Origin of the sequence: Streptosporangium subroseum (assembly GCF_900188345.1) — a bacterium.
GTDB classification, from domain to species: Bacteria; Actinomycetota; Actinomycetes; order Streptosporangiales; family Streptosporangiaceae; genus Streptosporangium; species Streptosporangium subroseum.
The window spans coordinates 284,449-342,119 of the sequence record NZ_FZOD01000003.1 but is presented as its reverse complement, the minus strand read 5'-3'; the positions used below and the strand labels follow the sequence as shown (position 1 = coordinate 342,119).

47 protein-coding genes and 1 pseudogene (2 of these 48 only partly in view) are annotated in these 57,671 nt (G+C 67.8%); 21 read left to right on the top strand and 27 right to left on the bottom strand.

What is annotated here, in order from left to right; translation table 11 throughout:
* From CHC08_RS05195 to CHC08_RS05165, 7 genes are all read right to left on the bottom strand, one after another.
* On the bottom strand, window positions 1-2,228 hold the 5' portion of the coding sequence (locus tag CHC08_RS05195) for an AAA domain-containing protein (RefSeq protein ID WP_089205984.1). The gene continues 2,506 nt to the left of window position 1, outside the view; the window shows 2,228 of its 4,734 coding nt (coding positions 1-2,228); the start codon lies at window positions 2,226-2,228; its stop codon lies off the left edge, out of view.
* Window positions 2,225-2,371, bottom strand: a complete 147-nt coding sequence (locus CHC08_RS49315; protein WP_179281891.1) for a hypothetical protein — start codon at window positions 2,369-2,371, stop codon at window positions 2,225-2,227. The genes CHC08_RS05195 and CHC08_RS49315 overlap by 4 nt, the downstream gene beginning before the upstream one ends.
* Window positions 2,372-2,437: 66 nt before the next feature.
* A complete protein-coding gene (locus tag CHC08_RS05185; protein ID WP_089205982.1) occupies window positions 2,438-2,764 on the bottom strand; it encodes a hypothetical protein in 327 nt (108 codons plus the stop codon).
* A gap of 9 nt (window positions 2,765-2,773) precedes the next feature.
* Complete coding sequence (locus tag CHC08_RS05180; protein WP_089205981.1) at window positions 2,774-3,238, bottom strand: hypothetical protein; 465 nt, start codon at window positions 3,236-3,238, stop codon at window positions 2,774-2,776.
* Window positions 3,239-3,380: 142 nt separating this feature from the next.
* Window positions 3,381-3,992, bottom strand: coding sequence for a hypothetical protein (locus CHC08_RS05175; RefSeq protein WP_089205980.1), 612 nt, complete (start codon window positions 3,990-3,992; stop codon window positions 3,381-3,383).
* Window positions 3,993-4,097: 105 nt separating this feature from the next.
* Window positions 4,098-4,460, bottom strand: a complete 363-nt coding sequence (locus CHC08_RS05170) for a hypothetical protein (RefSeq protein WP_089205979.1) — start codon at window positions 4,458-4,460, stop codon at window positions 4,098-4,100.
* 16 nt (window positions 4,461-4,476) lie between these two features.
* Window positions 4,477-5,130, bottom strand: coding sequence for a DUF4352 domain-containing protein (locus CHC08_RS05165; RefSeq protein WP_089205978.1), 654 nt, complete (start codon window positions 5,128-5,130; stop codon window positions 4,477-4,479).
* A 211-nt stretch (window positions 5,131-5,341) separates the two neighbouring features.
* Here CHC08_RS05165 and CHC08_RS05160 point away from each other — a divergent pair, with 211 nt between their 5' ends.
* From CHC08_RS05160 to CHC08_RS05135, 6 genes are all read left to right on the top strand, one after another.
* Window positions 5,342-7,249 carry a serine/threonine protein kinase gene (locus tag CHC08_RS05160; protein ID WP_143653114.1) on the top strand — a complete coding sequence of 636 codons (1,908 nt, stop codon included), beginning with the start codon at window positions 5,342-5,344 and terminating at the stop codon, window positions 7,247-7,249.
* 167 nt (window positions 7,250-7,416) lie between these two features.
* Window positions 7,417-8,433: a serine/threonine-protein kinase gene (locus CHC08_RS05155; protein ID WP_245878136.1), complete on the top strand. Its 1,017-nt coding sequence runs from the start codon at window positions 7,417-7,419 to the stop codon at window positions 8,431-8,433.
* Window positions 8,434-8,584: 151 nt separating this feature from the next.
* Window positions 8,585-11,302 carry a DEAD/DEAH box helicase gene (locus CHC08_RS05150; protein ID WP_245878133.1) on the top strand — a complete coding sequence of 906 codons (2,718 nt, stop codon included), beginning with the start codon at window positions 8,585-8,587 and terminating at the stop codon, window positions 11,300-11,302.
* A complete protein-coding gene (locus CHC08_RS05145; protein WP_089205974.1) occupies window positions 11,302-16,476 on the top strand; it encodes a restriction endonuclease in 5,175 nt (1,724 codons plus the stop codon). The genes CHC08_RS05150 and CHC08_RS05145 overlap by 1 nt, the downstream gene beginning before the upstream one ends.
* Before the next feature lie 52 nt (window positions 16,477-16,528).
* The gene (locus tag CHC08_RS05140; protein ID WP_089205973.1) at window positions 16,529-17,707 is read left to right on the top strand and encodes an ATP-binding protein; all 1,179 of its coding nucleotides are present in this window, start codon (window positions 16,529-16,531) and stop codon (window positions 17,705-17,707) included.
* On the top strand, window positions 17,704-18,774 hold the full coding sequence (locus tag CHC08_RS05135; RefSeq protein WP_089205972.1) for a ParA family protein: 1,071 nt from the start codon (window positions 17,704-17,706) through the stop codon (window positions 18,772-18,774). The genes CHC08_RS05140 and CHC08_RS05135 overlap by 4 nt, the downstream gene beginning before the upstream one ends.
* Window positions 18,775-18,791: 17 nt before the next feature.
* Here CHC08_RS05135 and CHC08_RS49310 read toward each other — a convergent pair whose 3' ends face one another.
* Window positions 18,792-18,929, bottom strand: coding sequence for a hypothetical protein (locus CHC08_RS49310; protein ID WP_179281889.1), 138 nt, complete (start codon window positions 18,927-18,929; stop codon window positions 18,792-18,794).
* Window positions 18,930-18,973: 44 nt separating this feature from the next.
* On the opposite strand from CHC08_RS49310, the gene CHC08_RS05130 reads away from it, so the two are divergent.
* From CHC08_RS05130 to CHC08_RS05110, 5 genes are all read left to right on the top strand, one after another.
* A complete protein-coding gene (locus CHC08_RS05130) occupies window positions 18,974-25,522 on the top strand; it encodes a DEAD/DEAH box helicase (protein ID WP_089205971.1) in 6,549 nt (2,182 codons plus the stop codon).
* 69 nt (window positions 25,523-25,591) lie between these two features.
* Window positions 25,592-27,847, top strand: a complete 2,256-nt coding sequence (locus CHC08_RS05125) for a UvrD-helicase domain-containing protein (protein ID WP_089206016.1) — start codon at window positions 25,592-25,594, stop codon at window positions 27,845-27,847.
* On the top strand, window positions 27,844-28,749 hold the full coding sequence (locus tag CHC08_RS05120; protein WP_089205970.1) for a serine/threonine-protein kinase: 906 nt from the start codon (window positions 27,844-27,846) through the stop codon (window positions 28,747-28,749). Before CHC08_RS05125 ends, CHC08_RS05120 begins: the two co-directional genes overlap by 4 nt.
* Window positions 28,750-28,764: 15 nt before the next feature.
* Entirely contained in the window at window positions 28,765-30,717 is a 1,953-nt protein-coding gene (locus tag CHC08_RS05115; RefSeq protein WP_089205969.1) for an N-6 DNA methylase, read from the top strand.
* Between the two features lie 261 nt (window positions 30,718-30,978).
* Window positions 30,979-31,713 carry an SDR family NAD(P)-dependent oxidoreductase gene (locus tag CHC08_RS05110; RefSeq protein ID WP_089206015.1) on the top strand — a complete coding sequence of 245 codons (735 nt, stop codon included), beginning with the start codon at window positions 30,979-30,981 and terminating at the stop codon, window positions 31,711-31,713.
* Between the two features lie 148 nt (window positions 31,714-31,861).
* Here CHC08_RS05110 and hpnH read toward each other — a convergent pair whose 3' ends face one another.
* The 8 genes from hpnH to CHC08_RS05065 form a co-directional block, all read right to left on the bottom strand.
* Complete coding sequence (gene hpnH, locus CHC08_RS05105; RefSeq protein ID WP_089205968.1) at window positions 31,862-32,866, bottom strand: adenosyl-hopene transferase HpnH; 1,005 nt, start codon at window positions 32,864-32,866, stop codon at window positions 31,862-31,864.
* Window positions 32,863-33,528: a phosphorylase family protein gene (locus CHC08_RS05100; protein ID WP_143653113.1), complete on the bottom strand. Its 666-nt coding sequence runs from the start codon at window positions 33,526-33,528 to the stop codon at window positions 32,863-32,865. The genes hpnH and CHC08_RS05100 overlap by 4 nt, the downstream gene beginning before the upstream one ends.
* Before the next feature lie 221 nt (window positions 33,529-33,749).
* Entirely contained in the window at window positions 33,750-35,615 is a 1,866-nt protein-coding gene (gene shc / locus CHC08_RS05095) for a squalene--hopene cyclase (protein ID WP_089205966.1), read from the bottom strand.
* 1 nt (window position 35,616) lies between these two features.
* Window positions 35,617-36,630 (bottom strand): polyprenyl synthetase family protein, encoded by a 1,014-nt coding sequence (locus CHC08_RS05090; RefSeq protein WP_089205965.1) that lies wholly within the window; start codon window positions 36,628-36,630, stop codon window positions 35,617-35,619.
* Window positions 36,627-37,955 (bottom strand): hydroxysqualene dehydroxylase HpnE, encoded by a 1,329-nt coding sequence (hpnE, locus tag CHC08_RS05085; protein ID WP_089205964.1) that lies wholly within the window; start codon window positions 37,953-37,955, stop codon window positions 36,627-36,629. The genes CHC08_RS05090 and hpnE overlap by 4 nt, the downstream gene beginning before the upstream one ends.
* The gene (locus tag CHC08_RS51240) at window positions 37,952-39,079 is read right to left on the bottom strand and encodes a squalene/phytoene synthase family protein (protein ID WP_245878132.1); all 1,128 of its coding nucleotides are present in this window, start codon (window positions 39,077-39,079) and stop codon (window positions 37,952-37,954) included. The genes hpnE and CHC08_RS51240 overlap by 4 nt, the downstream gene beginning before the upstream one ends.
* Window positions 39,066-40,109, bottom strand: a complete 1,044-nt coding sequence (gene hpnC / locus CHC08_RS05070; RefSeq protein ID WP_089205963.1) for a squalene synthase HpnC — start codon at window positions 40,107-40,109, stop codon at window positions 39,066-39,068. The genes CHC08_RS51240 and hpnC overlap by 14 nt, the downstream gene beginning before the upstream one ends.
* A gap of 238 nt (window positions 40,110-40,347) precedes the next feature.
* The gene (locus CHC08_RS05065; RefSeq protein WP_089205962.1) at window positions 40,348-41,097 is read right to left on the bottom strand and encodes a polysaccharide deacetylase family protein; all 750 of its coding nucleotides are present in this window, start codon (window positions 41,095-41,097) and stop codon (window positions 40,348-40,350) included.
* Window positions 41,098-41,329: 232 nt separating this feature from the next.
* On the opposite strand from CHC08_RS05065, the gene CHC08_RS05060 reads away from it, so the two are divergent.
* On the top strand, window positions 41,330-42,628 hold the full coding sequence (locus CHC08_RS05060; RefSeq protein WP_245878131.1) for an MGDG synthase family glycosyltransferase: 1,299 nt from the start codon (window positions 41,330-41,332) through the stop codon (window positions 42,626-42,628).
* Window positions 42,629-42,793: 165 nt separating this feature from the next.
* On the opposite strand, the gene CHC08_RS05055 is transcribed toward CHC08_RS05060, so the two are convergent.
* Entirely contained in the window at window positions 42,794-43,657 is an 864-nt protein-coding gene (locus CHC08_RS05055; protein WP_089205961.1) for a DMT family transporter, read from the bottom strand.
* 348 nt (window positions 43,658-44,005) lie between these two features.
* On the opposite strand from CHC08_RS05055, the gene CHC08_RS05050 reads away from it, so the two are divergent.
* A complete protein-coding gene (locus CHC08_RS05050) occupies window positions 44,006-44,380 on the top strand; it encodes a VOC family protein (RefSeq protein ID WP_089205960.1) in 375 nt (124 codons plus the stop codon).
* A 21-nt stretch (window positions 44,381-44,401) separates the two neighbouring features.
* Here CHC08_RS05050 and CHC08_RS05045 read toward each other — a convergent pair whose 3' ends face one another.
* The 3 genes from CHC08_RS05045 to CHC08_RS52875 form a co-directional block, all read right to left on the bottom strand.
* Window positions 44,402-44,950 (bottom strand): hypothetical protein, encoded by a 549-nt coding sequence (locus CHC08_RS05045; protein WP_089205959.1) that lies wholly within the window; start codon window positions 44,948-44,950, stop codon window positions 44,402-44,404.
* Between the two features lie 229 nt (window positions 44,951-45,179).
* Complete coding sequence (locus CHC08_RS05040) at window positions 45,180-45,395, bottom strand: hypothetical protein (RefSeq protein WP_245878130.1); 216 nt, start codon at window positions 45,393-45,395, stop codon at window positions 45,180-45,182.
* Complete coding sequence (locus CHC08_RS52875) at window positions 45,392-45,589, bottom strand: rhodanese-like domain-containing protein (protein WP_089205957.1); 198 nt, start codon at window positions 45,587-45,589, stop codon at window positions 45,392-45,394. The genes CHC08_RS05040 and CHC08_RS52875 overlap by 4 nt, the downstream gene beginning before the upstream one ends.
* Window positions 45,590-45,715: 126 nt before the next feature.
* On the opposite strand from CHC08_RS52875, the gene CHC08_RS05030 reads away from it, so the two are divergent.
* Complete coding sequence (locus CHC08_RS05030; protein WP_089205956.1) at window positions 45,716-46,207, top strand: MarR family winged helix-turn-helix transcriptional regulator; 492 nt, start codon at window positions 45,716-45,718, stop codon at window positions 46,205-46,207.
* A gap of 253 nt (window positions 46,208-46,460) precedes the next feature.
* On the top strand, window positions 46,461-47,423 hold the full coding sequence (locus tag CHC08_RS05025) for a hypothetical protein (RefSeq protein ID WP_218825129.1): 963 nt from the start codon (window positions 46,461-46,463) through the stop codon (window positions 47,421-47,423).
* 228 nt (window positions 47,424-47,651) lie between these two features.
* Here the strand turns inward: CHC08_RS05025 and CHC08_RS05020 are convergent, their stop codons facing one another.
* Entirely contained in the window at window positions 47,652-49,094 is a 1,443-nt protein-coding gene (locus tag CHC08_RS05020) for an N-acetylmuramoyl-L-alanine amidase (RefSeq protein WP_089205955.1), read from the bottom strand.
* A 73-nt stretch (window positions 49,095-49,167) separates the two neighbouring features.
* Window positions 49,168-50,124 (bottom strand): M23 family metallopeptidase, encoded by a 957-nt coding sequence (locus CHC08_RS05015; RefSeq protein WP_089205954.1) that lies wholly within the window; start codon window positions 50,122-50,124, stop codon window positions 49,168-49,170.
* Window positions 50,125-50,517: 393 nt separating this feature from the next.
* Between CHC08_RS05015 and CHC08_RS05010 the strand changes: the two genes are divergently transcribed.
* Window positions 50,518-51,486: a zinc-binding dehydrogenase gene (locus CHC08_RS05010; RefSeq protein WP_089205953.1), complete on the top strand. Its 969-nt coding sequence runs from the start codon at window positions 50,518-50,520 to the stop codon at window positions 51,484-51,486.
* 106 nt (window positions 51,487-51,592) lie between these two features.
* The gene (locus CHC08_RS05005; RefSeq protein WP_089205952.1) at window positions 51,593-52,513 is read left to right on the top strand and encodes an NADP-dependent oxidoreductase; all 921 of its coding nucleotides are present in this window, start codon (window positions 51,593-51,595) and stop codon (window positions 52,511-52,513) included.
* A gap of 323 nt (window positions 52,514-52,836) precedes the next feature.
* Here the strand turns inward: CHC08_RS05005 and CHC08_RS05000 are convergent, their stop codons facing one another.
* The 4 genes and pseudogenes from CHC08_RS05000 to CHC08_RS04990 all read right to left on the bottom strand — a co-directional run.
* The gene (locus tag CHC08_RS05000) at window positions 52,837-53,637 is read right to left on the bottom strand and encodes an SDR family NAD(P)-dependent oxidoreductase (RefSeq protein ID WP_089205951.1); all 801 of its coding nucleotides are present in this window, start codon (window positions 53,635-53,637) and stop codon (window positions 52,837-52,839) included.
* Window positions 53,634-53,774, bottom strand: coding sequence for a hypothetical protein (locus tag CHC08_RS49305; protein ID WP_179281887.1), 141 nt, complete (start codon window positions 53,772-53,774; stop codon window positions 53,634-53,636). Before CHC08_RS49305 ends, CHC08_RS05000 begins: the two co-directional genes overlap by 4 nt.
* Window positions 53,775-54,103: 329 nt before the next feature.
* The gene (locus tag CHC08_RS04995; protein ID WP_089205950.1) at window positions 54,104-54,328 is read right to left on the bottom strand and encodes a DUF397 domain-containing protein; all 225 of its coding nucleotides are present in this window, start codon (window positions 54,326-54,328) and stop codon (window positions 54,104-54,106) included.
* A 26-nt stretch (window positions 54,329-54,354) separates the two neighbouring features.
* Window positions 54,355-54,633 (bottom strand): annotated as a pseudogene (locus CHC08_RS04990) (Scr1 family TA system antitoxin-like transcriptional regulator); the annotation flags it as partial.
* Window positions 54,634-55,074: 441 nt separating this feature from the next.
* On the opposite strand from CHC08_RS04990, the gene CHC08_RS04985 reads away from it, so the two are divergent.
* Together CHC08_RS04985 and CHC08_RS04980 are read left to right on the top strand one after the other, a co-directional pair.
* Entirely contained in the window at window positions 55,075-55,728 is a 654-nt protein-coding gene (locus CHC08_RS04985; protein ID WP_089206011.1) for a DUF433 domain-containing protein, read from the top strand.
* A complete protein-coding gene (locus CHC08_RS04980; RefSeq protein ID WP_179281886.1) occupies window positions 55,709-56,158 on the top strand; it encodes a DUF5615 family PIN-like protein in 450 nt (149 codons plus the stop codon). The genes CHC08_RS04985 and CHC08_RS04980 overlap by 20 nt, the downstream gene beginning before the upstream one ends.
* A gap of 58 nt (window positions 56,159-56,216) precedes the next feature.
* Here CHC08_RS04980 and CHC08_RS04975 read toward each other — a convergent pair whose 3' ends face one another.
* A complete protein-coding gene (locus CHC08_RS04975) occupies window positions 56,217-56,549 on the bottom strand; it encodes a hypothetical protein (RefSeq protein WP_089205948.1) in 333 nt (110 codons plus the stop codon).
* 212 nt (window positions 56,550-56,761) lie between these two features.
* On the opposite strand from CHC08_RS04975, the gene CHC08_RS04970 reads away from it, so the two are divergent.
* Together CHC08_RS04970 and CHC08_RS04965 are read left to right on the top strand one after the other, a co-directional pair.
* Window positions 56,762-57,511, top strand: coding sequence for a glucose 1-dehydrogenase (locus CHC08_RS04970; protein WP_089205947.1), 750 nt, complete (start codon window positions 56,762-56,764; stop codon window positions 57,509-57,511).
* Window positions 57,512-57,625: 114 nt separating this feature from the next.
* Window positions 57,626-57,671, top strand: the 5' end (the start) of a protein-coding gene (locus CHC08_RS04965) for a TIGR03620 family F420-dependent LLM class oxidoreductase (protein ID WP_089205946.1). The gene runs 809 nt beyond the window's last position; only the first 46 of its 855 coding nucleotides appear in the window; the start codon lies at window positions 57,626-57,628; its stop codon lies off the right edge, out of view.

The following is a 57,671-nucleotide window of genomic DNA, read 5'->3' as shown; positions in this document are numbered from 1 at the left end:
TTCTGCACCGCGGACTTGAACAGCCCGCGTTTGAGCTGGTTGCCCGCGGCGAAGTAGTCGCGTAGCGCTCGCATGGACTGGAGGTAGGCACCCGTCGTACCCGGTGAGTCCATCGGCGGATAGTCGATTTTACGGAAGCCGACGGAGCGGATCGCATCCTGGGCTGCGGCAAGGCGATCCGTGTGCGCGGCCAGCTGATCCCAGACGGCGGTCTCACGGCTGCCGAGTCCGTCTGCCAGCGCGCTGACCGTCCAGTCGGCCGGATCCCAGTCCGATGCCTCCTCAGGCATGCCGAGCTGCTGGAGACGGAGGGCGACATCGGCCGCGATCACCTCCAGCCGGCTGATCAGATGGGGAGCGAGGTGCTCAAGTCGCGCGGAGATGTCCGTCTGGGCCTGCCGGGCCATATCCTGCGCGGCGACCTCCGCCGCGATTAGACCCTTGAGCTTCTCCGCGCTGGGCAGCGCGGCCACATCGGGGATGCGCTGGGAGGGCCTTGCCTTGCGCCCCGAGGTCTCTCCAGCGAGCAGGGCGATGAGGTCGGCAGCCTCGCCGACCGTGATCGGGGGTAGGGGCGAGGCCGAGGCCGGTAGAGGAACCGGCATCCACGAGCATTCGGGTTCCTCCCGCGTCAGGCGCCGGACCACGTCAGCGAGAGTTCCCGAGTAGTTGGCGGCGATCTCGGGGTGACGGTAGGTCTCGGACTCGCGCAACGCCCGGATCCGCTCGGTCAGTTCGACGGTCGTACGGCGGGCGGAGTCGAGCTGGTGCCGCTTCTCGGCGATGCTCTTGGCCTGCCGGGTGGCATCAAAGGATGAGAAGCGGTTCGACAATGCCTTCACGCCGCCCTCGAGCTCCGCGGAGCCGCCACGGCCGAGGTCGGTCATGGAGACGCACAGGTTGGCGATCTCTACCGGGAGCTTGTCCCGCAGGACTCGGAGCGCCTGCGCCTTCTGGCTGGTGACCAGCACCCGCTGACCCTGAGCTAGCAGAGATGACAGCAGGTTGGCGATGCTGTGGGTCTTTCCCGTTCCTGGCGGGCCCTGAACGACGACGCCATTGTCCGAGCGCAGACGCGTCATGATCGTGCGCTGCTCGGGGTTCGCGGGGAGCGGGAACAGCGGATCCTGCCCGAGGGTGTCTCCTGACGCGACCCCTCCGTCCTGCAGGAAAGCCATACGTTCCGTCGGCTCAAGGGGACTGACGAGCTGTGCCAGTCCGAGGGGTGTCTGGGCGTCCGGCCCGGTCAACGTGGAGATCATCTCGTCGTAGTAGGAGATCAGGGAGCCGTGATCCCGCTTGCGCAGTACAAGCGCGGGTGCCAGCCGTACCTCCGCGAGCTGTGCGGAGGCGTCGCCGGAAGCCCAGTCAGGCCGGTACCGGGGTTGGGGGTCGGATTCCAGCCCGCGGTCGCACCACGACTCCAGCAGGTCGGTCACAGAGGCCTGGAGTCCGACACCCTCCCCCTCCCTGGCGCGCAGACGGAGACGATCAGTCCGTTGCGGGCTGAATCCGTCGAGGTCGGCCAGCAGCTCACGGTCCTGGAGTTTGGCCGCCGTCTCGCCCAGCAGGACGTCCACTCGTTCGGTATCCTGGTCGACCCGGAGGTGAAGGCGCGTCGAGAGCAGGTGGTTGCGGACACGGGTGCCGTCGGGTGCGGTCCAGGAGAGCAACCCGGTTGCCAGGACCAGTTCCCATTCGTCGTCGATCTGGCCGAACTGGTTGGAGATCGAGTAGAGATCGCGATGCCAGCGCTGCTGCCGTACCCGCTCTCGTTCCTGATCCGCCCATGTCCGCCAGTGGGGGAGCCACTTGCCGTAGGCCTCGACCACATCCGGCCGATCCTCCTGGGTCTCCCACCGTGACACCGGGCTGCCGTCTTCGTCGGTCTCCTCGATGCGACGCAGACCGGTCTCGGAGAGTTCGGGAGCATTCAGCTCGGGATCTATGAGCTCGTCCTGCCGCAGCCACCCGTGGAGCTCGTCCGGCGGAGCCGGATGCGGGGCGCTCCGGACGTGATCAACGGAGAAGAGGACCTCGCCGAGCCCCGCATCGCGATGAGGCTCGACCATGTCCGGGAGGTCCGCCAGCCAGAGAACCTGACCGTGGTTGCGGAGGTCTCGGACGGGGACACGACGGGCGGTTGCCAGGTCGCGAAGAAACTCCACCAGTCGCGTGGTGGAGTCGACCAGGCGAGGGTCACGGGCCCAGGACTGCTGCGCACTCACGCGGCTCTTCTCTCTTTCGGGTTGTACGGCTGGCGCTTGCGAGGTTGGTGCAGGTGGAAACGGGGATGCCGGGCGAGGTAGTACTGCGGGGCGCAGGCGATGCCGAAGGCCTCCAACCTGACCTCCTCTGTCGCGTTCCTCAATTCGAAGGAATGGATCGTTCCCGTAATGAGACGGCTTTTCAAGCCTGCATCATCGCAGCCGACGGCTCAGGCGGACTTCAGCCAATCGATGACGGCCCAGCGGATTTTCTGGTTTTCGATGGTCCCAACGTCGGGGAAGAATCCTAGATCACATTCCGGAAGCTCGCTGATGAAGAGCGTGCCGATCACCTCGAAGTCCCAGCAGTCACACTCGTCGACGAGGTGATCCTCCGGTGTGCAGCCCGTCGTCCGTATCACGTGGAGCTCGTAGAAGAACTGATCGGAGTCCTCCAGCGCGACGTCGTCGGGCAACCGATCCAGGGCATCGTCACCACTGGCGTCCATGTCGAATGCGACGCGCCAGCCGAGGATGGTGTCCGGTTCGAGGTTCATGGCATGTGATCACTCATAGTCGAAGGGGCTCGTGTCTCTGTCGGAGTGGGGGCTCGGCATGGCAGGAGCGGTCGGGTGGTTGTCAGGGAGATGGAGAAGCTCGCGGGTGTGGTCGTCGAACTCCAGCAGTTCCCACTCGATTCCGGTGATCCAGGTCTCGTCCATCTGGGCGAAGCCGGTCAGGGCTCTGATGATCAGCTCGGTGTCCTGGGTGAAGGCACAGTAGTGACGCAGGTATGAGCCTGCGCGGTGTTCGATCTGATAGGTGCCTTCGGGCACGCCGTACACGCCGCCGCAGGCAACCTGGACGTACCAATCCAGGTCCGGATGGTCCCAGTCCTCGTCGCCTTCGCTGGAGAGCCCCTTGACGAGGCGGAGGTTCCAGTGCTCATGGGTGAGGCCGGTGACCGCTTTGCGGACATCCGTCTCGTCGGGGCCGACCGTCCAGGAGTCGTCGGGGAAGATCAGGTACATCGGGGTTGCTCCTCGACTGGTCGGTTCGTACGGGTGTTGGGAAGGTGGTCGCCGAGGTAGCCGATCCAGATCTTGCAGGCGTGCCGCCGGAGTCGTCGTGACAGTACATCCGTGGCGCGGGGTATCCGACGGACCGCACGTCTCAGCGGCGGGTCAGGGCCCAGTTGCCGTCGGCGTTGACCGTGACCAGACGAGTGCCGGTGGGCAGCAGGACCTTGCCGCGGTAACGACCGATCTCGTTGATGAGGTGGTTGGGATAGCCGCCGATCCGGGTGTGGCCGTGGACGATGAAGTTGGACTCGCCGTTGTACGAGGCGCTCATGGTGCGCAGGCCGCGAGTGGGCGAGAGTTTGAGGACTTGGTCGCCGGAGCCGCGGATGGTGCCGGAGCACCAGCAGCGGGCACCGGAGACCGGCTTGAAGGTGGCGGTCCAGGCGCCGTCGGCCTTGATCTCCAGTGCCGCGATCGAGGTGCTTCCGTCGCCGTTGTAAAGGACGGTGCCGTCATAGGAACCGATCTCGTTGACCAGATACTCGCTGACTTTTCCGCGCTGGCCGATCGTGTGGACGATGAAGTTGGACTCGCCGTCGTGGGTGAAGCGGATGACACCGGGCGTCTTGGTGGCGCGGATGCGGACGACCTGGTCGCCCTCACCGCTGTAGGTCTTGTCGGCGTGTGCGGTGGCGGCGGTGAATCCGCCGGTGGTGAGGGCGACGGTGGTCAGGGCGAGTATGGCGAGCAGACGACGGAGCATGTGGTTCTCCTTGAGGGGATGTACGGTCCGGCACCGGATCAGGGGAAGGCGAGTTCGCGTGCGAAGCCGGTGAGGTGCGGCTTCTGTACAGGATCTTCGGTCGTTCTACTTGGGCGTCCGCCAGTCGGGGTAATGGCGGGAGGGGATGCCGTTCGAGTCCAGCCACTCCCGGAATCGGATCTCGGCGTCGTCGCGTTCTCCGATGACCTCGGCGATGGCTTCGAGCAGGACCGCGCCCGAGTGCTCAGTGCGGGCCGCCCGCTGTATGAGGTGGAGGTGTTCGGCGTTGACCGTGGTGGCGGTGTCCCACTCACCTGGCCTGTAGATTCCTTCCACCATGGAGCCGTGGCCGATCAGGATCAGCCGGCCGTTTCCGTGGAGCTCAAGCACGAGACGCGGGCGGATGCGACTGGAAGACCATGGCCTGTCGTACACGGTGAGGAAGACGATCTCGTCGGAGCCACGCATCGTCGGTCCGGTGCTGTCAGCTGTTCAGGGCGACGGTGACGCCGTCGGAGAAGATGGAGTCGTGTAGCTCGACTGCCTTGATCTTGAAGTCCTTGGGAACGTCGAAGAGCAGGATCCCCTTGACGGTGTTACCGGGGTTGATGTTGTTGAGGAAGGCGTTGGAGTTCTTCAGGCCGAGGGCGGCGGCGCCGGAGTCGGTGTCGTACTTCCTGTTCCTGCTGTCGATGAGCTTCTGCGAGGAGCCGCTGAACAGCTGAGCCTCGTCTCCGATGTTCTTCACGGTGACGTGCACGAGGATGTACTGGCCCTGGGCATCCGAGCCGAGGTACTCGTCGCCGACCCGTGCGACACCCGTCTCGACCTTGGTGGCCTTGAAGGAGAACTTGCCGTCCTTGACCACGTCGCCGATTCCGGCCTGCTCCGGCTCGGCCCGCTTGGACTCGGTCCTCTTCTTGGCGGAGGTGGAGGCTTCGGCGACCGTGGTGTCGCCCGAGCCGGTGGGTGTTTCGCCGCCTCCGCCGAGGATCCCGCCGACAACCACCAGGCCGGCGAGCACGGCCGCACCGATGAGGACCGCGCGCAGACAGCCGCCGCCCTTCTTCTGCACGATCACGGTCTGCGGGTAGGGCTGGGAGTGGCCGTACTGCGGAGGCTGCTGGTTTCCATGCATGACAAGGCTCGCCTTCGAGGGAAAGTCGTGACGGTGGTCAGACGGCTACGACCTGCGCCGCATGATGGAGTCAGTGAATCATAGTGTGAATCGAATGCACAATTAGATATCTGGTTTCAAAGACCACGCTTGTGTGGTCTGATGGTGGTGAACGTGGTGCGCGCCTAGTTGAATCTCCCCCCAAGTCGCAACGGATCCCCTCGGAGGGCTTGTGCTGCCGTTACTGATGGGCGATCCCCGCGAGATCGGGTCGTATCGGATCGTGGGGCGTTTGGGCGCCGGCGGCATGGGTGTGGTCTATGCGGGAGTGGACGCCGCGGGCCGGCGGGTGGCCGTCAAGCTCGTCCATGAGGCTCTCTCGATCAACCTGGAGTTCCGGCGGCGGTTCAGCAGGGAGATCTCGGTGCTGGGCGGGGTCGAAGGGGCGTGCGTCGCTCGGGTGCTCAGCTCCGACCCGGGCACGGAGCGGCCGTGGCTCGCCACCGAATACATCGCCGGTCCGACGCTGGAGGAGCACCTGCGGACCGAGGAGCCGCTGGCCGGCGACGCGCTGTACGGCCTGGCCGCCGGTCTGGCCGAGGCGCTGGTGGCCATGCATGCGGCGGGGGTCGTTCACCGGGACCTGAAGCCGTCGAACGTGATCCTGTCGTCCGAGGGCCCACGGCTGATCGACTTCGGCATCGCCAAAGTGCTGGACGGCACCGCGATGACGCACACCGGCACGCTGATCGGATCGCCCGGGTGGATCAGTCCGGAGGAGTACGGCGAGGGCCCGTCGGGAACTCCGGCCGACGTGTACGGCTGGGCGATGCTGGTGCTCTTCGCGGTCACGGGCGAGGCGCCGTACGGCACCGGGCGGCCGGAGGTGCTGGCCTACCGGGTGCGCGAGGAGATGCCGGAGACCGGGGCCGTGCCGGAGGAACTCCGTGAACTCGTCGGACGGGCGCTGGCTAAAGATCCGGCGGAGCGGCCTGTCGCCGCCGAGGTTCTGGCCGCAGTGACCGAGACCTGGCGGGGGCGGGCCGGTGAACAGGAGGAGCCGGGGGCCGATGTCACCTCGCTGATTCAGCGCACCTGGGTGCTGTCGCGGGCCGAGGTGCCGGACTGGCCGGAAGCGGCCGGGCCGATGACGGCGCAGGCTGCGACGGCCCTCATGGTGGAGGGAGCCACGGCGGCCGGCCCGGCAGGATCGCCGCCCGTCCCTGAAACCGGCCTGGTCGTGTCCACGAGTGCGGGTGTCGCGACGTCGCCGCATTCTCTCCCGGCCCTCCCGGAGACTGGGCCGAGGGTGGGTGCCTTCGAACGTCCGGGGCCGTCGTGGGTGCACGCGTACATCGCCACGGCGGTGGGCGTGACTCTGATCGCGGTCACCGCCATCGTCGCCGTCGCGGCCACCTCCTCTTCGGAACGTTCCACAACGGTGATCGCCGCACAGGCAACCCCCGCGCAGACGACACCTGTGCCGACCGCGAGCCCGACGCTGCCCACGAGCTCGTCCAGCCCAACCCCGACGGTGTCCAAGAAGTCGAAGAAGGCACCGCGGTTCAAGGGCAAGGTCGTGTCGTTCAGGGGAATCAAGATGACCCTGCCGAAAGACTGGCGGCTCCTGCGTGTTCGCGAAGACCTTGCCTGCATTGAGTCTCCCAACGCGCAAGGAAGCAGCGGAGCCTGGAACTTCGCCTGCAGGCCCGACGCGATGATCATAAGGACGGGAGCCGGTGCCGACCGCTGGCCGGGCTCTTCCATCGACGACCCTGTCGGCGGGTGGAGCCTCGGTAACCCCATGCCTTGCCTGGCCGGTGGTGGAGTGCGGCGTGACTGGAGCGGAACCTACGGCCGAGACTTCGGCGAGTACGCCTTTTACGTGGAAGCATACGATGACGGTTCCAGCTTGATCCGCTCCAGCTTGGCCAAGATGGCGGACGGTCGTAAGGCCGCCTATCGGGAGTGGTGGGTGAGGTGCGCGAACGACGATCATTACACGACGAAGATCTGGCATCTTCCTCAGTCCAGGGTTTCGCTCTTCGTGCTCAGCGCACGCCCGGAAGACACCACGGGCTACCGGCAGATCATCGCCTCCACCAACCTCCTCGGCTATAAGTATGCGGCTCCACTGTGAATAAGATTCACTTGAAAAGGTCAGGGGTGGTCGCTAGTGTGGCGAAGCGGCATGACGGAATGACGGTCTCTTTGGAGATCTCTGACTTCGAGGTTGCCGCCACTGCACAGGCAGGGAAACCGTATTCTGGCCCGGATGGCCGTTTTGCGATCTTGAGGCAGGTGCGGATGGATCCCCTGGACCGTTCCGATCCCCAACGGATCGGCGACATCACGCTGCACGGGCGGCTCGGCGTCGGCGGGATGGGCCGGGTGTTCTACGGCCTGACGCCGGACTACGAGCAGGTCGCCGTCAAGGTCATCCGTGAGGAGCTGGCCGACCGGGCAGAGGTGCGGGCACGGTTCGCCAGAGAGGTCGACGCGCTGCGCACGGTCCAGGGACCGTATGTCGCCGGGCTCGTCGACGCGTCCGAGGAAGAGGACGAAAAGCCGTGGCTCGCGGTCGAATACGTTCGCGGGCTGAGCCTCAAGGAGTTCGTCGAACTGCAGGGGCCGCTCGCCGTCGACAACGCGGCCATCCTCGGTGTTCTCCTCGCCACCGCGCTCAAGGACGTCCATCGGGCAGGCCTGCTCCACCGGGATCTCAAGCCGGGCAACATCCTCATGGGCAGGGAGGGGGCCAAGGTCATCGACCTGGGGCTGGTGGCCTTCGCGGACGGCCCCACAGGCCTGACGACCTCGGAGTCGATGCTCGGCACGCCCGCGTGCATGTCGCCGGAGCAGGCCAACACCCCCAAGAGCGTGACCTCCGCGACGGACGTCTACGCCCTGGGTGCGACGCTGCTGTTCGCGCTGACCAAGCACTATCCCTACGACGGGCCGAACCTCGCGGCGATGTTCATGAACATCATCAAGCCCGAGGTCGCCCCGAACCTCGGCGGCCTTCCCGCGGAGTTCGAGCACATCGTCGCCCCGATGCTCGCGCAGGACCCGGCGGCTCGTCCCAGCCTCGCCCAGGTGACGACGTGGCTGTCCGAGCCGGCGACCGCAGGTGGGATCACTCTGCCGGTGGCCGCTCGCCGGCTGGCGGTGGCGACCTACGTCGAGCGTCCGACCGACCCCCCGGAGATCGAGACGCCTCTCCGGAAGAGGCGGGACCTCACGGATGTGATCGTCCCAGGCTCCGTCGTCGCTCTGCTCGCCGAGCGCCTGCGTGGCGCCTACGCTTCGAACGCCCGTTTCTAAGAGGAGAGCTGTGACCGAGAGTCCGTACCCACCCGGCGCCCGGATCGAGGTGCGGGACGCCGAGTGGATCGTCCGTACCTGCACTCCGACACCGATAATCCCGGGGACCGAGGAAATTCGGGACGGGCGCCCAGTCCCGGGGACCGGGGAAATGCGAGACGGGTACCGGATCACGGCGGTCGGCGCGTCGGAGTTCGTCCGCGACGAGGATGCCGTGTTCTTCAGCGGCATCGAGACCGTCGAGCGGATGCGTCCCGAGGACACGATCCTGGAGCAGGACGAGACGCCCAGGTTCGCCAAGAGCCGCCTCTTCCTAGAAGCGGTCCTCAGAAGGACGCCGCTGCCCCAGACGGAGAAGGGCCTCGCGCTGGCAGACCGTTTCCTGCTGGATCCACTGCCCTACCAGCAGCGCCCGGCCGAGCTCGCTCTCAAGGGCCTTCGGCCACGCATCCTCCTCGCCGACGTGGTCGGTCTCGGCAAGACCCTGGAGATCGGTCTCATCCTGGCCGAGCTGATTCGGCGCGGACGTGGCGACCGCATTCTCGTGGTCACCCCGCAGCAGGTGCTGGAGCAGTTCCAGCACGAGCTGTGGACCCGGTTCTCCATCCCGCTGATCCGGCTCGACTCGGTCGGCATCGAGCGCATCCAGCGGGAGATCCCCGCGGGCCGCAACCCGTTCACCTACTACAAGCGGATCATCGTCTCGATCGACACCCTCAAGAACGAGGGCAAGTACGGTCAGCACCTGGAGAAGATGCGCTGGGACGCCGTCGTCATCGACGAGTCGCACAACCTGATCGGTGAGACGAGCCTGCGCAACAAGCTGGCCAAGCTCCTGGCCCGCAACACCGAGGCGCTGCTGCTGGCCAGCGCCACCCCGCACAACGGTGACAGCAAGTCCTTCGCCGAGCTGATCCGCATGCTCGACCCGGCCGCGATCGCCGACGAGACCCGCTACTCGGCGCAGGACATCGGCCACCTCTATCTCCGCCGCACCAAGATCAGCCCTGAGGTACGGGACCAGATGGGCAGCAAGTGGCCCGACCGAGGTCCTTCGGTTCCGGTTCGCTGTGCGGCTACCGCGGCCGAGGAGAAGATCTTCGAGGAGCTCACCCAGGTCTGGCTGGCCGGAGACCAGCGAGCCGGCGGACCGGTGGTCGACGCGAAGAACCGGCTCTTCCCCTACACGCTGCTCAAGGCGTTTCTCTCCTCGCACGTCGCCCTCGCCAGCACGGTGGGGAAGCGGCTGAAGAACGCCAAGGAGAGTCGCGAGATCGACGCGCTGAAGGTCCTGCAGGGTCTTGCGGCACAGGTGACCGACGACGACTCGGCCAAGCTCGCCGCTCTGGTCGGCCGGCTCAGGGAGATCGGCGTCGGCTCGCGCAGAGACACCCGGGTTGTGGTGTTCTCCGAGAGCGTGCCCACCCTGGAGTGGCTGAAGAAGACCGTGCCCGCCAGGCTGGGGCTCAAGGACGACGCCGTCGAGATCATGCACGGTGGATTCTCCGACACCCAGCAGCAGGAGATCGTCGAGCGCTTCTCCCTCGCCGACAGCAAGGTCCGCGTCCTCTTCACCGGCGACGTCGCCTCCGAGGGCGTCAACCTGCACCGGCAGTGCCACCAGATGATCCACTACGACGTGCCGTGGAGCCTGATCCGCATCGAGCAGCGCAACGGCCGCATCGACCGCTACGGACAGGAACACCAGCCCCAGTTCAAGGCACTGATCCTCACCTCAGAGGTCGAGGGTGCCAAGGACGACAGGACCGTGGCCGAGAAGCTCCTGGACAAGGAGGCGACGGCCCACCGGAGCCTGGGCACCGCCGAGGCCGTCACCGGTGAATACCGGGCCGAGCGTGAAGAGCGCCGTCTCATCCAGGACCTGCTCGAAGGCAGGACCGTGGAGGAGTCGCTGGAGTCGAACGCACCCGACGACTTCCTGGCCGGCCTGATGGCCGGGGTGGGGGAGGAGCCGGAGAACCCGGAGCCGCCGCGTGCGAACGTGCCGCGGCTCTTCGACAGCACCGAGGCGTTCGTCCAGGAGTCCATCAGGACTCTCAAGCTCCTTGACGAGCTGGACGACGACGGCGAGATGCTCGCCTTCGAGCCGCCTAAGGACCTGATCCACCGCCTGTCGGTGCTGCCGTCCTCCTACCTGCGCACCCACGACATCAGGAAACGGATGAAGGTCACCTTCAACCGTGCCCTGGCCCAGCGCAAGCTGGACGAAGCCCGCAAGACCAAGACCATGTGGCCGGACATCGCCTACCTGTCGGACCTGCATCCGATGGTCGACTGGCTCACCGACAAGGTCCTCGTACGGCTCGGCCGTCAGAAGGCCCCGGTCATCACCGCCGAGGTGGACGGAACCACCTTCCTGATCCAGGGCATCTACTCCAACAAGCGTGGCCAGCCCACGGTCGTGGAGTGGATGGCGGTCAGCGGTCCACTCGAGGCGCTCGCCGTACAGGATGGGGAGATGGTCGAGGTCCTGAAGGCGGCCAAGGTCGACTCCAAGATGATCAACACGGGCCGGCGGCTGGACCTCGAACCGCTCCAGCAACTGGTGAAGCCCGCTGTCGAGGCCGCGCGTACCCACCTGGAGAAACGCCGCGCCCTCTACGACACGGAGGTCGTCGCACCGCTGGACGCCTACCGCGCGCAACTCTCCGAGTGGAGGCAGCTGACGCTCGACGGTGTGCACGTCTCCCAGCGTGGCCGCAAGGAGGCGGACGTGCGCGAGACCGTCGACGAGCAGCAGCGACTCCTCGACTCCCTGCAGACCACCGGCGAACCGCTGCTGCGGGTGCTCGCCGTACTGATTCCCCAGGCGTCGGACTCGGACGCGATCAAGCAGGGTGGGCACTGATGAGCTTCGACTCGATCGTCAACCGCGGCGACTACTTCTCGGCCCACTACCTGGCCGAGGTGCTGCCCAAGGACCTGAAGAAGAAGGACGGCCTGCTCGCCCGCTGGACCGAGGACGAGAAAACCGGCCGCACCACGCCGCGCAGGGGCCTTCGGGCGCTGAGCAAGCCCTACTTCGCCGACCGGCCGCTCTTCGCCGACGTCGACGTACGGCTGCGCGAGGGCGAGCTCGTCGGGGCGGATGACAGGGCCGAGTGGCGCAAGGAGCTGAACGAGCTGCACGGTGACGTGCTGCGCGCGCTCGGGTTCATGGCGCAGCCGCGCGAGCTGACCGTGGAGCGGGCGGGCAGGGAGTACGCCGTCCAGGTGGCGTATGCCGACCAGCACCTGGTCGCCGTCGAGTGCGGCTGGGCCGCCGGCGTGGACGCAGCCCTCGACGACGACCGGGCCGGCCGGGTGCTCGCCCCGATCCAGCTCGACGGCCGCGAGCAGATCGTCTCCGGCACCAAGCTGGCATCCTGGCTGCTGGCGAGCGACACCCCGCCGCGTTACGTGCTCCTCCTGGCCGGAGGCGTGGTCGTCCTCGCCGATCGGGCCACCTGGGGCGAGGGCCGCTACCTGGCCGTCAGCCTCGATGTGGCGCTGGGTCGCAACAACCCGGCCGAGCTGGAGGTCATCGCCGCGCTGTTCGGCGCCGATTCGCTGCTGCCTCCGGAGGAGGGCGGCTCCGAACCGCTGGCCGAGCTGCTCACCAACTCCCGCAACCACGCGGTCGGCGTCTCCACCGAGCTCCGTAAGGGGCTGCAGAAGTCTGTCGAGCTGATCGCCAACGAGGTGCTCAATCGGATCCGCCAGGCCGAGATGCGGCTGGAGGACGGCACGACGCGCAAGGTGCGGCCCGAGGACATCATGGAACCGGGGGCGCTGGCCAAGGAGCTTGGCCGCGAGTCGCTGCGCTACCTCTACCGGATCCTGTTCCTGCTCTACGCCGAGGCCCGGCCGGAGCTGGGCATCCTGCCGACCGATGACGAGGACTACGGCAGGGGCTACAGTCTCGCCCGCCTGGGTGACCTCGTCGTCCGCGACCTGACCGGCGAGGAGGCACGACACTCCTTCCATCTTTACGAGTCGCTCGACCTGCTCTTCCGTATGGTCAACACCGGGCATCGTCCCCGCGGTGGAGTCGAAGCTGAGACCTCGGACGCCGAGGGCCTCCGCTTCGAGCCGCTCCGTTCGGACCTGTTCAACCCGGAAAGGACCGGACTTATCGGCCGCGCGGCGCTGCCCGTCCCCGGCTTCGACGAGGATGACCCGACCGCGCCGAGGATCGACACCAGACTGCGCAACGAGACGCTCTACGAGGTGCTGCGTCTTCTTATGCTCACCAGAGGGCGGGGGCGTGAGCGGGGTGGGTTCATCTCCTACGCTCAGCTCGGCATCAACCAGCTCGGTGCGGTGTACGAAGGCCTGATGTCCTACACCGGGTTCATCTCCACCGAAGAGCTGTACGAGGTGGCCAAGGGCGGCGACTCCCATGGTGGCTCGTGGATGATCCCCGCCTCAAAGGTGGACGACTACCCCTCAGAGGTCTTCGTCCCGGAGCTCGACAAGGACGGGGCCCTAACCGGGGGATACAAGCACCACGCCAAGGGTTCCTTCGTCTACCGGCTCGCCGGCCGCGACAGGGAGACCAGCGCTTCCTACTACACGCCTGAGTCGCTGACCCAGGTCACCGTCCAGCTCGCTCTCCAGCACCGCCTTGACCAGGACAACACCGTCACGCCTGCCCGCGAGATCCTGGAGTGGAAGATCTGCGAGCCCGCCCTGGGCTCGGGCGCGTTCTTGAACGAGGCCATCAACCAGGTCGCGGCCGAATATCTGCGGCGTCGGCAGAGGGAGCTCGGCTCATCCGTTGATCCGGAGAAGTATGAGGAAGCACTGCAACGGGTCAAGGCGTATGTCGCGCTGCACAACTCCTACGGCGTCGACCTCAACGAGACCGCCATCGAGCTGGCCGAGGTCTCGGTCTGGCTCAACGTCATGCACCCGGGACTGCAGGCCCCCTGGTTCGGCCTCCATCTGCGCCGGGGCAACTCGCTCATCGGTGCGGGGCGGAGAGTGTACGGCGCGGCGTCGCTGACCAAGGGGGAGTGGCTGAAATCCGCCCCCGAGGATCTTCCATTCTCGGCCGGTTCGCTGCCGTCGGGCAAGATCCATCATTTCCTGCTGCCCGCCGAGGGCTGGGGCGCGGTCGCCGGAGCCAAGGAGGCGCGCGAACTCGCACCCGCCGAGGCCAAGCAGCTTGCCGACTGGCGTAAGCAGCTCCGTAAGAACGTCTCGGACAAGAAGTCCGGCGGACGGAAGGTCTCCCAACTCCAGCGGTTGCAGGCCCTGTCGGGCCGGGCTGAATACCTGTGGGACCTGGTCATCCAGCGCCTGACCATCTCCGAGCGCGAGATCAGCCGCAAAATTGACGTCTGGGGCGCTGACTGGATCGACCAACCCATCGACGCCGTGACCAGGGAGAAGGTCTACGGCGACCTGGTCGCCCCCGGCACGCCGTACTGGCGGCTGAAGAAGGTCATGGACGCCTGGTGCGCGCTGTGGTTCTGGCCGTTTGACCGCGCGGGCCTGCTCGACGGCTCTGACGACGTCTACGCACGGCTCGCGCCGGATAAAGCAGGCGACCACGGATCAGACGCTCTATCGCCAGTTGCCACCCCTGCCGCGTCCGCTGTTCAGGAGGATGTACGGCCCGCACCAGTTGAGGCGGCTGAGGAGTCGATCGGTTTCGGGCAGGCCTGGACGACCGAATCGCTCTTCGACACCGGCCAGCCGGAGCAGATCAGCCTCGGCGGCTTCGCTCGTGAGTCCCGCCGCACCACCGGCCGCAAGCAGCGCCCCGCCCTCGACCCACTCCGTCCGGTCATCCCCCTCGCCAACCTGAACGACTGGCTCGACTTCACCGAAGCTATGCTCGGCCGGGCCGATATCCCGGAAGACTCCCTGGTCGCGAGCTTCGTCTCCCTCACCGACCTGGAGGAGTACGAGGACGAGCTGCTGGCCTGGATGGGCATGGACTCGGCCATCAAACTCGCCGAGCGCTTCCCCTGGTTCGACGCGATCGAGGACATCGCCGACCAGCAGGGCTTCTTCCACTGGGAACTCCAGTTCGCCCAGGTCTTCCACCGCGGCGGCTTCGATCTTCAGGTCGGCAATCCTCCGTGGTACCGGCCGGAATGGGTTGAGGCTCCGGTCCTGGCCGAACTGGAGCCGTGGTTCGAGCTCTCTGACAAGCCGCCGGTATCTGAGTGGCAGCGCCGCAAGAAGACTGCTCTCGCAGCGGATCGTAGTCGGGCCTACTTTCTTGGCGAGCTGGTGGCCAACACAGGATCGGCTACCTTTCTCAGCTTGGTTGGTACTTATGACCTCCTGGTCGGGACTCGGCCGAATCTCTACCGCGCGTTCATGGTCCGCACTTGGCGTAATCTCTCGCCACACGGTATCTCCGGGCTGATTCACCCGGACAGTCACTTCACTGGGGCGCAGGAGGGCAGACTTCGGGCTGCCGCCTACAGGCACCTGCGGTTACATGCGCATTTTCAGAATCGGCGACTGCTTTTCGCTGACATTGACTGGAACAAGATGTATGGCGTGCAGATCTACGGATCCGTCCAGGAGATCGGCTTTACTCACGTGAGTTGGTTATTTGATCCGCTGCCGTTGACAGAGTCGTTCGATCATGACGGAACGGGAGATCGCCCCGGCATCAAGCACAACGGCTACTGGGACCTTCGGCCGCATCGGGATCGGCTGGTCACGGTTGATGAGGCCGTGCTCGCCGACTGGCGGTTGCTGACGGGCGAGACCGACTTGCCGGTGGCAGAGACCAAGCTGCTTTACCCAGTGACCACGGCCGAGCAGGGCGCGATCACCGCCTTGTCACGGGTGGAGCATCGCCTCGGCGAGGCATATCTGCGGATCAGCTCGGGCTACAACGAAACGACAGCTAAGAAAGATGGGCTCATCGAGCATCGGACTGGGCAGCCTAAAGACTGGTCAGAGGTGATCCTTCGCGGGCCGCAATTCACCGCCGCCACCCCTCTCGCCAAGCAGCCGCCGAACACATTGCACACCGATCGCCCGGTGGACCTGACCAAGCTCGCCGTCGATGCCGTGCCCTCGACCGATTATCAGCGGGCCACCAACCTGGAGCGCTACGAGCGGGCCCAGGACCGCTGGCTGGACCACAGGCTGTTGGCTCGTCGCAGAGAGTCGGGGATCTTGCCCGAAGACCTGCGCGATGAGCAGGACCATGCGGTGGTCGACGAGTATCTCCGAGAGGAGGCGACTCGTAGCTACATCGAGTTCTACCGCCTTTTCTGGCGGGAGATGATTCCTAATAACACCGAGCGGAGTCTTTTCGGCGCTTTGATGCCTCCGGGACCTGCACACATTCACGGCGTCCGCAGTATGGCTCTGCGAACCGACCGGGAGACGACACTTGTTGCGGGCTTCTGGGCTTCGTTGCCGATGGATTACCTGCTTCGGGTGACCGGGCGAGGTCATCTGGACGTGGCCGATGCACGGATGATGCCTGCCCCTGATTCCGACCATCCGCTGGCTGAGGCGCTCCTGCTGCGCACTCTCCGGCTCAACTGCCTTACCGAGGCTTACGCCGACCTCTGGACCGAGTTGTACGACGACTCCTGGACTCGAGATTCCTGGGCAGCCGATTGGCCGGGACTCCCGTTACTCGCCCAGGTGGAGCCGGTCTGGGCCCCGGACACCCCGCTGCGGATCGAACGCGCCCGCCGGGCGGCCCTCGTCGAGCTGGACGCCCTGGTCGCGCTGATGCTCGGTATCGACGCCGAAGAGCTGGTCGCCCTCTACCGGTCTCGGTTCCCGCAGATGGTCACCTACGAGGGCGCCATGTGGTTCGACCCCAACGGCCGCAAGATCGCGGAGAACTTCAACGCCTACGGTCAGGGTCAGACCAAGCAGCACTACGAGCAGCTCATGGCCCATCTCGACCCCGAGATCAACGGCCCCGTCCCGGACGGCTATACCGCCCCCTTCTATAAGGCCGACCGTGAGGCCGAGTACCGCCAGGCCCATGCCGTCTTCTCCGAACGCCTCCGCCAGGCGCAGGCCGTACAGGGCGGTGCCTCATGAGTCTTCAGCTGATTACTCAGTGTTGTCGGAGCCAGGCGGCACAATGGCTGGCATGACGACAGACCTTGCGGATTTGCTGGGTGACAGAGAGAGCACCGTCCTGGAGTTCAAGCTGTCCGCGTTCAATCGCGACAAGATCGGACAGGCGATCTGCGCGCTCGCCAACGATCTGTGCGGGCGTGGCGGCGGAGATCTGCTCATCGGTGTGGACGACCGCGGCGAACCGGTGCTCATCCTTGATACCAGCGACCAGGAGCTGCTGAGACTGACCGAATATCGGAACAGCGGGCAGATCCTGGACCGGCCGTCGATGACCGTGGAGACCGCCACGTTCAAGAGCAGGCCCGTGATCCGCATCCAGGTGAAAGCCTCGGCGACCCCGCCGGTCCGTTATGACGGTGTCGTCTGGGTGCGGCCGGGACCGACGACTCGCAAGGCGACACGCGAGGATGAGAGAGTGCTCGCCGAGCGCCGTCGTGCCATCGACGGGCCGTTCGATGGGCGGAGCGTTCCGGGCAGCACATTGAGCGACCTGGATCTGGCGCTGTTCCGGTCCACATATCTGCCGTCCGTGGTCTCGCCCGAGGTCATCGAGGAGAACGGACGTCCGGAAGAACTCCAACTCGCGAGTCTTCGCATGGCTGATCTGACGGCTACGCCGACCGTGCTGGGGTTGCTCGTCCTGGGGTTCAGCCCCGGCGGGTTCATCCCCGGTGCCTACCTGCAGTTCGTGAGATATGACGGTAAGGGCCTGGAGGCCGCGATCGCCGATGACCAGGAGTTGCGTTGCAACGTCGTCGATCTCGGAGGGCGTCTCGACGCTCTGCTCCGTGGTCATCTGCACACCCAGGTGGTCGAGGACGAAGGGTTCCGGGAGGTGCAGCGGCCTGACTACCCGCTCGCCGCGTTGCGTGAGGCCTGCATGAACGCTGTCATGCACCGTAACTACGAGACCTCGTACGCGCCTGTCCGCATCCTGTGGTTCGCCGACCGGATCGAGATCACCAACCCGGGTGGGCCGTACGGGCAGGTGCGAGTGGACAACTTCGACCGGGTCAGTGACTTCAGGAACCCGTCACTCGCCGCAGCGATGAAATCACTGGGTTACGTCAACAGGTTCGGCAGGGGGATCGGCCGGATCCAGGCTTCGTTGGAGGCGAACGGCAATCCGCCCGCGGAGTTCCTCGTCGACGACTCATCATGGTCGGTGACTCTGAGGAGAGCAGAATGATCTCGGTAGCGCTCTTCAACAACAAGGGGGGCGTCGGCAAGACGACGCTCACCTACCACCTGGCTCATATGTTCCAGCGTCTTGGTCACCGTGTGCTGGCCGTGGACTTGGACCCCCAGTCCAATCTGACCTCGGCGTTTCTCGATGAGGATGATCTGGCGATTCTCTGGGCGGAGCCGGAAAGCCCAGCATGGGGAGGGGCGCAACCCACTCTTACCGGCCCGCTCGCACGCCGGATCACGCGGGAGGCGGGTACGGTCGCGGCCTCAGTTAAACCGATCATGGAGGGGCTGGGTGATGTCGCGTTCTACGAGCCGACATGCATCACCGACGGGCTCTGGCTCGTTCCTGGAGACCTTGAACTGAGTGCTTTCGAGGACAAACTCTCCGCCGCCTGGCCCAACTGTTTCATGGGCGATCTGGCTGCCATCCGGACGACCACGGCCTTCTACCGGATCATCGACGATGCCGCCCGCCGGATAGACGCCGACATCGTTCTCATCGATGTGGGGCCGAATCTCGGAGCGATCAACAGGGCCGCGCTCCTCGCTGCGGACAGTGTGCTCATGCCTCTCGCCGCCGATCTTTTCTCTCTCCGCGGCCTGCGCAACCTCGGACCGACGCTGCGGGCCTGGCGATCCACCTGGCAGGAGGCCGTGCTGTCGAAGGTGCCGAAGAGCATTCCGGCTCCTTCCGGTGAGATGCGTCCCCTTGGCTATGTGATCATGCAGCCGACCATGCGCCTGGACCGGCCGGTGAAGGCCTACCGACGCTGGCTTGAGCGCATTCCCTACGTCTTCGCAGAATCAGTGCTCGATGAACCTCAACATTCGGAGCATCGATCGTACGAGATTGCGACACTGCGGAACTATCAGAGTCTGATGCCCCTCGCCCACGACGCCCGCAAGCCGATGTTCGATCTCAAAGCCGCCGACGGGGCGATAGGAAGCACTCAGACCTACGTCCAGAAATGCCGCGCCGAATTTCGCGAACTCGCCGAGAGCGTGATCGACCGACTCTCCAAGGTGCGGGCGCAAGCCGTACGGGACCCCGAGAACATGTCGTGACGTCCACAGCCGTCCCGCTATCCCTCTTCTGGTCTGGCTTCAGCCATGATCGCGCGGTAACGCGTGGAGAGATCGGGTTCTCCGCTCGCCCCCAGGCCGACCCAGGGGAAGCGGTGCCGGACGGCCTCGTAGTCGATGGGCTGCTCTTCATGCACACATCAAGCTTAGAAACATCAGGCCGAGAAGGAGAGGTCACTCGGTGAAGCCGACGCTGGCGGCGGATGAGTTGCGGAAGAACCTCACCCAGTACCTCACGACCACCTTCGCGCTCGCGGAGAAGCCGGTCAGGGACGCGCTGGAGCGGTTTCTCAACCATCCCGAGCAGGGCATCTTCCGCGGGCCGTACCTGCGGATCCGCACGCCGTTCCGCTCCGCCGAGAAAGGCTGGAAGGACTGCCTGGAGTGGGCGCCGGCCGGGGACTGGACGCCGTACCGGCATCAAGCGAAGGCCTTCCAGCGGCTCAGCACGCTCAACAAGGCAGCCGAGCCGACGCTGATCACGACGGGGACCGGTTCGGGGAAGACCGAGTCGTTCCTGGTCCCGGTGCTCGACCACTGCCGGCGGCAGAAGGCGAACGGCAGGCACGGTGTGAAGGCCGTGCTGCTCTACCCGATGAACGCGCTCGCCACCGACCAGGCGCACCGGCTCAACGACTACCTCCAGCAGACCGGCCTGAACGACGTGACCGGCGCACTCTACATCGGTGACACCCCCGAGGTCGGTTACAAGAAGGTGATGACCCAGCGGGCGGAGATCCGCCGCAACCCGCCGGACATCCTGATCACCAACTACAAGATGCTCGACCTTCTCCTCCAGCGTGCCGACGACCTACCGCTATGGAAAGATGCCGAGCTCGCCTACGTGGTGGTCGACGAGTTTCACACCTATGACGGCGCGCAGGGCACCGACGTCGCCATGCTGCTGAGAAGGCTCGCCTCGGCCACCGGGCACTCCCGGCCCGGCAGGCCGCTCGGTGACATCTGCCCCGTCGCCACCTCCGCCACACTCGGCGAGGGCGGCGACAGTCCCGGGGGCGATAGGAATAGCATCCGTGAGGTCGCGGAGCAGGTCTTCGGCACGGCGTTCCCTGAGGGCTCCGTCATCGGCGAGGACCGGCTCACGGCTGAGGAGTTCGTCGGCGAGATCGACGTCACGCTGCCGCTTCCCGACGCGCAGGAGCTGGCACTTCTCGCCGACCCGCTCCGGGACCCCGGAGCCATGGACCTGATCGCCGAGGCGGTCACCGGGAAGAACGGTCTCAGCCCGCAGGAGCTGGGCGGGGTCCTCAAGCAGCACATCCTCACCCAGGCGGTGCTCGACCTGCTCAGCGGCGGCCCGGCGACGCCGGCGGAGATGCTCGAACTCCTGCCGCGCAGGGGCGCCTACAACTGGGGCGCGGCCATCCGCCAGTCGCCCGACCAGGCCGCCACCGCGCTGGCGCGGTTCGTGGCGTTGCTGTCGCACGCCCGCGACCCGGAGGATCCGAAGCGGCCGTTCCTGCACATCGAGTCCCACGTCTGGGTGCGGGCCGTGTCGCGACTGCTCCGGCTCGCCGACCACACTCCGGCTTTCGCCTGGATCGGCGAGTTGCCCGTGCTGGACGTCGACTCGACGTTCAACGTGATGGGCAAGAGCCTGCTGCCCTCGATCTACTGCCGTCACTGCGGGCGATCCGGCTGGGCTGCCTTCTCTCCGGAGAAGGATCCGTCGGAGCTGGTCACCAGCCCGGAGAAGATCTACCGCGCCGCCGTGGGGTCGGAGAAGAAGCGCATCCGGCCGCTGATCCTGGCTACCCGGAGCGAGGCCGAGGGCCAGGTCCAGAACCTGGGGATTCTCGACGGAGAGCGGATCCGGCCGGTCGATCCCGCGAAAGATCGACATGGCAAGGGCGATGTCGTCTTCATCCTCACCGACCTGGACACCAAATCCGAGGCGAACCACGCCGCCGAGCAGGACCGCTGCCCCGCCTGCAATCTGGACCAGGGCATCCGCTTCCTCGGTGCGGGCCTCGCCTCGCTGGCCGCGGTGACGGTCACCCAGCTCTTCGCGGGCAACCAGCTCGACATCTCGCAGCGCAAGACGCTGCTCTTCAACGACTCGGTGCAGGACGCGGCCCACCGGGCCGGGTTCGTGGCCAACCGGTCGTACGCGTTCTCGCTACGGCGGTTGCTGACCGGCCGGCTCGATTCCGAGACGCCGATCCTGCTCAACGACCTGGTGGCGGACCTGGCCGCGGCGGCGAGTGAGGCGGACGTGCTGCCCGCGGTGGTCCCGCCCGACCTGCACGACCGACCGGAGATCGACGCGATCCTCGCGCAGGAGACCGCCGGGTCCACGCAGGCCTGGGACCTCATCGGAGAGCGACTGGCCTTCGCCGCCATCATGGAACTCGGCCTGCGCTCCCGGCAGGGCCGTACGCTCGAGTTGACCCGGACGGCCGCCGCCGAGGTCGTGCTGAGCGATCCGGCGAAGATCGCCGGCCTCGCGCGTGATGTGTACACCGGCATGCCCGGGATGATCGAGCTCGCCTCAGACGGTCGCTACCTCGCCTACCTGCGAGGCCTGCTGGAGCGGCTGCGCTATCGCGGCGCGATCAAGCACGTGTGGCTGGACAGATGGCTCGGCAACGCCGGGACCAGCAGATACAACGCGATCTGGGGCAGGCGTCCCGAAGGGCTGCCCGCGTTCCCCAGGGGGTTGTCGGCGCCGACGTTCCTGCTGGACCGGCAGAAGCGAAAGTCGGAGTTCGACCGGATCGACTCCGACCAGGGCTGGTACCAGTACTGGACCACGCGCTGCCTCGGCCTCGACAAGGGTGCGGCCGGTGAGTATCTCTCCCGGCTGCTGCCGATGCTCGCGAGCGAAGACGTGATCTCCGCGCGGGTGGCCGACGACGGCGCCACCCGGGTGTACGGCCTCCAGCCGGGGCACATCCAGATCCGCTCACTGGAGGACGCCCAGGTCAACGATGCGGGGATCGGGTGTGACACGTGCGCGTGGGAACAGACCGTCCATCCCGAGCTTTTTGACGACTGGTACGGCCAGCCCTGCCCGCGCTACCGCTGCGGCGGGCATCTGACCAACCGTGGCAGCCAGAACTACAAACTCGACTACTACCGGCGGCTCTATCTCGCACGGGGCGGCGAGGGCGCGTTCCGGGTGGTCACCGCGGAGCACACAGGCGCGCTGACCCGCAGGCAGCGCGAGCAGGTGGAGCAGCGTTTCCGCGACGGCACCCGCTACAACGACCCGAACGTGCTCTCCTGCACGCCCACTCTGGAACTGGGCATCGACATCGGCGACCTGTCCGCGGTGATCCTCGCGTCACTCCCGCCAGGTCCGGCGAACTACGTGCAGCGGGTCGGCCGTGCGGGCCGCCGCACCGGCAACGCGTTCCTGGTCACCATGGTCGGGCGATCCCCCCGTGATCTCTACTTCCTCAACGAGCCACGCGACATGATCGCGGGCGAGATCGTGCCGCCCGGCAGCTACCTGTCGGCGGTGGAGATTCTGCACCGTCAGTACGTCGCCCATCTGGTCGACCTGTGTGCCCGGGGAAGGCTCGACGGGGTGCGGCCACTGCCACGACTGGCCTCGGCGCTGTTCGGGGAGACGGGCTGGCTGGCCGGGTTCACCACGGCCGCGCTCGCGGCGGGCGCCACATCGGTGGAGGGATTCCTCGACCTGTTCGGCACGTCGGTGACCCCGGAGGCCGCTGCGGATCTCCGGCAGTTCGCGACCGCCGGTCTGGCGCAGACCGTACAGGACGCGGAACGTTCGTGGGAGCAGCGGATCGCGGACCTGCGGGAGCGGCTCGGCGTCATCGACGCCGCGATCGAGCCGCTGGTGGAGTCCGATCCCATCCAGCGGGCCCAGAAGCGTGCGCTGGCCGCGGAACGGCGAGCCGTGGCCAAGCGCATCGGTGAGATCGGCCGGGAGAACGCCCAGGGCGCGCTCGTCGAGCTCGGGCTGCTGCCGAACTACTCCCTGATCGACTCCACCACCAGCCTGGAGGCGACGATCACCTGGGATGAGGAGGTCGACGGCGGCAGGCGTTATCACAGCGAGGTGAGGGAGTATCAGCGCTCGGCCCGGCTGGCACTCACCGAGCTGGCGCCCGGCAACTCCTTCTACATGCGCGGCTACCAGCACGAAGTGACCGGCCTGGACATCGGCACCCCGTCGCGCCCGGCCTGGGAGCAGTGGCGGGTCTGCCCCGGCTGCGGTTACGTGCGGACCACGCTCGCCGCGGAGGACACGACCTCCTGTCCCCGATGTGGTGGCGCGGACATCGGCGAGCTGGGGGCCCTCTACGGTGTGCTGCGCCCGACCCGGGTGACCGCGCACGATCGCCGGGACGACGCCCAGATCCGTGACGATCACGAGGACCGGCAGCGCCGCTACTACGAGTCGGCCGTCGCGGTGGACATCGAGTCGGCGGACATCGTGCCGGGGTCGTGGCGGCACACGAAGGCGGTGTTCGGTGTCGACTTCACCCGCAAGGCGGTCGTCCGGCGCTTCAACCTGGGCACCTCCCGTTACGACCGGCCCGCGACGGACAGGTTCGCGGGGGAGGACGTCCGGCTCAACCCGTTCTACACCTGCCCGGCCTGCGGCGGCACGACGGTGGACGGGCCGCCCGCGACAGCCCATTCGGACGCGTTGATCGCGAGTTCATACGTCGATCCGAGCCGCAAGCATCACCGGCCCTGGTGCACCTACCGGCGGGACGCCCAGGACGCCGAGCACATCAAGCTGATCCTCGCGCACGAGCTGCGCACCGAGGCGTTGCGCATCCTGCTCCCGGTCGCCACACTCCTGATCGAGGAGAGGATGGCCTCGTTCGAGGCCGCGCTGATGGCGGGCGTGGCTGCCGAGTACGGCGGCGACCCCGACCACCTCGCCATCGTCACCGCCACCATGCCCGACCAGGAGACCGGACGGCGGCGCCGCTTCCTCGTGCTGCACGACACGCTGCCGGGTGGCACCGGCTACCTGCATCGGCTCTCCTCGGAGGATGGTTTCCGAGGCGTGCTGACAGCGGCGCTGAAGATCGTGGAGGAGTGCCCCTGCAAGGAGGACGAGCATAAGGCGGCCTGCCATCGCTGCCTGCTCTCGCACGTGCCGGGCAACAAGTACGACAAGGTCAGCCGGGCCGAAGCGCTCGCCATGCTGCGGGATCTGCTCGACACCTGGGACACCACGACGGTCGCCACCACCGATGCGATCTCGCTGTGGGACCAGGTGGAGAGCGAGCTGGAGGCACGCTTCCTCGGCGGGCTGGAGGCCTGGGCGCGCCGTACGGACACCCCCGGCACGCTGGGCATGGCCGGTGTCCTGAACAAGAAGAAGACGGCGGACCTGCGCATCGAGGGGCCTGACGGCTCGATCGTGCACTGGCAGATGATCCTGCAGAACACCATCAAGGGCACCCGCCCCGATGTGCTGTTCCGGCGGCTGGACGACGTGCCGCTGGAGGTCGCGGTCTACCTCGACGGCTACAGCTACCACGCGTCGCCGGACAAGAACCGCTTGGCGGGCGACGCCGTGAAGAGAGCCCGGCTCCGCGCACACGGACGGGTCGTCTTCCAGCTCACCTGGGAGAACATCGACGACTGGGAGACACGCGGATACGCGCCCTTCGTCAAGGGGGAGCCGCCGCGCGCTCCCTACCTGGGTAATGCGCAGGCCAACGCGCGCCAGACCTACCAGCAGCTAAGCCCTGGCAGGGATCCCGAAGAGCTGGCCCGCACGGTATGGGCCAACCCTGTCGACACGCTCCTGGCGTTCCTCCGCGAACCTCTGCCCGAGCTGTGGCTGCGCCGTGCCGAAGCCCTCACCGCCGGACTGCTGAGACTGGCGCAGGGGCAGAGCCGCTCCGGTCCCGACGGAGTGCCGAAGCGGCTGATGGCCGCACTCCGTGGATCGTCTCTCCCCGCCTCGACCATGGAGAAGATCCTGACCATTCGAGCCGTGGACACCGCCGGTTGCCCGCTCGCCGTGGTGCTCGATCCGCGTGCCGGCTACGCGTGGACGGCCTTCGCGATGATCGATGACACGAATAAGACAATCACCGCCGACGAGGAGAGCCACAAGCGACGCTGGGCGGCCTGGCTCTACTGGGGCAACCTGCTGCAGTTCCTGGACGCGGGGCCGGGAGACGGTGGGCAGCTCACGCTCACCGACCTGGACGCCTTCGATCCGTCGTTGCTCGCGGTGGCCGGAGGATCCGGGATCACATCCATGCTCAGCCTCCTGCCTCTTGACGAGGATCTGGTGGACGAGGGCGAGGAGACCGTTCCGGTGCACGCCGTACGGCTCCCGCAGGAACCTTCCGCGACGCGGACCGTACCCTTCCAGCGAGTTCCCGCCGAGACGCAAGCCATGCGGAGGGAGGCGCAGGCCGTATCGGAGAAGATCCCAGCGGGACCGGATCCTCGCTGGGAGAAGATCTACGACTTGCTCGATCCGGGAGAGTCGGGTCTGGCGGAGTTCGCCCGGGGACTGGCCGAGCTCGAGGTTCCCGCGCCTGCCTCCGACGAGGTGGGGTTCGAGTTGGGCGAACAGGCATGGCAGGCAGAGCTGGCCTGGCCCTCGGCCAAGGTGGCGGTTGTGCTCGCCGGAGACGACGACGAGGCACGCAAGCGGAACGCGGCCTATGCGGCAGCAGGCTGGGACGTACGCGACGTGCAGGGCTGGCTTGCCGAAGAGTTGGCCGAGTGTATTCGCGGCGGGGGTGCCGAGTGAGTGAGCCGACTGATACGGCGGCGCGGCGTGGTCACGAGTCAATGAGCGGAGCGAGAGGACGGAGTGAACATGCAAGGTGAGGCGACGCTGCGGCTGCTCGACAAGGCGGACAAGGAGATCCTCAAGCTCTCTCGGGACGTCAAGGGCGCGATCTACGACTTCCAGCACAAGTTTCGCAAGAGCCCGGCCAACCCCGGACTGCACTTCAAACAACTCAAGGGGCATCCACGGCTGTATTCGGCGCGGGTCAACCAGGAGTATCGCGCGCTGCTGCTCCACGCCGGCGAGTCGGACTACATCCTGGTGGCGGTCAAGCACCGCAAGGACGTCTACGACAACCTCGATCGCTTCGCCTACCAGATCAACCCGGTCACGGGTGGTATCGAGTTCGTCGACCTGGTCTCCATCGAGAAGCAGGTTCTCGACGAGACCCTCGTTCCTTCAGTTCCGGCTGGGAAGCACGTTGGCGAGGAAACTTCCGCTTCCTCGGCCCCGAACGAGAAGAAGGCCCGGCATGCGACTCCCGATCCTTCGGTCTCGGAGACGTTGTTCGCCGCCTTCACCGCGGAGCAACTTCTCGATCTCGGTGTGGCCGAGCCGCTACTCGGGCTGATCGCGAAGATCACGACTGAGGACGAGCTCCTCGGCCTGGTTGAGTACGCGCCGCAGCTCACTGCCGAGGTGCTGCTCGCGCTCCATGACGGCAAGACCCTCGACGAGGTTCTCGACCAGGTCACCACTCCCGTCACCGCCGAGGATCCGGTCGACGTCGAGGACTACCAGGCCGCCCTGGCAAGGCCGGCCACGCAGGTCACCACCGACGACACCGCCCTTCAGGAAGTGCTGGAGGGCGACTTCGGGCGCTGGCGCGTCTTCCTGCACCCCACTCAGCGCAAGGTGGTGGAACGGAACTACAGCGGGCCCGCCCGGATCAGCGGGGGGCCCGGTACCGGTAAAACCATCGTCACGCTGCACCGGGTGAAGCACCTGGTAGACACGCTCGGGCCGGGGGATGACAAGGCGATTCTGTTCACCACGTTCAACAAGAATCTGGCGGCCGATTTGCGTCAGCGACTGCTTGAGCTCGCCGGAGCAGAGGTGGCCAAGCGGGTGGAGATCGTCAACATCGACAAACTCGCCACACAGATCGTCGCGGAAGCAGAGCCCGGCGGGCGTCGCCGGTGGATCGACGACACCAAGGCGCTGCTGGAGTGGGAGGATCTCCTCCTGGAACAGGGAGAGACGCGCTGGGACGGTGAATTCCTCCATGCGGAGTGGTCTCACGTCATCCTTGGCCAGGCGATCAACTCGCGTGCCGACTATTTCCGTGCGCGTCGCGCGGGCCGAGGCCGATCCATCAGCCGGGAAGATCGTGCGGCGATCTGGCAGCTCGTCGAGCGATACATCAAACGGCTCGACGACAAGGAGCTGTGGACCTTCCGGCAAGTGGCCGAACGTGCCGCCCGGATGGAGATCGAGCGCGCGCGGCAGAGGGCTTCATATGAGGCGGGCCAGGTCAGCTCGGTCAAGCTGCAGCGAGAGTCAGGGATCTGGCATCGTCCTCGCTACCGGCACATCGTGGTGGACGAGGCGCAGGATCTGAGCGCCGCCCATTGGAAGATGCTCCGCGCCATGATCCCCGAAGGCCCCAACGACATTTTCCTCGCCGGTGACACCCATCAGCGGATCTACGGCAACTACGTCTCGCTAGGCAGCCTCGGCATCAATATCCGTGGTCGATCGTCCAAGCTCACCCTCAGCTACCGGACCACGCATGAGATCCTCGGAGCCGCGTTGGGTCTGCTCGGTCAGGAGGAGTGGGACGACCTCGACGACGGTCACGACGACCTGTCTGGATACAGGTCCGTTCTGCACGGCATGCGTCCGATATTGCGTCCAGCGTCCACATGGGACGCCGAGCTCGATGCCGTTGTCGAGCAGGTCCGGGAATGGAACGACGTGGCGCTCGCATCGATCGCGATCTGTGTTCCCGAACGTCGTATGGTGGCCGAGGTCGAGAACCGGCTGGGCAAGGCAGGCATCGTCGCCACAGCCATCGGCGCGGAGGGGCCGAAGTTGTACGACGCGATCCACGTCGGGACGATGCATCGCTTCAAGGGCCTGGAGTATCAACGGATGATTCTCGTTGGCGTCGCAGAAGGGTTGGTCCCCTCGCACCATGCCGCGCAGTACGAGGACACCGACCCGCTGCGTTACCGGCGTGAACTACAGCGTGCCCGGTCGTTGCTCTTCGTCGCCGCCACCCGTGCCAGGGACACACTGGTGATCTCGTGGCACGGCCAGAAGAGCAGATTCCTGCCGTGAGAACGATCGCCGAGCGCTACAAGCTGACCAGCCCCATCGCCCGCGGTGGCATGGGCGTTGTCTGGCAGGGATCGGATCTGCGGCTCAACCGTTCCGTCGCGGTCAAGCTGATCTACGAAGACGACCTGGTCGCCAAGAACGAGGCGACGCGTCGTTTCTATCGCGAAGCGCGGATCACCGCCCGTCTGCGGCACCCCGGGGTGCCCGTCGTCTACGACTTCGGCAGCGACGGCGGGGAGCTCTTCATGGTCATGGAGTATCTCGAGGGACACATGGTCGCGGACATGATCGCCGAACGGTCGCCCCTGCCGGCCTCCTGGACGGCCCTTATCGGGGCGCAGGTCTGTGCCGTCCTGGCCGCCGCTCACGCCGCGGACTTGATCCACAGGGATATCAAGCCGAACAATCTGGTGATGTGTGCGGATGCCACGGTAAAAGTGATCGACTTCGGAGTGGCCACGGCTCTGGGAGCCAAAGAGTTCTCGCAGATCACCGAGGCCGGGCAGATCCCCGGTACGGCTCGCTACATGGCGCCGGAGCTCGTGGACGGTGCCGAGGCGAGCCGCTCCAGCGATCTGTATACCGTGGGATGTCTGCTCTATGAATTGCTCACGGGTTCGCGCCCGTTCGCCTCTCGGGACCTCATGACGGAGATTCATCGCAGTCGACGAGAGACCCCACCTCCGGTGGGGCGACCCGACGTTCCCGGAGAGCTGGAGGAGCTGACGCTTCGGCTGCTCGCCAAGTCTCCCGAAGGGCGTCCGGAGAGCGCGCTGTCGGTCTTCGAGAGCCTGCTTCCGTTAGTGAAGGCGTTACCGTCATTGCCAGGTCTGATCAATAAAGATCTTTCCGCTGACCCCGTACACATGTATGCGGCGGTCATTAAGCACGTCAGCACGTGAGGTTTGGGGATTTTCATGCAGGACAGCGCCACGGTCGCAGCGGCCGACATCGCACGGCTGGCGGGGGTCGGGCGCGCCGCCGTCAGCAACTGGCGTCGGCGGTTCGAGGACTTTCCCTCCCCGATCGGGGGGACCTCGAGCAGCCCTCTTTTCTCCCTGTCCGACATCGAGGAGTGGCTACGTCGACAGGGCAAGCTGGCGGAGGTTCCGCTCGACGAGAGGGTCTGGCAACAGCTGAGGGCCAGTGTCGAGGACCTACGGCTCGCCGAGGTGGTCGGCCAGGTCGGGGTCTTTCTGCTCTTCCTCGATAGATCGCCACCGAAGTGGAAGCAGCTTGCGGGGAAGACCGACGCCAAGGTGTCCGAGCGGCTGAGCGATGAGCTCGCATCACTGGGCCTTCCAGGGGCGCCCCCAATGGTCGCGGCGATCTCGCTCCTGCGATCCGTCGCCGAACTGGCGGAGGAGCGTGGCGCCGTGGCGACGTTCGACTTCCTCTACGAACGCTACCTTGAGGCCCATTCCAGGCGCGTGGCGACGCTGTCGGCGGATGTCGCCGATCTGATGGTGGAGCTGGCCTCGGCCGGCAATGGCACCGTCTTCGATCCTGCCTGCGGGCTCGGCACGCTTCTGATGTCCGCGGCCGACGCCGGCGCCGCGAGCCTCGCGGGGCAAGAACGGGATGAGGCCGCCGCGCGCATCGCAGCGGTACGGCTGTCGCTGCACGGTCGTGAGAGCACGGTTCACACCGGGGACTCCCTTCGCGAGGACCGGTTCGGATCCCTGCAGGCCGACGCCGTCGTCTGCAGTCCCCCCTTCGGGGAGCGCAGCTGGGGTTACGAGGAACTGGCCAGTGATGTCCGCTGGCAGTACGGCCTGCCACCACGAGGCGAGCCCGAGCTGCCGTGGGTCCAGCACGGGTTGTTCCACGTCAGGGCGGGCGGGCATGTGGTGATCCTGATGCCCTCCGCCGCCGCGGATCGCCGCTCCGGACGCCGGATCCGGGCGCAACTCCTGCGCACCGGCACGTTGCGAGCGGTCGTGGCGCTGCCCGCAGGTGCGGCACCGCACGCTCTGGGGGCGCCGCACCTGTGGATTCTGCGCAAGCCGGAGGCCGGCGACCCCATCCCATCGCACGTTCTGATGACGGACGCCTCGGAGATGTCGTGGCCGCAGGTGCGAGAAGCCGTCCTGGAGAGATGGCGGTCCTATCCCGCCGATTCCGATGGTGCTGTGCCCCTCATCGACCTGCTGGACGAAGACGTCGATCTGACTCCCGCCCGGCATGTCGCGGGACGCTCGGCCAACAGCGCCGGACAGGAGTTCACGACCTCCCTTGAGGCGATGGTCTCGTCCACCGTCGTGCTTCAACAAGCCCTTGAGGAACTGCGAGCGTTCACGACGGCCGGGGAGGAACTGCCCAAGACCACGATCGCGGAGCAGGCCAGAGCCGGTGCCATCGCCATCCACCAGGCGTCCAGACAGGAGATGGGATCGGGAAGGATGCCGGTGCTGACCGTGGAGGACGTGATCGCCGGCCGGTCCCCGAGCGGACGTACCTCCGTCACCACGGACACGCTCGTTCTCGAGCCCGGGGATGTCGTCGTCTCCGCCGGAGGCCGCTCGTTCATCGCGCGGATGGTGAAGGAGGGGGGCGCGGTTCTCGGATCAGGGTTGCAGCTCTTCCGGGTGGATCCCGAGCGGATCGACCCGTCCTGTCTGGCCGGATTCCTCAGGATCGCCGGGGCCCAGACCTCCAGGCGTGGTCAGACGGGAACCTCACGGTCGGACATCCGGCGCGTGGAGATCCCCCGACTGCCCCTGCACGAGCAGAGGCGCCTCGGTGACGCTTTCCAGAAACTGGAGGCCATCGAAGAAATGATCGGCCGACTTGTGAACGAAGGGTCCGCCCTGGTCGGGCTGGGTCGTGAGGGTCTTGGCGACGGAATTCTCCGGAACCGTCTGCCATAGCCCGGTCGTCCCTGCGGGCTCCTTCCGCACGGTCTGCGGGAGAGTGGGAAACGCGGGAGCGGCCACCCCGCTCGTGCCACAGCGGCGCCACCTCCGTGCCAGAGCCGTCCGCTTGGCAGACGGTCAATGAGCTGGGCACTTATCCCTGGACCTTTCATGGACGCGGGACGGGGTGAGGGCGTACGGCGGGGCATCGGAGGGAACCACATCGGAGACGACGTTGGAGTTCCCCCCTCCCGAACCGACGAGGGCGATGTGACCATGAGACTTGCGGGGGCTCGCGTGCTGATCACGGGCGCGTCGTCAGGCATAGGGGCCGCGACCGCGCGGGCGATGACCGAGGTGGGAGCCCGCGTCGTGCTGTCCGGTCGTGATCGTGAGAGGCTCGAAGCCGTCGCCTCGGAGACCGGAGGACAGGCGCTCACCTGTGACCTCACGACGGACGTCGCCGGTCTGGCCGAGCGCGCCGGAACGGTTGACGTCCTGGTCTGCAACGCGGGGACCGGATGGGCCGGGCCATTCGCGACGATGCCGGACGAGACCGTCGAGCACATGGTCGCGTGCAACCTGACGGCCCCCATCCGCCTGACCCGGTCGCTGCTGCCCGCCATGATCGAGCGCGGCCGGGGGCACCTCGTCTTCGTGGCCTCGATCGCCGGAGCGGTCGGTGTGCGGGACGAGGCGGTGTACGCCGCGACCAAGGCGGGCCTCCTCGTCTTCGCCGAGAGCCTGCGGTACGAACTGCGCGGGATCGGCGTGTCCGTCGTGCTGCCCGGCGTGGTGGACACCCCGTTCTTCGAACGGCGCGGTGCCCCGTACACCCGCCGATGGCCCGTGCCGATCCCCGCCGAGCGGGTCGCCCGGGCCGTCGTGGCCGCCGTCGAACACGGCCGCCCCGAGACGTACGCCCCGGGCTGGCTGCGGCTGCCGGCACGGCTGAAGGGCGCGGTGCCCGGCCCCTTCCGCGCTCTCGCCGGGGTGTTCGGCAGACAGTGAGCCCTCGTCCATCGCGCGTCAGGCAGTGAGCCCTCGGCCATCGCGCGTACGGTCCGGAGCGACTCCTGGGCACGGGACCCGGTCTCCTGCGTGCCGGGACATCCGGCAGGCGGGACGGGTGCCCTGCCCTCGCGGGGGATACGGCCTCTCAGGCGTTGCGTATGGCCCTGAGCGACTCCTTGAGAGAGGTGAGCGTGGCGAACACGGCGGTCGGCTCGTACCCGCAGTGGGCCATGCAGTTGGCGCACCGGGGATCGTGTCCCCGGCCGTAGGAGTCCCAGTCGGTGTCCTCGATCAGCTCCCGATAGGTCGCCGCGTAGCCGTCGGACATGAGGTAGCAGGGCCGCTGCCAGCCGAACAGCGAGTACGACGGGATGGCCCACGCCGTACACCGGAAGTCGGTCCTGCCCTCCAGGAAGTCCAGGAAGAGCGGTGAGTGGTTGAACCTCCACCGCTTCCGGTTCCCACCGGAGAACGCCTTGCGGAACAGCTCCCGGGTCTCCTGCACGCCGAGGAAGTGCTCCTGGTCGGGCGCCTTCTCGTACGCGTATCCGGGAGAGATCATCATCTCGTCGACACGAAGGTCGTCGTTGAGATAGTCGAGAACGTCGATGACGGTCTGCGGGCTGTCGGTGTTGAAGAACGTCGTGTTCGTGGTGACCCGGAAGCCGCGGCGCTGGCACTCCCTGACCGCGGCGACGGCCTCGTCGAACACGCCGTCCTTGCACACGGACTCGTCGTGGCGCTCACGCATGCCGTCCAGGTGGATGGTCCACGCGAAGTACGGCGAGGGCTCGAACAGGTCGATCTTCTTGGGGATCAGCAGCGCGTTGGTGCACAGGAACACGTACACCTTCCGGGCGACCAGCTCCCGGACCATCTCGTCTATCTGCGGATGCATGAGCGGTTCCCCACCCGCGATCGACACCATGGGAGCGCCGCACTCCTCGACGGCGGCCAGGGCCTGCTCGACCGGCATGCGCCGCTTCAGCACGTCGGCGGGATGCTGGATCTTTCCGCAGCCCGCGCATTTCAGGTTGCAGGCGAACAGCGGCTCCAGCTCCAGCAGGAGCGGGAACTTCGCACGTCCGCGGAGTTTCTGGCGGAGGATGTAGCCGCCGATACGCAGGCGCTGGCGAACTGGCATCGTCATATGGATTGCACCTCCTTGAGCGATGTGAACCGACTGGTCTCTTCACCGTGCGTGGACGGCATGCGGATGGTCTTTTCACCGTGCGTTTGCGGCATGCGGATGGTCTTTTCGACGTCCGGGTGCGGCATGCGGTGGGTCGGCGGCGGTCGCTCGGTGAGCGGTACGTAGGGGAGGTCGGTGGTGGCCGCCCAGCGAGCGAGGATCGGGCCGAGCCGGCGCAGCGTGCGGTACGCCGTGATGCCGCCGCGTATCGTGGCCGGTCGGATCAGCGGGACGGCGGGGGTGTCGACGATGACGCGCAGGGCGGCGAACGGCCGGTCTGCCGCCGCACCCGCCAGCGGTCCGGTCTCCATGTCGACGGCCAGCGCCCCTTCGCGGGCGAGCCTGCGGCGCTCGGCTCCCGTCACGATGTGACCGGAGGTGACCAGCGGCCCGCTGCGTGCGGGCAGGCCGGCCCGGGCCAGCTCCTCGGCGAGGAAACGCGCCGAGGAGCAGGGCAGCACCCGCCCCTCGAAGCGGACCTCGCTCGCCACCAGCACGTCCCCCGGGCGCAGGCACCCGCCGAGGGCTCCGCCGAAGCCGACCACCGCCACCGCTCCCGTCGAAGGGAGCAGCGCCGCCGCGCTCGCGGCCCGGCCCGGGCCCATCCCGATCCGGATCACCTCCACGTCCTCGGCTGACAGGCCGTCCCCCGAGATTTGGGGGAAGTCGCCCAGTGAGGTGCGCGAAAGGCTGTCCTGCGAGGCTTTCGGGAGGTCATCCCGTGCGGCGCGTGGGAGGTCGTTTCGTGAGGTGCCCGGGAGATTATCCCGTGAGGCCCGCGAGAGGCCGCCTCGCACAGCTCGCGCCTCGATTCCCAGGGCGGCGCAGATCAACAGGCCGTTCACGTCAACGCCTCCGGGACCTCGTCGCCCGAGCGCACGTAGCGGCCCAACGCGCTGATCGGGAAGACGAGCCGGTAGAGGTGATAGTTGATGTAGAAGTCGCCGGGGAACCCGGTCCCGGTGAAGTGCGGTTCGTCCCAGGTGCCGTCCGCCCGCTGGTGACCGACCAGCCACTCCACGCCTCCGCGCACCGCCGGTGAACGCTCCCCGGCGGCGAGCAGCGCCAGAAGCGCCCACGCCGTCTGAGACGGTGTCGAGTGGCCGCGCCCGATCCAGGCGGGATCGCTGTACGAACGCAGGTCCTCACCCCAGCCGCCGTCGCCGTTCTGGTGCCGTTCCAGCCAGGTGACGGCCCGCCGCACGCACGGGCTGCCGGGCCGTACGCCCGCCGCGATGAGCGCGGGGAGCACGGCGCCGGTGCCGTACACGTGGTTGGCCCCCCAGCGGCCGAACCACGATCCGTCCGCCTCCTGCGCCTTCAGCAGCCAGACGACGGCCCGCCGTACGACGGGGGAGTCGGGTTGCTCCGCCGCCAGAGCCTCGACGACGTGGGCGGTGACATCGGCGGTCGGCGGGTCGATGACCGCGCCGAAGTCGCAGAACGGCAGCTTCTTGCAGAGCTCACGGGTGTTGTCGGCGTCGAAGGCCCCGAAACCGCCGTCGCGGGACGCCATGCCGGTGATCCAGCGTACGGCGCGGTCGATGGCCGGCCGGACGTCCGGATGGCGTACGCGGCGGAGGGCGAGGATCGCCTCCGCGGTGTCGTCGATGTCCGGGTAGCCGTCGTTGTCGAACTCGAACGCCCAGCCGCCGGGCGGCAGCGACGGCCGTCGTACGGACCAGTCACCAGGGCTCCGGATCTCCTCGGCGAGCAGCCAGCCGGAGGCCTTGACCAGGGCGGGATGGTCGTCGGGGAGGCCCGCGTCGAGGAGGCCGTTGACCGCGAGAACGGTGTCCCAGACGGGAGACTGGCAGGCCTCCAGCCTGCGGCCCTTCTCGTCGCGGATCGTGAACCGGTCGAGCCCCGCCATGCCCTTTCTCATCACCGGGTGGTCGAGGTGGTAGCCCTGAAGATGCAGGGCGATCAGCGAATACACCCACGGGGGCTGGATGCCGCCCCAGGACCCGTCGGACTCCTGCCGCGCCACGATCCACTCGGCGGCCCGTCTCAGCGCCGCCTGCCGCAGGCCCGGGACGGGACGCCGTTCGTAGCGGTGCAGGGCGCGGTCGAGAGCGGTGAACACCCCGCGCGGACGTGGCCGGACGCGACGCCCGGTGCGCAGCTCGGCCAGGTCGAACGGGAGCGGCCGCACCGGGCGGCGCGCGCTCACGATGGTGAGCGGCACGATCGTCTGCCGGGCCCAGCAGGCCCAGTCGTAGACGTTGAGCGGGAACCACGGCGGCAGGAACACCATCTCGGGCGGGAGGACGGGGAGTTTCTCCCACCTCCACTGCCCGAACATCGCCAGCCAGATCCGGGTGAACACCCGGCTGGCCTCGATCCCGCCCGATTCCCGGATGAACCGGGCCGCGGCCCACATGTGCGGCGCGTCGGTCCGGTCACCGGCGAGCCGCAACGCCGTGTACGCCTCGATCGTGGTGGACAGGTTGCCCGGCCCGCCGTGGAAGTTGGTCCAGGTACCGTCGTCGCGCTGCTCGGAGCGGATCCACCGGGCCGCCTCCGCGGTGTCCTCCTCGGTGCGGATGCCGAGGAACTCCCGGAGCAGCAGGTCCTCCGCGTCCATGGTCACGTTCGTCTGCAGCTCGGCCTTCCACCACCCCTCGGGCGACTGGAGATCGAGCAGATGGTCGCACGCCGCGTCGAGGGCGAGCGCGGCGGAAGTGGGCGCGGCGACGGTGGTCATGTCAGTGGCCTCGGGAGGTGAGGAAATGGGCGATGTCCAGGAATTCCGCACGGACGTCCGCGGGCATGTCGACATCGGCGAGATGGCGTTCGGCGGCGTCGAGCCGGTGCTTGGCCTCCGTCTCGGCCCAGGATCGCCCGCCCGTCTCCTCGACGAGCCGGGCGGCCTCCTGAAGATCGGCCTCGGCGAGCGGCTCCGAACCGGCCAGCAGGCCGGCGAGCCGTTCGCCGCCCGCCGTGCCGCTGGTGAGCGCGGCGACGACCGGAAGTGACTTCTTGCGGGAACGCAGGTCCGACAGCACCGGCTTTCCCGTCACCTCGGGGCTTCCCCAGATGCCCAGCAGGTCGTCGGTGAGCTGGAAGGCCAGGCCCGCCTCGGTTCCGAACGCCGTCAGGGCCGCGACCAGCGGAGCCGGACCGCCCGCCGCCGTCGCGCCGATCGAGCAGGCGCAGGCCAGCAGGGAGCCGGTCTTCAGCGTGGCCATCTCCCGGCACTCGTCCAAGCTCACATCGGAGCGCAGCTCGAACTCCAGGTCGAGCGCCTGGCCCGCGACCAGCTCCCGGGTGGCGATGGACAGGCGGTGCGCGGCCCGTACGCGGCCGGGCGCGCCGTCTTCCAGCAGCAGCTCCCCGGCGAGCGAGAGCAGGCCGTCGCCGGCCAGGATGGCCGCCGAGCAGCCGAAGACGGTCCACGCGGACGGCCGGTGCCGCCGCATGCGGTCGCCGTCCATGATGTCGTCGTGGAGCAGCGAGAACGCGTGCACGAGTTCTACCGCGGCGGCGGCGGGCAGGTACTGCTCCGCGCTTCCCCCGGCCGCTCTCCCCGACAGGATGACCAGGGCGGGACGCAGCGCCTTGCCTCCCGAGGAGACCGGCCCTCCCGCCGGATCGGTCCAGCCGAGGTGATAGCTCGCGACGCGTGCGGTCAGCGGATCGAGCCGGGCCACGGCATCCCGCAGCACGGGCTCCACGAGCCCGCGCGCGGCCCCGACCGACGGCGGGATGACCGCGGTCACCGGGCGGCCTCGTTCTTCAGATGCTGCCTGACCAAACAAGCCGCGTTGAGCCCGCTGCGCACGGCCGCCTCCATCGTGTCGGGCCAGCCCGTGTCGGTCCACGCGCCGGCGAGAAAGAGTCCGGGCCACCGGGTGGCGGCCCCGGGACGGAGCGCGCCGCTGCCAGGACCCTGGCGAAAGGTGGCGCGACGTTCCCTCGTGACGAAAAAATCGATGATCCGGGCCTGACACGCCGCCGGGAAGAGCCGCTCGATCGCGGGCACGAACACGGCCCGCACCTGCGCGGTGGGCATGTCGATCCAGCGCTCCGCCGCCGAGACCGAGATCGCGAGATACTGGCCGTCCTGCAGCCCCGATGCGCGCGTCTTGTCGAACACCCACTGCACGGGTGAGTCCACGACCGCGGCGAACGGCACTCGGGTGACCCGCCGGTCGTAGACGACGTGCACGTTGACGATCGGGCTCGCGTCCAGGCCGCTCCAGAGCCCCCTGCCGGGTACGGCCTCGCCGGGCACCAGGGTCGCGGCCTGCTCATGAGGTGTGGCGACGATGACCGCCGACGCCCTGATCCGGGTGCCGTCCACCATGATCGCCGGGCCCGTCTCCACGGCGGTGACCTTCGCCGACAGCCGTACGGCACCGCCGCGGCGCACGATCGCGGTCTGCGCCGCGGTGCCGTGCAGCTCACCGAGGGGTACGGAGGGAACCCCGATGTCGGCGGCGTCCGCCCGGCCGAGCAGCGCGGTCTTGAAGACCATCGCCGCCGGACCCAGGGCCGCGCCCTCGACACCGACGTTCAGGGCCGCCATCGCGAACAGCTCCCAGAGCGCGCGTCGCGCGGCGTCGCTCTGCCCGTGGGCGGCCAGCCAGCTTCCGAGATCGGTCCGGTCCAGCGCCGGGTCCGTCGGGTCGAGCCGGCGAAGGGCCAGCGAGACCCGCATCGCGCGCAGCCGATCGGCGGGTTTGAGGAGCGGATACCTCGCCAGCGCGGGCAACAGATGGAACGGCCCCGGCAGCACTCCGCGCCGCAGCCGCTCGCACCGTCCCGCCGAGGTGAGCACCCGCACGTCGAACCGGTCCTGGACGTGTACGCGCCCGGCGCCGCCGAGCCGGTCGAGCAGTCCGCGGTAGGCCGTGCAACAGCGGAGGAACACGTGCTGGCCGTTGTCGACCATCATCCCGTTCCGCGCGAACGAATGGGTCGCGCCACCCAGCCTCGGCCGAGCCTCGTACAGGGTGGCGGTGTGGCCGGCCTCCCCGAGCGCGATGGCGGCGGCGATGCCCGCCAGCCCGCCACCGATGATCGCGACCGGAGCCTCCCTCATCGGCCCGCCCCCGCCAGGGCGCGTGCCGCCACCATCGCCTTCCTCCACGGAGGCAGTGACAGCCGTGCGGCCAGCGCCTCGGTGGGATCCGACATGATGCGGTCGAGCAGGCACCGGTAGATGCCGGCCATCGCCGCGGTGCACGCCGCGCTGCGTCCGTCGAGCGTGGGCAGCAGGCGCATGCCGTCGCGGAACCAGCCGCGTGCCCGGTCGGCCTCGAACCGCATCAGCTCGACGAGCCGATCCGGCGGGTCGGTGAACCTGCCGGAGGAGTCGATGTCCAGGGTGCATCCGAACCGTTCGAGGTCCTCGGACGGAAGGTAGATCCGCCCGGCCAGCCGGTCCTCGCGTACGTCCCTGAGGATATTCGTGATCTGCAGCGCCACCCCGAGGGCGTCCGCCAGGGGGACCGCCTCATCGGCGTCCTCGGTGCCGAAGACGCCGAGCGACAGCCGGCCGATCGACCCGGCGACGCTCCGGCAGTACGACAGCAGCTCGTCGAACTGCCGGTAGGTCGTCCCGCGCACGTCCGCGACGCACCCGTCGATCAGTTCCTCGAACGCGGAGAGCGGGAGAGGGTAGCGGCGGGCGGCGTCGTAGAGCGCGACCAGCACCGGGTCCTCGAGACCGGGGGGTCCCGTGCTCAGTGCGAACGGCACCAGGTCTTCCAGATCGGCCGTCGCCATGCCGTGTCCGAGCGGCGCCGGGGCTTCGAGATCGGACGTCGCCGCGCCGTGTCCGAGCGGCACCGGGTCTTCGGGATCGGATCGTGCCGCGCTCAGCGCGACCGGCACCGGGTCTCCGGAACCGGACGTCGCCGTGGCATGCCCGAGCGGCACCGGGTCTTCGGAATCAGACCGTGCCGCGATGGGTGCGTACGGCACCGGCTCTTCGAGCTCGGGCCGTGCCGTGTTAAGCGCCGCCCGCGCGGTGGCCAGGTGGGCCAGGCGCTGCTCGACCGGCTCGTCCCCGTCGGCGATGTCGTCGATCCGTCGTGCGAGCGCGTAGACGGCGCTGAGCGCGCGGCGCTTGGGGGGCGGCAGCAGCCGGAGGCCGTAGGAGAAGTTCCGTGCCTTCTCGCGGACGACCTGCTCACAGTGCTGGTACGCGTCAGAGATCTCCACGGCCGGGCCTCCTTCTGCTGAGGATCCGCAGCCACTCCGTCAGCAACCTCGTGCGGCGCGGGCGTACGGCATGCCCGAGAACGTCGTACCGGGCCCGCGTCAGCGCCGCGACGGTGGCCAGGCCGCCCGCCATGTAGCCCGCGACGGCGAAGCGGGTGAAGCCCGTCACAGAGGAGACGAGCGGATCTCCCTCGTGGAGCAGCCGCCTGGCCCGTTCGGTCTGGAGCGCGACGACGCCACGCAGCCGGGTGGGGGTGACGACCTTGGCGAGGTCGCTCTCGACGCAGCCGAACCGGCGCAGGTCCTCGCCCGGCAGGTAGACGCGGCCTCGCGTGTAGTCCTCACCGACGTCCTGGCAGTGCTCGATGACCTGCAGCGCCGAGCACACACGGTCGGACAGGGCGAGCCGCGCCGGGGTGGCCATGCCGAACACGTGCAGCACGATGTGCCCGACGGGGTTCGCGGACAGCTCGCAGTAGGCGAGCAGGTCGTCGAAGGTGTCGTATCGGCTGACGCTCTGGTCGACCCGGTTGGCCTCGACCAGGCGGCGAAACGGCCGAGCGGGGATGGAGCAGGTCCCGACGGCCCGTTCGAGAGCGCTGACGGCCGGCAGGCGAGGAGCCTGCCCGGCGTACAGGCGGTCGAGGTCGGCGTCGACGTCGTCGAGCAGGCGGAGCGGATCCTCGGCCTGGGGTTCGTCTCCGATGTCGTCGACGAACCGCGCGAAGCCGTACACCGCGAGGAGGTGGTGGCGGTGGCTGCGCGGCAGCAGCCGTGAAGCGACCGGGAAGTTCTCCCGGCGTGCTCGACGCGCGGCGTCCGAGAGGTCTTCCCGGGGTGTTTCATGCGCGACGTCCGAAAGGTTCTCCCGGAGCGTTTCATGTGTGGCGTCCGGAATGTTCTTCCCGGGTGCTTCATGCGTGGTGTCCGGAAGGTGATCCCGGCGTGCCCGGCATGCGGCGTCTGGAAGGTTCTCCCGGGGTGCTTCGTGCACGACGTTCGGAAAGTCCTCCCGACGTGCCTGACGCATGACGTCTCGTGCGTCGTCTCCCCCCGAATACATAAATTTGAGCTTGTCCCTTGTGGGCCGCTATAAACGCGAGGGCGTAGTTCGTTGGTGTTTATCGGGCGGGAGCTGGGCAAATATTTGATATCTCGCCGCAGTCTCGTTTTCGGCGAATTAATATTTTTTTCAGGGGGGCGACATAAACCGGCTTGAAATCAAAGTCACCGCAAAGTACGGCGCGGCTTTTTCTATCGTTACGCCTTCAGACGGCGGTGGTCTCGTAAACCTCGCGAGGGGCCGGACGGCAGGGGAGGACACCGTGATCCCGCAGCGGCCCGATCCGCAGGCCCGCGGATCGGCAACGATCAACCAGCTCCGGCAGGGCGCCGAGTCCGGATCGCCAGGAGCCGGGGGCCGAGGTGCAGTCGGAGTCGTGCAGCAGGAGAGTGGCCCCGCCGCGCAGGCCGGGAGTCATGGTGTCCAGCACGGAGGCCGGGCTCGCCGACCGGGTCCAGTCCCTGCCCCACGCGGTCCACAGCACGGGGCGCAACCCCAGCCCGCGGGCGGCGATCAGGATCTCCGCGCTGAGCACCCCGTAGGGCGGCCGGTACCAGGTGGGGCCGACGCCGGTGACAGCGGTGACCAGCTCGGCGGCCCTGCTCATCTCGGCGGCCATCCGGCCCGGACGGGTGATGAGGGCGTTGTCGTGTCCCCAGCCGTGCACCGCGATCTCGTGGCCCCGCGCGACGATGCGGAGGCCGAGCTCGGGATGGCGTTCGAGCATCTCGCCGAGGACGAAGAACGTGCCCCGGCACCCGAGTCGCTCCAGTTCGTCGAGGAACCGCGGGGTGGACTGCGGGTCGGGCCCGTCGTCGAAGGTCAGCGCGACATGGTCGGCGGTCCCCACCCCGGCGAGACCGGGAAGCAGGCGGCGCACGGCCGGCAGCCAGGTCGCGGCGGGTCCGACGTGGAGCACGGCCAGACCGGCGAGTGCCAACGCGGTGCGGTTCATCACATCAAGTCTGCGAGCCAAAGGACACGATGCGCCAATGCGCCACACTCCGTTAATTCAAATCTGCGTGCGAAAGGCCACGATGTGCCAACGCGCCGCGCTCCGTTATTTCAAGTCCGCGTGCGAGAGGGACCATGACGCGCCGGCGCGTCGCGTTTCGTTGTTTCGGATCTGCGTGAGGTCGTTTCAGGTCCGCGTGAGATTGTTCCAGGTCCGTGTGAGAGAGACCACGATGCCGGCGCGGCACGGTTCGTCACGCCGGTTCCCCGCGCGGGAGGCCGCGGCGCGGCCCACGGTGCTGATCCTCAGCGCGAGCATGGGGTCCGGGCACGACGTGATCGCGATGGAACTGGTCAGGCGGCTCGCCGCCGAGGGCGTCGAAGCCGAGGTGGTCGACATCCTGGACCTGCTCCCGCTGCGGCTGGGGACGGCACTGCGCGGGTGGTACAGCTGGATGATGCGCTCCGCCCCCTGGCTGTACGCGCTGATCTACCAGATCTTCTTCGTACCCGGCCGGGCGCCGTCGGTGTCGCCGCTGACGATCGTGATCGCGGCACGGCTGAGAAGACTCGTCGGCAGCCGGCAGGTGGCCGAGGTCGTCTCGACCTTCCACGTGGCCGCGCAGGCGGCCGGGCATCTGAGGTGGCATGGTCGTCTGCCGGTCCCCAGCACCGTCCTGCTGACCGACTTCGCGGCGCATCGGCTCTGGTTGCATCCGGGAAACGACCGGTATCTGTGCCCGGACCTGGCGACCGCACACGTCGTCCACACCGCGACGGGCTGCCCGGTGTCCTGTCACGCTCCCGTCGTACGGCTGGGATTCCGGCGGCCCGGTCCCGGGGTGACGCCGATCGTACGTCCCGATTCCGGGCAGCCTGAGAGCGGCGCGGTACCGGCCGTGCATTCGGACTCCGGACGGACGGAGAGCGGGGTGGCGCCGGCCGTGCATTCGGATTCCGGGCAGCCTGAGAGCGGGGTGGCGCCGGCCGTACGCCCGGAGCCGCGGCCCGGGATCGGTGCGGCGTCGATGCGATCCCGGATCGGTGCCCGCGCGGGAGACCGGTTGGTCCTCGTCTCGGCCGGCGCGTGGGGCGTGGGCGGTGTGGAGGAGACGGCGCGCGTCCTGGCTCGCTCGGGACGCTACCTGCCCGTCATCCTCTGCGGGCACAACCGCGAACTGCGCCGCCGTCTGCGGCACACGGGCATCGCCCTTGGCTGGTGCGACGACATGCCGGGGCTGATGGCCACCGCGTACGCGCTGGTGGACAACGCGGCGGGCGTGACGTGCAGGGAGGCGATGGCGGCCGGAGTGCCGGTCGTCTCCTACCGGCCGATTCCCGGTCACGGCCGGGACGGCGCGAGGGCCATGGCGCGGGCCGGACTGAGCGTGTACGCGCGTGACACGGGGGAGCTGCTCGCGGCGCTGGACCGATTCGGTCACGGAGAGGAACGCGACCGGCAGGTCGCCCGGGGAGCCGCACTGTTCGCCCTGTCTCCCGCCGAGTCCTTTCTCGTTCCTCCGGGCCTCTGACCCCGTCCCCCGCTCCTTCGGAGGCCCTAACGCCGCTGGGCCTCGGGCCTCATCCCTCGCGCTTGGGAGGCACTTCACGCTCCCGGGCCTCTGGTCTCATCCCTCGTTCTTCGGAGGCCCTTCACGCCCTGGGGCGCCGGTCTCATCTCTCGCCTTTCGGGGTCCTCACCCCTCCCAGGTGCCGGCCCCAGGCCGCCGGTGGATGGACGATCGGGCCAGCCGGACGCTGCCGTAGAGGATCAACCCCAAGCCGAGCAACTCCAGCATGATCCACGGACCCAACCGGATGTCCTCGTCGAACAGCGCGACGCCGTACCCGATGCTGGCGACGGGGTCGGTGACGTTGAGCGCCGGTTGAACGGTCACGAGGCTTCCGCTCTGCAGCGCGTTCTGCAGGAGGAAGAGGCTGATGAGGCCCGCCACGACCATGGAGTACAGCGGCCAGGTGGTCAGCAGGCTGAGCGGGTCCTCCGCGAAGACACGGGTGTTCTCGGTTATCAGCGCGGCGGTGAAGGCGAATCCCAGGCCGGACGCGGTCCCGAGCAGGACCGCCCTGGACTCGCCGTGCCTGAGCCTCGCCATCGCGACCAGACATCCCGCGATACCGACCGTCACGATCGTGGCGATCACCCAGTCGGCCGGTCTTGGGATTCGTTGTTCCACCGTCGGGTCGGCGCTGGCGAGCAGGATGGTCAGCCCGGCGGTCAGGATGCCGATGGCCAGCCACGTTTCCCGGGACAGCCGGGTGCGCGACAGGCACGAGAGGAGAATCATCGTGAAGGGCAGTTCGACGACGAGGATGGGCTGCACGAGGGAGAGCCCGCCGAAGCTCAGCGCGGCGGCCTGGAAGACGAAGCCTCCGATGAGCGCGGCGATGCCGCCCAGCCACAACGGGCGCCGGATCAGGTCCCAGATCAGTATGAGCCTGAACGCGTCGCTTTCCGGCACGGTCCGCGTCGCGCGCTTCTGCAGCACCGATGAGAGGGCGTTGCACGCGGCGGTGAGCACGGCCAGGATCACCGCGATCATCGATGCCCGGCTTTCCGGACGCAGGCGGTGCGCCGTCCATCAGTGGAGATCATTAAGCGTGCTACCCGCTTCGCGACGTCGTGGCATATCAGCACTACGAGCATCGGTGAACAGGTCGGCGGCGCCGGTGCTCCACGCCGCTCACGGCATCGACTAAAACGACCTTTGCCCCCGCATGGCCTTTCCGGAGAGGCGGTCCAGGGATGTCATGGCCACCGGACCACCTGGACGACGGGTTCCGGCCGGACGGCTTGTGACCGCGCGTCAGGTGAAGATCGCACGGTGCCGCTGTCCGCTTGCCGTCCGGAATCTGGACTCGACGGGGGAGTAGGCGGTAGAAATCCAACCATGCCGAGCACCTGGTTCTGCCTCGCGATCCACAGCCCAGCCCCCGCCAAGCTGGCCGACTTCTGGGCTCGCGCGCTGGGTTACCAGATCGTCTTCGAGGGCCCGCAGGGCGAGGTGGCCATCGCCAAGGACGAGTTCAGCCATCCGGGGATGGTCTTCGCCCCGCTTGACGAGCCCAGGCAGGGCAAGAGCCGCCTGCACATCGAGCTCAACCCCGACGATCAGGACGCCGAGGTCGAGCGGCTGATCGGGCTGGGGGCCCACCGGGTGGACATCGGGCAGCCCGAGGACGCGGGCTGGGTGGTGCTCGCGGACCCGGACGGCAACGAGTTCTGCGTGCTCGCTCCCTGGAGGCATCCTCTGGAACCGGAGTGACCGGGGAGGGAACCGGCACGCTTACGGAGTGCTGATCTCCTGGATCTTCACGATCTGGCCGCGGTAGACGGTGATCATGGCGGCCCGATACCCCGCCTCCAGATGGGCGGTCAGCCCCTGCGTGGAGCAGCGTGTGGTGCCCAGCCCTCGCTCGTCGGCGGTCACCCGGGTCCCGGAGATCTTGCAGCCGGTCGTGCTGTAGAGCACTGCCTTGCTCGACACCGGCGATCTGTAGCCGGAGACGTCACCCTTTTCGGGGCCGGCGAAGAACCCGTCCTCTTCCTGCTTGCCGCTGACCCATCTGACGGGCGTGTACTCCGCGGTGCCTTTGTTGTAGGAGCGCACCCAGCCGCGCAGGATGCCGTCGTCGCGCGAGCGGAGGATGCCCTTGGTGAAGTCGTGGTGGGAGGCGGCCTGGAACCGCGTCCCGTAGACCTTCGGCATCGTGAACTGAGGGATGGCGGAGGAGGTGACGCTCGCGGACGTCCCATCCGCGACGGTCAGTGAGAGCGACGCCGCGACGGCGACGGTGGCGGCGGACCCGAGCAGACGGCGAACGGAGCGATGCATGGTCGATCTCCCGAGGCGAGGGGTGCCCCGGTTCCCCTGAAGCACTGCCCGGGGCTCGCTGCGTCCATTAGTAGGCCCCATCGATTGCAGCGTGTTTGCAATCCATGCCCGTTCGCCTGTGGCATGACCGCGGGAGGAGAGGCCGTCTCCGGCGCGACCCGCGGATACGTCAACGTCAAAGGTGGTCCGGACCGCCTGATGCGTCGATTGACGGGCCGGTGCCGGTCGATCAATGGTCCAGCACCATGAGGACGACGAGACCTCCGAAGTGAAGCACCACGAGGAGCACGATGAGGAAGATGAACACGAACTTGGCGGGTCCGTGCTCGAACTGCTTTCCCTCTCGCAGCGGAGCTCTCTGTGCCTGACGGTCGGCGATCCGCTCTTCCAGCGTTTTCCTCTTCTGACGAGGCATGACGGTCTCCGGGGTGGAGTGAGTGCTCATCCGGCCGCACCCCCGCACAGCACGGGCGGCGGTGTCACGAGGCGGCCCCCCGCTCGACGGGGGCCGTCCTTCCAGTCGATCTTCACGGCTCCGGGGATGCGGTCCTTGTCGTAGGCGCCGACCAGGACGGCGCCGGCGCCATCGAAATGTTCCAGCACCCAGGGGGCGTCGACAAGCACGGTGGAGCGGCTCATGGCTTCTCTCCGATGGTAGGAAGGGGGCATCGAGGGCGCCCGCTGCGGCCGGCGGGGGATGGATTAGTGCACTAACTGTTCGTACGCTAATTTTATAGCACGGCTACGACTTCCCTGGAGATGCCATTGAGTGACATCGGCGACATTCCCGACCCGCTGTCCCTGGAGAACCAGGTCTGCTTCGCCCTGGCGGTCGCCTCGCGCGGTGTGATCGCGGTCTACCGCCCGTTGCTGGAGCCGATGGGGCTGACCCATCCTCAGTACCTGGTGATGCTGGCGCTGTGGCAGTACGCGCCGCTGTCGGTCAAGGACCTCAGCCGGCTGCTCCAGTTGGAGCCCGCCACGCTGTCCCCCCTGCTCAAGCGCCTTGAGGCCAGCGGGTTCGTCCACCGTTCGCGTGCCGGCCAGGATGAGCGTTCCCTCGCGGTCACCCTCACCCCGGCCGGTCGGAGGCTTCGCGACGAAGCCGAGAAGATCCCCGCGGCGATCGTCGAACGCCTGGGAATGGAACTGGCCGAGCTCCAGCAGCTTCACGGGATGCTGACCCAGGTGATCGCCGCCGCCGGCAGCGCCAACGCCGCTCACCGGGCCGTGCGCGGACAGGCGTCGGCCGTGTAAGGGGCGCGGAGCTTCCTGCCGTACGGGCCCGGGATCCGGACGACCGCCCGCGCGAGCAGGTCAACGTCGCCTTCGGCCCGCTTGGGCGGAGGCCTCCGGCGGCCTGAGCCGGTCGATGGGTGATGTGCCGGTAGGGACAGTCCGTTCTTCTTTCTTTACCTCGGACCCGCCGCGAAGAGGATGCTCGATATCTTGCCCGTTCCGTATCTTCATGTAACTCAGCGTGACGATGAGTGAAATGAGGAGAGGCGACATGCGGGATTCATCGGGGTTGTTCAGTCGGCGCGGTGTGCTCCACGCGGGCATCGGTCTGGGTGCGCTTTTCGGCCTTGGACGAGCCGGGGTGGCATCGGCGGCAGACGTCGCCGAGCGCGCGGGTGACCTCGGCGCCGGTACGGCGCGGACCTCGGAGCCGGCTCCCTGGCAGGCACGCCACAATCTGTCGTCGGCGCAGTATCAGGCGGAGTTCGACCGGCTGACCGGGCGGGGTTACCGCCTCGTGCACGTGGATGGCTACGAGGCCGGTGGGAGGGCCCTGTACGCGGCGATCTGGGAACAGTCGAGTGGACCGGCATGGATTGCCCGGCATGGTCTGACGTCGGCGCAGTATCAGGCGGAGTTCGATCGCCTGGTCGGGCTGGGCTATCGCCTGGTGCATGTGGATGGCTACGGCGTCGGCAGGGAGGCCCAGTACGCGGCGATCTGGGAGCGGTCGAGTGGGCCCGCGCGGGTCGCGCGGCATGGTCTGACGTCGGCGCAGTACCAGGCGGAGTTCGACCGATTGACCGGGCAGGGCTACCGTCTCACCGACGTCAGCGGTTACAGGGTCGGCAGGGAGGCCCAGTACGCGGCGATCTGGGAGCGGTCGAGTGGGCCCGCGCGGGTTGCGCGGCATGGTCTGACGTCGGCGCGGTATCAGGCGGAGTTCGACCGGCTGACCGGGCGGGGTTACCGTCTCGTGCACGTGGATGGCTACGAGGTCGGCGGGAGGGCCCTGTACGCGGCGATCTGGGAGCGGACGGGTGGATCGGCGTGGGTTGCGCGGCATGGTCTGACGTCGGCGCAGTACCAGGCGGAGTTCGACCGGCTGGTCAGGCAGGGTTACCGGCTCTCCGATGTCAGCGGTTACGGCACCGGCTCGCCCCGGTTCGCGGCGCTCTGGCTGAAGGAGACAACGGACGACGGGGCCGCGCAGCGGTCCACGGGCGTCAAATGACCCCGGTCGCTCACCCTTCGGCCGGTACGGGTGTCGAATGACCCCGGTCGCTCACCCTTCGGCCGGTACGGGTGTCGAATGACCCCGGTCACTCACCATCCGGCCGGAACGGGTGTCGAATGAGCTTGGTCACTCACCCTCCGGCCGGAGCTGTCCGCCGCCGATCCGAGGACGCTCCACCGGCTCACCCGGCTCCATCCAGAGCCGGGTGAGCCGGTGGAGCCGACTTCAGCTGCCGCAGTGTTCGAAGGGGCTGTTGTAGACGGAGGCGCCCGCCTTGCCTCCCCATTTGACGCACTTTCCGGGTGCCGCTGCGCGTACCGGGCCCGCGTAGTAGGCGAAGTTGCCGGAGTCGGTGACGCGGCTCTTTCCCTGCACCTCCAGGTAGGCGGTGGTGGCGGTGGCCGTGCCCAGCGAACTGCTCTTGATGGTGGCCACGCAGTTGTTGCCGTTGGCGGTGTTGTAGAGCAGGTAGACGGTGCCCGCCGAACCCAGCGCCGCGGAGTCGACCACCGTGTAGCCGGAGCCGCATACCGACTGCGGGGTGTGCGGGTTGCTCCCGCCGCCGTTGTCGCCGCCGACGTACTGCATGTACTTGGCCCAGTCCCAGTTCGGGCCGGGGTCGGTGTGGTCGTTGCCCGGGACCTCGACGTGTCCGAGGATGTGGGCACGGTCCTTGGGGATGCCGTACCGGTCGGCGATGCTGCGGGTCAGCGCGGCCGACGCGCGATACATCGAGTCGGTGAACCAGGAGGCGTTGTCGACGAAACCTTCGTGCTCGATGCCGACGGACCGGCTGTTGTAGTCGCGGGCGTGGAAGGCCCTGTCCTTCTCGCGCACCATCTGGGTGATGTCGCCGTCGGAGGAGCGGACGACGTAGTGGGCCGAGACCTGGGCGGCGGGGTTCTGGAACCAGGAGATCGTGCCGGCGTAGGAGCCCTGGGTCACGTGGATGACGATTCGGTCGATCACATTGCTCGTCGGCCGGCTGGAGACGGCGTAGTTGGACGAGCTGGCAGGCACCCAGTGCGCCGAGGGGTAGTCCACGGCCGCGGCCGCGAAGGATCTGTCCAGGTCCCGCGTCTGGGCGTAGGCGCCGCGATCGGGCCGCACGGTCTGGGCGGTCACGGTCACGGTTTCGCCGTCCGGGGTGGCGGTACGGACACCCGTGGCCATCAGGTCGTAGACGGTGTCGGCGTACAGCCTGGCCACCTCGGCGGTCGAGGCGTTGCCGTATTCGGCCACCGCCGCGTACCACTTCCCGGCGCCCTTACGGGCGGTGGCGTCCAGCCCGAGCTCGTCGGCGTAGGCGCGCAGCACCGCCGCGCCGCCCACGACGTTGGCCGCGTCGTCGGCCTTCAGTGTCGCGACCGGCTGTCCCGTCAACGAGGCCGCTCGCTCCAGGGTGTGGCCGGCCGGACTGCTGACCAGGTGCATGACCCCGTAGCCGCCACTCGCGCTGGGCGCGCCATTGTGGCCGTCGAGATGGGTCTCGGCGTATCCGAGCGCGACCAGCAGGTCGCGGGGCACCTCGTAGGTCGCGGCGGCGCGAGTGAAGGCGTCGGCCAGGGGATCCGGGGGAGCGGCGCTCGCGGGCGGTCCCGCCAGACACACGAGGGGGATGAGCGAACCGGCCAGCAGCGCGGCTGAACGGCGAAGTCGGGCCTTCACGGGTGCTCCTTCTAGCAGGTGGGGGGTGTCGAAGGGGCCGCCCCCGCTTCCCGGGGCGGCCCCTTGCCTGACGTCAGCCGCAGTGTTCGAAGGGGCTGTTGTAGACGGAGGCGCCGGCCTTTCCGCCCCACTTCACGCATTTGCCGGGTGCGGTGGCGCGTACGGGGCCCGCGTAGTAGGCGAAGTTGCCGGAGTCGGTGATCCGGCTCTGTCCCTGTACTTCGAGGTAGGCGGCGGTGGCGGTGGCCGCGCCGAGGGAGGTGCGCTTGATGGTGGCCACGCAGTTGCTGCCGTTGGCGGTGTTGTAGAGCAGGTAGACGGTGCCCGCCGAGCCCAGGGCCGCACTGTCGATCACGTCGTAGCCGCCGCCGCAGACCTCCTGCGGGGTGTACGGGTTGCTGGAGCCGCCGCAGTTGGCCGAGGTCACCGTCGCGCCGGGGTAGCCGAACGTGGACCCGTTGAAGACGGCCTTCTGGATGTTGGACGGGTAGCTGGTTCCCAGGCGCACCTCGTAGTGCAGGTGGGGTGAGATGGCGTTGCCCGGACTGCTGGTATTGCCGACCGTGCCGATCTGCTGGCCCTGGGAGACCGTGGCGCCCGCGCTCACCGAGCGGGTGTTCAGGTGCGCGTAGTAGGTGGACCAGCCGCCGCCATGGTCGATCTTGACCAGGTTGCCGTACCTGTTGACCGATCCCTGATGGGCCGAGATCTCCACCGTGCCCGCCGCCGCGGCGACCACGGTGTCTCCCAGGTCTGCGTTCGCGGTGCTGCCCCGGTTGAAGTCGATCTCCCACGACTGGTGCGCGCTGCTCGCGCCGGAGTTGCCCGTCCAGGCCTGCCCGCAGGGGAAGGGCAGCTGGAAGTTGGTCGCCAGGATGGTCGCGCCGTCACTCGGTACGGAGTCCGCCGCGGTGCCGACCGGCACCGGCTCCGCCAGAGCCGCCGCACCGGCGTTCGGCGCCATGACGGCGCCGCCCGCGAGGCTGAGTAACAGGGCGAAACCTGCCGTGACTACCCCTTTGAGTCTCATATAGATCCTCTCTTGCGACCCCGGCGGGCAAGGCCTTGACCGGAACCGCGCGCTGTCTGTTGGATCTCTCCGAAAGTCTCCCGCTGGGGTTAAGGGTCAGGATTGACTGCATAAAAATCATCCAAAATCGGCACGACGATCTATCCGGCCCATATATACGGCCTGCTTCTCGCGCTCGCGGCGGCGTCCGTGCCGCAGGAGTTCTGCCGGGCTGCTCGTTTCCCCCGAGATCCCGCCTCTGCCGATGCGCCACCCAGGAGTTCGACCGTCACCGGGGAGCGGGGAACGTGGCCGCGATGATCATGGTTGAGTGATGCCGGTCACATCACCTTGACCTCAACAAAGCTTGAGGTTTGAAGATGTCCGCAGCGACATCAAAGGAGAGTGATCGGTATGCGAATCGTCCAGGTGACCGAGTTCGGGGGACCCGAGGTGCTGGTGGCGGGCCAGGCGACGGATCCGGTCGCCGGATCCGGGCAGGTCGTGGTCGGGGTGTCCGTCGCGGACATCCTCTCCATCGAAGTGCAGCTCCGCAGTGGCTGGGGCGCCGAGTACTTCAACCTGAGCCCGCCGTACGTGCCGGGGAGCGGGGTGGGCGGAGAGGTGATCTCCGTCGGGGAGGGTGTGGATCCCGCCTGGATCGGCCGGCGTGTCGTCACCGGGACCGACGGCGGTGGTTACGCCGAGCGGGCCGTGGCTCCGGCGGAGGAGCTGATCCCGGTGCCGGACGGACTGGCCGTGCGCGAGGCGACGGCACTCCTCCAGATCGGCCCCGCCGCGCTGAGCCTGGTCGAGGCGGCCGGGATCAAGCCGGGGGAGCGGGTGCTGGTCACCGCGGCGGCCGGTGGTCTCGGCAGCCTGCTGGTGCAGCTCGCCCACGCGGCCGGCGCCCACGTCATCGCGGCCGCTCGTGGCAGGCGCAAGCTGGACCTGACCCGGGAGCTGGGCGCCGATACCGCGGTCGACTACTCACAGACGGACTGGCCCGAGCGGGTGCGTGAGGCGACCGGCGGCGAGGGAGCGGACGTGGTCTTCGACGGCGCCGGCGGGCAGCTGGGCCGGTCCGCGTTCGAGGTCACGGCACGGGGCGGCCGGTTCTTCGCGTACGGCGTGCTCGGTGGCGGCTTCGCCCAGGTCGACCCCGGAGAGGCGGAGCGGCGGGGGGTGAGCGTGCGCGGGATCGAGCAGGTGCAGTTCGCGCCCGGCGATGCCAGGCGACTGGCCGAGCGGGCGCTGTCGGAGGCGGCCGCGGGCCGGATCAGGCCGGTCATCGGGCAGACCTTCCCGTTGGAGCGGGCCGCCGACGCGCACACCGCGATCGAGATCCGCGACGCCGTCGGAAAGACCCTGCTGCTGATCTGAGACACCTCTTCATGCGCGTCCGGAAGCTCATACATGTTCGGAAGCTCATGCGCTTCCGGAAGCTCATGCGCGTCCGGAAGTTCATACGTGTTCGGAAGGAAAAATCATGTCCCTGGCCCTTCGCTATGCCCGCTACGGCGATCCCGACGTGCTCACTCTTGACGAGATCCCCATCCCCGAGCCCGGGCCGGGGGAGGTGCGGGTCGCGGTGCGTGCCGCCGGGGTCAACGGCATCGACTGGAAACTCCGCCGTGGATTCCTCGATCGGGGCCAACTCGCGGGAGGCCCCGCCGGCACCGGCGTCGAGTTCGCCGGGATCGTCGATGCGCTCGGAGCCGACGTCCAGGACTGGAGCGTGGGTCAGGCAGTCTTCGGCCATGCCTCCTCCGGCGCCGCCGCCACCCATGTGACGACCGCCTCCGAGAGTCTCCTGGCCAAACCCGACTGGCTCTCCTTCGAGCAGGCCGCCTCGCTGCCGGTGGCCGCCGAGACGGCCTATCGCTGCCTGCGGCAGCTTGACGTGAAAGAGGGCCAGACCCTGCTGGTTCACGCGGTCGCCGGGGGCGTCGGGCTGGTCGCCGCGCAGCTGGCCCGCGCCTGGGGAGCGGAAGTGGTCGGTACGGCGAGCCCGGTTCACCACGCCTTCCTGCGTGAGCTGGGTGTCCGGCCCGTCACCTATGGAGACGGCCTGGCCGAGCGGGTGCGCGACGCCGCCCCCGAAGGTGTCGCCGCGGTCCTCGACGGCTCCGGCCGCGACGTGCTCGCCATGTCCGTCGAGCTGACCGGCGACGCGGAGAGGGTCGTCACCATCGCCGACGGGCGCGCCGCCGAGTATGGGGTGCGCTTCTCGACCGGCGCTGACAGGGCGCCCCTGTCCGAGGTCTTCGCCGAGGTCTTCCCGTTGATGGAGTGGGGCGCGCTGCGCATGCCGATCGAAAGGACCTTCCCGCTGGAGCGGGCCGCCGACGCCTACCGCCTCAGCGAGGAAGGCCACCTCCGCGGCAAGATCGTGATCGTGGTCGAGTGACAGGACCGCGGTCAGCCGAAGAGCAGGTCGGTGAGCTTCTTTGTTGCTCCGGCGAGGACCCTGACCGATTGGTATTTGGCGGAGGGCGTCTGATGCCGGGACGCCGGCGGCTCTCCGCCTGCGCGTTCAGTCGCGATCATCCGTTGCGGAGGTCGGTGGCGGCTTGACGGAGTCGGGACACGGCGAACCCGGGGAGGACGCTGGGTGGGCGACCGGATGTCCTCGGCGAGGTTGAGGTCGGGGGCGTAGGCCGGTGGTGTGTTCATGATGAACGCGCCCAGCCGACCATCCGTTCCACCGAAGGCACACTTGACGCATCTACCTCAGATTGGCTGGGAGGGGATGATGCCTTTCTCCTCCTGGATCGAGTTCCCGCCGTCGACCACGAAGACCTGGCCGGTGATGTAGCTCGCTTCCGGCGACGAGAGAAAGGCCACCAGGCCTGCTACCTCCTCGGGGGTGCCCGGCCGGCCCACCGGTGTGGCCGCGCCCATCATCAGCTCTCGCTCGGGGGAGGAGCTTGTCACGATCCACCCGGGGGCCACCGCGTTGACGGTCACGCCCCGGTCGGCCACCTCGATCGCCACGCCGCGGGTGAGGCCGATCATTCCAGCCTTGGCCGCGTGGTACGCGCTGTCGCCGGGGTAGGCGAGGAGCGGGCCGGAGACCGAGGCCATATTGACGATCCGGCCGTAGCCGCCGGCGAGCATGGGCTCCAGAGCCGCCCGGGTCATGAAGAACGCGGTGTCCAGGTTCCGGGCGATTGACCCTCTCCACTGGTCGTCGGAGAGCTGACCGATGTCGGCCGAGACGTCGGGGTCGCTCACCGAGGTCATGCCCGCGTTGTTGACCAGTACGTCCAGCCGGCCGTACCGCGTGCCGGCGAGGCGGACCAGCTCCCCGGCCGCGCGGGGGTCGGTGAGGTCCGCGGCGAGGCCCACCGCGTCGGCGCCCTGCTCCCGCAGCTCGGCGACGCGTTCCTGAATGCGCTCCGTGGTGGAGGTCAGCACCACGCGCACCCCGTCCGCGGCGAGCCGCCGCGCGCAGGCGAAGCCGATGCCGTCGGCGCTGCCCGCGCCGGTGACGACGGCGACCCGCCCGGTCTGTGCCGTGAAGGCGTTCATCGGCCCACCAGCTCCTTGACCGCGTCACGGATACTCAGCTCCGCGGCTCCGAATGCCGGTCGCGAGGCCGGGTTACGTGCCGTGAACTGCTCCTGCTCGTGTTCCATGACCGCCTGAAATCGGCTGCGGTTGATCATCGTGTCCCCTCTTTTTCCTGGTCAGCGTTCCGGCGCTTGTACGTCCGACCGGCAAGTCCGTGATACCGCAAGCACCAGAAGGAGTCAGCACCGACCCGACATCGCGCATTCAATCTCAGCAGGTCACTGTGTGACGGGCGGCATTCAGGGGTCGCCGAGCCGAAGCGTCAGGTTCCGGGCCGGGCGCTGCCGGCCCGCCCGGGTGGTTGAGTACTCAATGCGCGTTCCACTGATCCCGCTCCAGTCCGCGACGGCTCATGCCCCACGGGGATCACACGCGGGCACGGTGGGGGACTGCGCCGGGCTGAAGGATTTTGGCCGGCAGATCGTCAGTCGTGGTGAAAGTCGAACTCGCCCGCGCGGGCGCCGGCGAGGAAGGCCTCCCACTCAGCGCGGGTGTAGTGAATCGTCGGGCCGTCGGGGGCCTTGCTGTGTCGCACGGCGACGCGTTCGGTGCCGTCGTTCACAAGGCCGGCTTCGACGCAGTTGCCACCGCCATCGGCACTGAAGCTGCTGATGTGCCAGGCGATCGGTGCGTGCTCGGGGGCAGACATGACGGGTGCGGCTCCGTTCCTGCGTGCTAGTGAAGGTCCTCCGCGATTGCCGTGATCAGCTCGATGGACTTCTCGGCTGTGAGCGAATCGTGGCAAATGCGGTCGAACTTCAGCTTAAGCCTGTCGGCTGCTTCGGCCTCTGCGTATATCGCGCCCGCAGGGCTCGGTACGTAGGCGACGGCAGGGTACGGCTCGGACAGTTCGAAGATTCGGAAGGAGCCGTCGGGGCTGGCATGGGCGCCTACGGTCAGCGGCAGCACGCGGATCTCGGTGCTCGTCTGGCCTGCGGCGGCTGCGAGCTGGTCGAGCTGATATCGCGCACGTGCTCACACCGGTGAGGCACAACGAGTCGTAGCACCCGAGACGGGTCAAGCTCCCCACCTACAGGACGACAACCCGAATTGGGTAATCCTGTGGCGGATGTGGGCACGGCGATTCTGGGCCTTCCCCTGCTGGGCTGGTGACAACGCAGAAGCTGTTGAGGCGGCCAAGCTGGAAGATCTGACGGCTCTGATGCGCGAGGTGGAGACACACCACGCTGATTCTGGTCGGCGCGTCTACCCGCCGACCCGCGTGGTGAAGCGTCGGCTGATGACCTGACAAGTGCGGGGTGGGATGTGCTTTCCGGGTACACATCCTGCCCCGCGCTTGAAGGGGGAGATCGTGTAACGGCTGACCAGCCAGAAGAGATTTGCGATGATGACAGGGCAAGGGACCGGTTCACGAGGTGCGGAAGGGGTGAAGTGATGACTTACGACCCGAAACTGGCTGCGGCGCTGTCAGGTGCCACACTTCGTCAGCTCGCACACTGGCGTAAGGTCGGCGTGAGTCGTGGCGCGGTGCTAATACCGGAGATCTCCAGCACACGGCCCGTCCTTTACTCCTTTCGTGATGTGGTGGCGCTGAGGACCTGCGTCAAGCTGCGTAATGATGCTTCGTTGCAGAAGATCAGACGGGCTCTCGACACACTCCGAGGCGATCTGAAAGAACGTGACCACCTCTCGTCGTACACGCTGGTCGCCGATGGCAGCAGCATCTATCTGGCCGAGCCTGATCAGGCAGTCGACTTGGTGCGGAAGAAGGCCAACGTGGTCATCCACGAGATGGTCGACGTTCTACAGCCGTTCTACCGCGACGGCAGGCACATCCCGTCGTTGCTGCAGCCTCGCGCGCATGTGACGGTGGATCCGGCGATCCGCGGCGGGGTGCCCGTGATCAAGGGCACCCGCGTTCCCTATGACGAGGTCGCCGCGCTGCTCCGCGACGAGGTCTCCCCAGAGCGGATCTCCGACTACTACCCGAACGTCACCGCCACGGCTGCTCTGGATGCCGCCGATTTTGCCGATTACGTTGACAGCTACGATCCCCCCAAGGAGCCGCGTGAGGCTGCTGCTGGATGAGAACGTGTCCAGGCCGCTCCACCAGGCCATCGCCGCCTTCGTTCTGGGGCACGAGATCGTCCACTTGCTCGATCTCGACCGCTGGTCCGGCACCCGGGACGAGAATCTCTACCCCCGGGCGGTGACCGAGGGATTTCACGTCATCCTGACCAATGACGCCCGGCAGATGCAACGCCCACGGGAAGTCGAGGCCATTGCCGCTTCCGGGCTACATCGGATCGAATACCCGCACAAGCACCCTGGCCTGGTCGGGATCGGTCTGGCGATTGCCACAGTCGCCGCTGGGCTGCCCACCGCTCTGGCTCTTCTCGTTGGGGCGAATGGGCAACGGCTGGTGACATTGCGCGGCATCGACCCGGCTCCGGCCAGTCGGCTGCGTGTCGTTGACCCGGCTCTCGCCCCGCCCAAGTATTGGCCCGATCTTACGTAGTTCTTCGGCACGCTCTGATGCCCGCCGGCCAGACCGTTGAGCAGGCGTCGACTCGGCACTACCGGAGCTCTCGATCGGTGCTTCGCAACGGGGGAGGCAGCGCGGCCTGGTCGTTTTCCAAGAAGGTCAGGAGGTCTTCAGCGCGGGAGAAGAGGTCTTCGACGTCACGCTGGCAGGATTCTATCGACCGACCGTCCGTCGTATTCCGGGCACCGCCGAGCGCTTCTATCTGGTGTATGCCAAGGGCAAGGGGGAGCCGTACCGGCGGGTGGTGCGAGGCGCGGCGGTCGAGATCGTGCAACGCGCGATCGACCTGATCCTGCAACCGGCTGACCTGCTCGGCGTCGTCGAACGGCTTGCGGGATCGATCGTTCGCTCCGATGACGATCATGAGCCGGTGCCTTGTCGTTCGCGGTGTCTCGCCACCCCACTTGACGTGGGGCTCGAAGCGACCTAGTTTCTTATCGAGCACTACAAAACTTACCCAACCCCGCCCCGCAACTCTCGTCGCGGGGGTGCGCTCGAAGCTTGATGTAACAAGAAATGTTACGTCTTTGGTTCGAGGGTATCAACTCATCCTTTTCTGATTCGGAGCACCAGATCATGGGACAGCTTGAAGGCAAGACGGCGATCGTCACCGGTGGCACCGTCGGCATCGGCCTGGCCACCGCTCAGCGGTTCGCCGCCGAGGGCGCGCACGTGTTCGTCACCGGCCGCCGTAAGGACGCACTCGACGCCGCCGTGGCCAAGATCGGCCCCAACGCCACCGGTGTCGTCGGCGACGTCTCCGACCTGGCGGACCTCGACCGGCTGTACGAGGCCGTCGCGCAGCAGGGCCGGCGCATCGACGTGCTGTTCGCCAACGCCGGCGGCGGCGAGTTCTCCACCCTGGAGCAGGTCACCGAGCAGCATTTCGACGCGACGTTCGGCACCAACGTCAAGGGCACGCTGTTCACGGTGCAGAAGGCGCTGCCGCTGCTGAACGATGGTGCCTCGATCATCCTCGCGGGCTCCACCGCGGCCACCGTCGGCAATGAGGCGTTCGGCGTGTACGGGGCTTCCAAGGCCGCGGTGCGGTCCTTCGCCCGCACCTGGGCCGCCGAGCTCAAGGGCCGGGCGATCCGGGTCAACGCCATCGCTCCCGGCACGATCGACACTCCGGGGATCGATGGCCTGGCCCCCGACCAGGAGCAGGCTGTCCAGCTCAAGGCCTTCCTGGCCGGCAAGATCCCCCTGGGTCGCCTGGGCCGCCCCGAGGAGATCGCCGATGCCGTCCTCTTCCTCGCCGCGGACCAGAGCGTCTTCATCACCGGAACCGAGCTCTTCGTCGACGGCGGCACCAACCAGATCTGACCGCTTGCCCGGATTTCCCCGCTGCGGGGCGGGGCCGAGGGGGCGGCTTGCGGTGAACGGCCGCCGCCTCGCATCCATAACAAGAGCACCACCAGCGCAGACGGGATATATGCCATGGACTTGGGACGAACCGGAATTTGGAGCATCGAACTGCGGATGG

Bases quoted from the DNA above. Each gene is read 5' to 3' on its own strand.
- CHC08_RS05045 (WP_089205959.1), bottom strand. From the start codon at position 44,950: ATGCATCGCTCCGTTCGCCGTCTGCTCGGGTCCGCCGCCACCGTCGCC.
- CHC08_RS05170 (WP_089205979.1), bottom strand. From the start codon at position 4,460: ATGCGTGGCTCCGACGAGATCGTCTTCCTCACCGTGTACGACAGGCCA.
- CHC08_RS05015 (WP_089205954.1), bottom strand. From the start codon at position 50,124: ATGAGACTCAAAGGGGTAGTCACGGCAGGTTTCGCCCTGTTACTCAGC.
- CHC08_RS04995 (WP_089205950.1), bottom strand. From the start codon at position 54,328: ATGTCTGCCCCCGAGCACGCACCGATCGCCTGGCACATCAGCAGCTTC.
- CHC08_RS05055 (WP_089205961.1), bottom strand. From the start codon at position 43,657: ATGATCGCGGTGATCCTGGCCGTGCTCACCGCCGCGTGCAACGCCCTC.
- CHC08_RS05000 (WP_089205951.1), bottom strand. From the start codon at position 53,637: ATGAACGCCTTCACGGCACAGACCGGGCGGGTCGCCGTCGTCACCGGC.
- CHC08_RS05110 (WP_089206015.1), top strand. From the start codon at position 30,979: ATGAGACTTGCGGGGGCTCGCGTGCTGATCACGGGCGCGTCGTCAGGC.
- CHC08_RS04985 (WP_089206011.1), top strand. From the start codon at position 55,075: ATGACTTACGACCCGAAACTGGCTGCGGCGCTGTCAGGTGCCACACTT.
- CHC08_RS05125 (WP_089206016.1), top strand. From the start codon at position 25,592: ATGCAAGGTGAGGCGACGCTGCGGCTGCTCGACAAGGCGGACAAGGAG.
- CHC08_RS05175 (WP_089205980.1), bottom strand. From the start codon at position 3,992: ATGCTCCGTCGTCTGCTCGCCATACTCGCCCTGACCACCGTCGCCCTC.
- shc (WP_089205966.1), bottom strand. From the start codon at position 35,615: ATGACCACCGTCGCCGCGCCCACTTCCGCCGCGCTCGCCCTCGACGCG.
- CHC08_RS05050 (WP_089205960.1), top strand. From the start codon at position 44,006: ATGCCGAGCACCTGGTTCTGCCTCGCGATCCACAGCCCAGCCCCCGCC.
- CHC08_RS05060 (WP_245878131.1), top strand. From the start codon at position 41,330: ATGCCGGCGCGGCACGGTTCGTCACGCCGGTTCCCCGCGCGGGAGGCC.
- CHC08_RS05185 (WP_089205982.1), bottom strand. From the start codon at position 2,764: ATGAACCTCGAACCGGACACCATCCTCGGCTGGCGCGTCGCATTCGAC.
- CHC08_RS05025 (WP_218825129.1), top strand. From the start codon at position 46,461: ATGCGGGATTCATCGGGGTTGTTCAGTCGGCGCGGTGTGCTCCACGCG.
- CHC08_RS05135 (WP_089205972.1), top strand. From the start codon at position 17,704: ATGATCTCGGTAGCGCTCTTCAACAACAAGGGGGGCGTCGGCAAGACG.
- CHC08_RS05145 (WP_089205974.1), top strand. From the start codon at position 11,302: ATGAGCTTCGACTCGATCGTCAACCGCGGCGACTACTTCTCGGCCCAC.
- CHC08_RS52875 (WP_089205957.1), bottom strand. From the start codon at position 45,589: ATGAGCCGCTCCACCGTGCTTGTCGACGCCCCCTGGGTGCTGGAACAT.
- CHC08_RS05150 (WP_245878133.1), top strand. From the start codon at position 8,585: ATGCGAGACGGGTACCGGATCACGGCGGTCGGCGCGTCGGAGTTCGTC.
- CHC08_RS05165 (WP_089205978.1), bottom strand. From the start codon at position 5,130: ATGCATGGAAACCAGCAGCCTCCGCAGTACGGCCACTCCCAGCCCTAC.
- hpnE (WP_089205964.1), bottom strand. From the start codon at position 37,955: ATGAGGGAGGCTCCGGTCGCGATCATCGGTGGCGGGCTGGCGGGCATC.
- CHC08_RS05065 (WP_089205962.1), bottom strand. From the start codon at position 41,097: ATGAACCGCACCGCGTTGGCACTCGCCGGTCTGGCCGTGCTCCACGTC.
- CHC08_RS05155 (WP_245878136.1), top strand. From the start codon at position 7,417: ATGGATCCCCTGGACCGTTCCGATCCCCAACGGATCGGCGACATCACG.
- CHC08_RS04975 (WP_089205948.1), bottom strand. From the start codon at position 56,549: ATGATCGTCATCGGAGCGAACGATCGATCCCGCAAGCCGTTCGACGAC.
- CHC08_RS05010 (WP_089205953.1), top strand. From the start codon at position 50,518: ATGCGAATCGTCCAGGTGACCGAGTTCGGGGGACCCGAGGTGCTGGTG.
- hpnH (WP_089205968.1), bottom strand. From the start codon at position 32,866: ATGACGATGCCAGTTCGCCAGCGCCTGCGTATCGGCGGCTACATCCTC.
- CHC08_RS05005 (WP_089205952.1), top strand. From the start codon at position 51,593: ATGTCCCTGGCCCTTCGCTATGCCCGCTACGGCGATCCCGACGTGCTC.
- CHC08_RS05180 (WP_089205981.1), bottom strand. From the start codon at position 3,238: ATGTACCTGATCTTCCCCGACGACTCCTGGACGGTCGGCCCCGACGAG.
- CHC08_RS05040 (WP_245878130.1), bottom strand. From the start codon at position 45,395: ATGAGCACTCACTCCACCCCGGAGACCGTCATGCCTCGTCAGAAGAGG.
- CHC08_RS04970 (WP_089205947.1), top strand. From the start codon at position 56,762: ATGGGACAGCTTGAAGGCAAGACGGCGATCGTCACCGGTGGCACCGTC.
- CHC08_RS49305 (WP_179281887.1), bottom strand. From the start codon at position 53,774: ATGATCAACCGCAGCCGATTTCAGGCGGTCATGGAACACGAGCAGGAG.
- CHC08_RS05140 (WP_089205973.1), top strand. From the start codon at position 16,529: ATGACGACAGACCTTGCGGATTTGCTGGGTGACAGAGAGAGCACCGTC.
- CHC08_RS05115 (WP_089205969.1), top strand. From the start codon at position 28,765: ATGCAGGACAGCGCCACGGTCGCAGCGGCCGACATCGCACGGCTGGCG.
- hpnC (WP_089205963.1), bottom strand. From the start codon at position 40,109: ATGCGTCAGGCACGTCGGGAGGACTTTCCGAACGTCGTGCACGAAGCA.